The sequence below is a fragment of the Streptomyces sp. MBT53 genome, from assembly GCF_016654115.1.
Taxonomy (GTDB): Bacteria; Actinomycetota; Actinomycetes; order Streptomycetales; family Streptomycetaceae; genus Streptomyces.
Genome location: NZ_JAEQAZ010000045.1, coordinates 1 through 53384, shown reverse-complemented (window position 1 = coordinate 53384; position 53384 = coordinate 1). Strand labels below are relative to the sequence as shown.

The 53384-nt window shown below is 70.0% G+C and carries 47 protein-coding genes and 1 pseudogene; 35 read left to right on the top strand and 13 right to left on the bottom strand.

Translation table 11 applies throughout. The features are described 5' to 3' along the window. From JHN45_RS18545 to JHN45_RS18535, 3 genes are all read left to right on the top strand, one after another. Positions 1-1299 (top strand): site-2 protease family protein (locus JHN45_RS18545; protein ID WP_236583800.1); only part of this gene is annotated, 1299 nt, incomplete at its 5' end. A 50-nt stretch (positions 1300-1349) separates the two neighbouring features. Continuing rightward, complete coding sequence (locus JHN45_RS18540) at positions 1350-2252, top strand: tRNA (adenine-N1)-methyltransferase (RefSeq protein WP_201049782.1); 903 nt, start codon at positions 1350-1352, stop codon at positions 2250-2252. 244 nt (positions 2253-2496) lie between these two features. Continuing rightward, the gene (locus tag JHN45_RS18535; RefSeq protein WP_200716539.1) at positions 2497-3081 is read left to right on the top strand and encodes a hypothetical protein; all 585 of its coding nucleotides are present in this window, start codon (positions 2497-2499) and stop codon (positions 3079-3081) included. A 28-nt stretch (positions 3082-3109) separates the two neighbouring features. Here JHN45_RS18535 and JHN45_RS18530 read toward each other — a convergent pair whose 3' ends face one another. Beyond that, positions 3110-3415: a ferredoxin gene (locus JHN45_RS18530; protein WP_201049783.1), complete on the bottom strand. Its 306-nt coding sequence runs from the start codon at positions 3413-3415 to the stop codon at positions 3110-3112. A gap of 386 nt (positions 3416-3801) precedes the next feature. Here JHN45_RS18530 and arc point away from each other — a divergent pair, with 386 nt between their 5' ends. From arc to prcA, 6 genes and pseudogenes are all read left to right on the top strand, one after another. Beyond that, the gene (gene arc, locus JHN45_RS18525) at positions 3802-5568 is read left to right on the top strand and encodes a proteasome ATPase (protein ID WP_200716538.1); all 1767 of its coding nucleotides are present in this window, start codon (positions 3802-3804) and stop codon (positions 5566-5568) included. 245 nt (positions 5569-5813) lie between these two features. Further along, positions 5814-7325, top strand: a complete 1512-nt coding sequence (dop, locus tag JHN45_RS18520; RefSeq protein ID WP_359608354.1) for a depupylase/deamidase Dop — start codon at positions 5814-5816, stop codon at positions 7323-7325. A gap of 155 nt (positions 7326-7480) precedes the next feature. Next, positions 7481-7699 carry a ubiquitin-like protein Pup gene (locus tag JHN45_RS18515; protein WP_019066113.1) on the top strand — a complete coding sequence of 73 codons (219 nt, stop codon included), beginning with the start codon at positions 7481-7483 and terminating at the stop codon, positions 7697-7699. Between the two features lie 185 nt (positions 7700-7884). Beyond that, positions 7885-8076, top strand: a pseudogene (locus tag JHN45_RS18510) (endonuclease VII domain-containing protein); the annotation flags it as partial. After that, complete coding sequence (prcB, locus tag JHN45_RS18505; protein ID WP_200716537.1) at positions 8028-8873, top strand: proteasome subunit beta; 846 nt, start codon at positions 8028-8030, stop codon at positions 8871-8873. The pseudogene JHN45_RS18510 and the gene prcB, both read left to right, overlap by 49 nt. Positions 8874-8942: 69 nt before the next feature. Further along, positions 8943-9701, top strand: coding sequence for a proteasome subunit alpha (gene prcA, locus JHN45_RS18500; protein ID WP_200716536.1), 759 nt, complete (start codon positions 8943-8945; stop codon positions 9699-9701). 80 nt (positions 9702-9781) lie between these two features. Here the strand turns inward: prcA and JHN45_RS18495 are convergent, their stop codons facing one another. Next, complete coding sequence (locus JHN45_RS18495) at positions 9782-10798, bottom strand: LacI family DNA-binding transcriptional regulator (protein ID WP_201049781.1); 1017 nt, start codon at positions 10796-10798, stop codon at positions 9782-9784. Between the two features lie 99 nt (positions 10799-10897). Here JHN45_RS18495 and JHN45_RS18490 point away from each other — a divergent pair, with 99 nt between their 5' ends. The 11 genes from JHN45_RS18490 to JHN45_RS18440 all read left to right on the top strand — a co-directional run bounded on the left by JHN45_RS18490 (position 10898) and on the right by JHN45_RS18440 (position 22287). Next, positions 10898-12157 carry an MFS transporter gene (locus JHN45_RS18490; protein ID WP_200715032.1) on the top strand — a complete coding sequence of 420 codons (1260 nt, stop codon included), beginning with the start codon at positions 10898-10900 and terminating at the stop codon, positions 12155-12157. Between the two features lie 9 nt (positions 12158-12166). After that, the gene (pafA, locus tag JHN45_RS18485; protein ID WP_043681683.1) at positions 12167-13528 is read left to right on the top strand and encodes a Pup--protein ligase; all 1362 of its coding nucleotides are present in this window, start codon (positions 12167-12169) and stop codon (positions 13526-13528) included. A 141-nt stretch (positions 13529-13669) separates the two neighbouring features. Beyond that, on the top strand, positions 13670-14677 hold the full coding sequence (locus JHN45_RS18480) for an FKBP-type peptidyl-prolyl cis-trans isomerase (RefSeq protein ID WP_200715031.1): 1008 nt from the start codon (positions 13670-13672) through the stop codon (positions 14675-14677). A 92-nt stretch (positions 14678-14769) separates the two neighbouring features. Beyond that, positions 14770-15141, top strand: a complete 372-nt coding sequence (locus tag JHN45_RS18475; protein WP_200715030.1) for an FKBP-type peptidyl-prolyl cis-trans isomerase — start codon at positions 14770-14772, stop codon at positions 15139-15141. A 130-nt stretch (positions 15142-15271) separates the two neighbouring features. Continuing rightward, complete coding sequence (locus tag JHN45_RS18470; protein WP_201049780.1) at positions 15272-16225, top strand: YafY family protein; 954 nt, start codon at positions 15272-15274, stop codon at positions 16223-16225. Positions 16226-16244: 19 nt separating this feature from the next. Then, complete coding sequence (locus JHN45_RS18465) at positions 16245-17270, top strand: YafY family protein (RefSeq protein WP_200715028.1); 1026 nt, start codon at positions 16245-16247, stop codon at positions 17268-17270. Continuing rightward, positions 17267-17569 carry a hypothetical protein gene (locus tag JHN45_RS18460; protein ID WP_201049779.1) on the top strand — a complete coding sequence of 101 codons (303 nt, stop codon included), beginning with the start codon at positions 17267-17269 and terminating at the stop codon, positions 17567-17569. The genes JHN45_RS18465 and JHN45_RS18460 overlap by 4 nt, the downstream gene beginning before the upstream one ends. A 19-nt stretch (positions 17570-17588) precedes the next feature. After that, entirely contained in the window at positions 17589-17783 is a 195-nt protein-coding gene (locus tag JHN45_RS18455) for a hypothetical protein (protein WP_200715026.1), read from the top strand. A gap of 260 nt (positions 17784-18043) precedes the next feature. Next, entirely contained in the window at positions 18044-18325 is a 282-nt protein-coding gene (gene tatA / locus JHN45_RS18450; protein WP_200715025.1) for a Sec-independent protein translocase subunit TatA, read from the top strand. A gap of 48 nt (positions 18326-18373) precedes the next feature. Then, complete coding sequence (tatC, locus tag JHN45_RS18445) at positions 18374-19336, top strand: twin-arginine translocase subunit TatC (RefSeq protein ID WP_200715024.1); 963 nt, start codon at positions 18374-18376, stop codon at positions 19334-19336. Between the two features lie 86 nt (positions 19337-19422). Beyond that, on the top strand, positions 19423-22287 hold the full coding sequence (locus JHN45_RS18440; RefSeq protein ID WP_201049778.1) for an RNA helicase: 2865 nt from the start codon (positions 19423-19425) through the stop codon (positions 22285-22287). Between the two features lie 80 nt (positions 22288-22367). On the opposite strand, the gene atzF is transcribed toward JHN45_RS18440, so the two are convergent. The 4 genes from atzF to JHN45_RS18420 are packed head-to-tail and all read right to left on the bottom strand — an operon-like array spanning position 22368 to position 29003. Further along, positions 22368-24056, bottom strand: a complete 1689-nt coding sequence (gene atzF / locus JHN45_RS18435) for an allophanate hydrolase (RefSeq protein WP_268982276.1) — start codon at positions 24054-24056, stop codon at positions 22368-22370. After that, positions 24053-27562 (bottom strand): 5-oxoprolinase/urea amidolyase family protein, encoded by a 3510-nt coding sequence (locus JHN45_RS18430; protein WP_201049776.1) that lies wholly within the window; start codon positions 27560-27562, stop codon positions 24053-24055. The genes atzF and JHN45_RS18430 overlap by 4 nt, the downstream gene beginning before the upstream one ends. Next, positions 27559-28182, bottom strand: a complete 624-nt coding sequence (locus JHN45_RS18425; protein ID WP_200715020.1) for an urea amidolyase associated protein UAAP2 — start codon at positions 28180-28182, stop codon at positions 27559-27561. The genes JHN45_RS18430 and JHN45_RS18425 overlap by 4 nt, the downstream gene beginning before the upstream one ends. Continuing rightward, on the bottom strand, positions 28179-29003 hold the full coding sequence (locus tag JHN45_RS18420; protein ID WP_201049775.1) for an urea amidolyase associated protein UAAP1: 825 nt from the start codon (positions 29001-29003) through the stop codon (positions 28179-28181). Before JHN45_RS18420 ends, JHN45_RS18425 begins: the two co-directional genes overlap by 4 nt. Positions 29004-29203: 200 nt before the next feature. Here JHN45_RS18420 and JHN45_RS18415 point away from each other — a divergent pair, with 200 nt between their 5' ends. The 6 genes from JHN45_RS18415 to JHN45_RS18390 all read left to right on the top strand — a co-directional run bounded on the left by JHN45_RS18415 (position 29204) and on the right by JHN45_RS18390 (position 34681). Further along, the gene (locus JHN45_RS18415; RefSeq protein ID WP_201049774.1) at positions 29204-29839 is read left to right on the top strand and encodes a TetR/AcrR family transcriptional regulator; all 636 of its coding nucleotides are present in this window, start codon (positions 29204-29206) and stop codon (positions 29837-29839) included. 285 nt (positions 29840-30124) lie between these two features. Further along, positions 30125-31702: a sensor histidine kinase KdpD gene (locus tag JHN45_RS18410; RefSeq protein ID WP_201049773.1), complete on the top strand. Its 1578-nt coding sequence runs from the start codon at positions 30125-30127 to the stop codon at positions 31700-31702. Beyond that, positions 31699-32106: a roadblock/LC7 domain-containing protein gene (locus JHN45_RS18405; RefSeq protein ID WP_200715016.1), complete on the top strand. Its 408-nt coding sequence runs from the start codon at positions 31699-31701 to the stop codon at positions 32104-32106. The genes JHN45_RS18410 and JHN45_RS18405 overlap by 4 nt, the downstream gene beginning before the upstream one ends. Then, on the top strand, positions 32103-32504 hold the full coding sequence (locus JHN45_RS18400; protein ID WP_201049772.1) for a DUF742 domain-containing protein: 402 nt from the start codon (positions 32103-32105) through the stop codon (positions 32502-32504). Before JHN45_RS18405 ends, JHN45_RS18400 begins: the two co-directional genes overlap by 4 nt. Further along, positions 32485-33105 (top strand): ATP/GTP-binding protein, encoded by a 621-nt coding sequence (locus JHN45_RS18395; RefSeq protein ID WP_200715014.1) that lies wholly within the window; start codon positions 32485-32487, stop codon positions 33103-33105. The genes JHN45_RS18400 and JHN45_RS18395 overlap by 20 nt, the downstream gene beginning before the upstream one ends. Positions 33106-33223: 118 nt before the next feature. Then, positions 33224-34681 carry a cytochrome P450 gene (locus JHN45_RS18390; protein ID WP_200715013.1) on the top strand — a complete coding sequence of 486 codons (1458 nt, stop codon included), beginning with the start codon at positions 33224-33226 and terminating at the stop codon, positions 34679-34681. Positions 34682-34699: 18 nt separating this feature from the next. On the opposite strand, the gene JHN45_RS18385 is transcribed toward JHN45_RS18390, so the two are convergent. The 3 genes from JHN45_RS18385 to JHN45_RS18375 form a co-directional block, all read right to left on the bottom strand. Then, the gene (locus tag JHN45_RS18385; protein WP_201049771.1) at positions 34700-35644 is read right to left on the bottom strand and encodes an RluA family pseudouridine synthase; all 945 of its coding nucleotides are present in this window, start codon (positions 35642-35644) and stop codon (positions 34700-34702) included. Between the two features lie 56 nt (positions 35645-35700). Continuing rightward, positions 35701-36777: a hypothetical protein gene (locus tag JHN45_RS18380; protein ID WP_201049770.1), complete on the bottom strand. Its 1077-nt coding sequence runs from the start codon at positions 36775-36777 to the stop codon at positions 35701-35703. A gap of 89 nt (positions 36778-36866) precedes the next feature. Further along, positions 36867-38123, bottom strand: coding sequence for a prenyltransferase/squalene oxidase repeat-containing protein (locus JHN45_RS18375; RefSeq protein ID WP_201049769.1), 1257 nt, complete (start codon positions 38121-38123; stop codon positions 36867-36869). Between the two features lie 882 nt (positions 38124-39005). Here JHN45_RS18375 and JHN45_RS18370 point away from each other — a divergent pair. Next, on the top strand, positions 39006-40451 hold the full coding sequence (locus tag JHN45_RS18370) for a cytochrome P450 (RefSeq protein WP_201049768.1): 1446 nt from the start codon (positions 39006-39008) through the stop codon (positions 40449-40451). On the opposite strand, the gene JHN45_RS18365 is transcribed toward JHN45_RS18370, so the two are convergent. After that, the gene (locus JHN45_RS18365) at positions 40445-42004 is read right to left on the bottom strand and encodes an amino acid permease (protein ID WP_201049767.1); all 1560 of its coding nucleotides are present in this window, start codon (positions 42002-42004) and stop codon (positions 40445-40447) included. The two genes, JHN45_RS18370 and JHN45_RS18365, sit on opposite strands and share 7 nt — an antisense overlap. A 234-nt stretch (positions 42005-42238) precedes the next feature. Here JHN45_RS18365 and JHN45_RS18360 point away from each other — a divergent pair, with 234 nt between their 5' ends. The 3 genes from JHN45_RS18360 (at position 42239) to JHN45_RS18350 (ending at position 44851) form a co-directional block, all read left to right on the top strand. Continuing rightward, complete coding sequence (locus JHN45_RS18360; RefSeq protein ID WP_200715130.1) at positions 42239-42859, top strand: PadR family transcriptional regulator; 621 nt, start codon at positions 42239-42241, stop codon at positions 42857-42859. Positions 42860-43043: 184 nt separating this feature from the next. Then, positions 43044-44078, top strand: a complete 1035-nt coding sequence (locus JHN45_RS18355; RefSeq protein WP_201049766.1) for an ATP-binding cassette domain-containing protein — start codon at positions 43044-43046, stop codon at positions 44076-44078. Next, positions 44075-44851 (top strand): ABC transporter permease, encoded by a 777-nt coding sequence (locus JHN45_RS18350; RefSeq protein WP_200715128.1) that lies wholly within the window; start codon positions 44075-44077, stop codon positions 44849-44851. Before JHN45_RS18355 ends, JHN45_RS18350 begins: the two co-directional genes overlap by 4 nt. Positions 44852-44967: 116 nt before the next feature. Here the strand turns inward: JHN45_RS18350 and JHN45_RS18345 are convergent, their stop codons facing one another. Both JHN45_RS18345 and JHN45_RS18340 read right to left on the bottom strand, forming a co-directional pair. After that, positions 44968-45822, bottom strand: coding sequence for a siderophore-interacting protein (locus JHN45_RS18345; RefSeq protein ID WP_200715127.1), 855 nt, complete (start codon positions 45820-45822; stop codon positions 44968-44970). Positions 45823-45965: 143 nt separating this feature from the next. Then, positions 45966-46901, bottom strand: a complete 936-nt coding sequence (locus JHN45_RS18340; RefSeq protein ID WP_236583801.1) for a 5'-3' exonuclease — start codon at positions 46899-46901, stop codon at positions 45966-45968. Positions 46902-47150: 249 nt separating this feature from the next. On the opposite strand from JHN45_RS18340, the gene JHN45_RS18335 reads away from it, so the two are divergent. From JHN45_RS18335 to JHN45_RS18320, 4 genes are all read left to right on the top strand, one after another. After that, positions 47151-48224, top strand: coding sequence for a glycine betaine/L-proline ABC transporter ATP-binding protein (locus tag JHN45_RS18335; RefSeq protein ID WP_200715125.1), 1074 nt, complete (start codon positions 47151-47153; stop codon positions 48222-48224). Further along, the gene (locus JHN45_RS18330; protein ID WP_201049764.1) at positions 48202-50025 is read left to right on the top strand and encodes an ABC transporter permease/substrate binding protein; all 1824 of its coding nucleotides are present in this window, start codon (positions 48202-48204) and stop codon (positions 50023-50025) included. The genes JHN45_RS18335 and JHN45_RS18330 overlap by 23 nt, the downstream gene beginning before the upstream one ends. Positions 50026-50414: 389 nt before the next feature. After that, entirely contained in the window at positions 50415-50978 is a 564-nt protein-coding gene (locus tag JHN45_RS18325) for a helix-turn-helix domain-containing protein (protein ID WP_201049763.1), read from the top strand. Further along, a complete protein-coding gene (locus tag JHN45_RS18320; protein ID WP_201049762.1) occupies positions 50978-51697 on the top strand; it encodes a helical backbone metal receptor in 720 nt (239 codons plus the stop codon). Before JHN45_RS18325 ends, JHN45_RS18320 begins: the two co-directional genes overlap by 1 nt. On the opposite strand, the gene JHN45_RS18315 is transcribed toward JHN45_RS18320, so the two are convergent. Next, on the bottom strand, positions 51609-52733 hold the full coding sequence (locus JHN45_RS18315; RefSeq protein WP_201049761.1) for a TDT family transporter: 1125 nt from the start codon (positions 52731-52733) through the stop codon (positions 51609-51611). The genes JHN45_RS18320 and JHN45_RS18315 overlap by 89 nt on opposite strands. A 70-nt stretch (positions 52734-52803) precedes the next feature. Here JHN45_RS18315 and JHN45_RS18310 point away from each other — a divergent pair. Then, the coding region (locus JHN45_RS18310) for a LysR family transcriptional regulator (protein WP_200715120.1) at positions 52804-53384 on the top strand (581 nt) is incomplete at its 3' end.

Below are 53384 nucleotides of genomic sequence, written 5' to 3'. Positions count from 1 at the left end.
CCCCACGACACCCCGCACGCCGACCGGGCCCCCGACCGCCCTCACGCCCACACGGAGCCGCACGCTCACACCGGCGCGCCCACACCGCCCGACGCGCGCCCCGAAGCCACCGCCATGCCCAAGGGACGCCCCCCGCAGCGCCCCAAGGAGCCCGGTGGAGGCCTGTTGATGGGGCGGCCCTTCGGGGTGCCCGTGTACGTGGCGCCCAGCTGGTTCCTCGTCGCAGCGCTCATCACCTGGGTGTTCGGCGGCCAGTTGGACCGCGTGCTGCCCGAACTCGGCGCCGCCCGCTACCTCGTGGCCCTCTTCTTCGCGGTCGCCTTCTACGGCTCCGTCCTGGTGCACGAACTGGCGCACACCGTCGCCGCCCTCCGCTTCAAACTCCCGGTCCGACGCATCCAGTTGCAGTTCTTCGGCGGCGTCTCCGAGATCGAGAAGGAGGCCGAGACCCCCGGCAGGGAGTTCGTGCTGGCCTTCGTCGGCCCGCTGCTCTCGCTGATCCTCTCGGGCATCTTCTACCTCGCCATGCAGCCCGTGGAGCCCGGCACCGTCCCCGGCGTCCTGCTGGCCGGCCTGATGGTCTCCAACCTCATCGTGGCCGCCTTCAACCTGCTGCCCGGCCTGCCCCTCGACGGCGGCCGGATGCTCCGCGCCGTCGTCTGGAAGATCACCGGCAGGCCCATGAGCGGCACGATCGCCGCAGCCTGGGTCGGCCGCGCCCTCGCCGTCTCCGTCCTGATCGGCCTCCCGCTCCTCACCCAGACCGGCGCCCTCGGCACCAACACCGAGGACATCAGCGGCATGGACACCGTCACGGACGCCCTCCTGGCCGCGATCCTCGCCGCGATCATCTGGACCGGCGCCGGCAACAGCCTCCGCATGGCCCGCCTGCGCGAGCACCTCCCGGACCTCCGCGCCCGCAACCTCACCCGCCGCGCGGTACCCGTCGAGACCAACACGCCCCTCTCCGAGGCCCTGCGCCGCGCCAACGCCGCCGGCGCCCGCGCCCTGGTCGTCGTCGACGCCGACGGCCAGCCGCTCTCCCTCGTGCGCGAGGCGGCCATCGTCGGCGTCCCCGAACACCGCCGCCCCTGGGTCTCCGTCAGCGGCCTCGCCCAGGACCTCACCGAGGGCATGCGCGTCTCCGCGGAACTGGCCGGAGAGGACCTCCTCGACACCCTGCGCGCCACCCCCGCCACCGAATACCTCGTGGTCGAGGAGACCGGCGAGATCTACGGCGTCCTGTCCGCTGCCGACGTGGAGCGCGCCTTCGTGAAGGCCATGGCCCGCCCCAACTGAGGCACGCGCGCGTGGTCGGCGGCCCCCGCAATCGCCGGTAGGCTGGTCACATGTCCGAACCGACCGGTGCCGCCCGCAGGCGCGGGCCCTTCAAGGTCGGGGACCAGGTTCAGCTGACCGACCCCAAGGGCCGCCACTACACGTTCACGCTCGAAGCGGGGAAGAACTTCCACACCCACAAGGGTTCCTTCCCGCACGACGAGCTGATCGGCGCACCCGAGGGCAGCGTTGTCCGCACCACCGGAAACGTCGCCTACCTCGCGCTGCGCCCCCTGCTCCCCGACTACGTCCTGTCCATGCCCCGCGGCGCCGCCGTGGTCTACCCCAAGGACGCGGGGCAGATCCTGTCCTTCGCGGACATCTTCCCCGGCGCACGCGTCGTGGAAGCGGGCGTGGGCTCCGGCTCGCTCAGCAGCTTCCTGCTGCGCGCCGTCGGTGACCAGGGCATGCTGCACTCCTACGAGCGCCGCGAGGACTTCGCCGAGATCGCCCAGCAGAACGTGGAGCGCTACTTCGGCGGCCCGCACCCCGCCTGGCAGCTCACCGTCGGCGACCTCCAGGACAACCTGTCCGACACGGACGTCGACCGCGTCATCCTCGACATGCTCGCCCCCTGGGAGTGCCTGGAGGCCGTCTCCAAGGCGCTCGTGCCCGGCGGCATCCTGTGCTGCTACGTCGCGACCACCACCCAGCTCGCGCGGACCGTCGAGTCCATCCGCGAGATCGGCTCCTTCAACGAGCCGACCGCCTGGGAGACGATGCTCCGCAACTGGCACGTCGAGGGCCTGGCCGTCCGTCCCGACCACCGCATGATCGGCCACACCGGCTTCCTTCTCACCGCCCGCCGCCTCGCGGACGGCGTCGAGCCCCCCATGCGCCGCCGCCGCCCCTCCAAGGGCGCCTACGGCGACGACTACACCGGCCCGAACGCGGACGGCGGTGGCGGCCGCTAACGCCCGCCGCACCGCACCCTTGGCGGCCCTGTGCCGCACTCAACGCGCGAACGCCGTGGCCGAGTTCCCGGAACACCTTCGGAACCGGGCCACGGCGTCTCTCTTCTGACGTACCGCCACAGCAGAAGAACCCTCCCGTGCGATCACGCGAACGAACTGTCGACCCCGCCGTTCCCCCGCATTGTGACGTGTGGCACCATGCAGGCCACCCCCACCGGCACAGCCCTCACAGGAGACACTCCTAGTGCAGCACTCCGCCGTCCCGGAACTGGAACTGGCACACACGAACACCCGGCCCATCCACTGGGTCGCCACCGCCACGGCACTCGCCGCCGTCGTGGCGCTCTCCTCGGTCCTGCAGCCCGATTCGGCGCGCGCCGCCCAGGCCTCCGGCCCGCAGGCGAAGCCCGCTCTCTCCACCGCCCCGGCCCCCGCGACCGCAGGGGTCGACTTCCCCATCCAGTGCGGTCCCCAGAAGGCCGTCGTCCAGAAGCAGGCCTCCGGCGACCTCGACGGCGACGGCAGACCGGAGACGGTCGCCGTGGTCCACTGCGACGCCGGCATGGGCACCCCGCCCGACGGCGTCTACGTCCTGACCCAGACCGCGCACGCCGCCAAGCCGCGCGTGGTGGCCACCCTGATCGCGCCGAAATCCCGGGAGACGGTCACCGAGTTCGCCGTACGCGACGGCGCCGTACTCGCGACGATGCTCGGCTACTCGACCCAGGACGTGCCCAGTTGCTGCCCTGACGTCAAGGAGAGCGCGAAGTGGCAGTGGAAGAACGGCACGTTCGTCCGCTCCACGCCCGGCAACACCCAGAGCGTCTGACACATCGGAGCCACCGCCCCGACGGCCCTCAGGCCGCGTCGGGGCCGTACACCTCGACCCGGTCCGCGACCCGGCGCACATGAATGCAGTCCCCGGGACACTCCTTCGCGGAGTCCACCACGTCGACCAGCAGCGTCAGCGGGACGGGCGTGGTGGCGCCCTTGTCCTGCAACAGCTCGTCGTCCGGGCTCTTCACATAGGCCAGCCCGTCGATGTCCAGCTCGAAGACCTCGGGGGCGTACTGGGCGCAGATGCCGTCGCCGGTACAGAGATCCTGGTCGATCCAGACCTCCAGCGCCTCGCCGTCGGCCGCGGCCTCGTCCTGCACGGTGATCTCTCCTGCTTCCGCCGGGTGTTGAACACTTCGACCCTACCTCCGCACCCCCGGGCGACACTTCCTGGAGATCCCTGGTTTCACGCCACGACATGACGGGCACCGTCCGCGCGGACACTCTCCGTCAGGGGGCGCCCCGGCGGGATTTCGCCGGGCTCCGACCCCGCCGATACGGCAACTCACGTCCCCCATGAAGGATTTTGACCGACCCACCCTTGGAACAGTCGGCTTCTGAATCACGTTGAGTGGGTATTCAGACGGCACGAGGGAGAGCGCAGGGTGACCGACGACACACCTTGACAGTCTTTGTGATCTAGGGGTTTCAATCGACACCCACCCAGGTAGGGTCTGGAAGCGTCCAGCTCCCCTTGGAGGAGGTGAGGACCGTGGCAGCCCACGACGACGACATGAACCGCGGCATCCGCCCGGGACGAGGGTCCGACGACCCGTCCGGGCAGATTGCCTACCTTGAGCAGGAGATCGCCGTCCTGCGACGTAAGCTCGCCGACTCTCCGCGACACACGAGGATTCTCGAAGAGCGGATCGTCGAGCTGCAGACCAATCTGGCCGGGGTGTCCGCCCAGAACGAGCGACTCGCCAACACGCTCCGTGAGGCCCGCGACCAGATCGTGGCCCTCAAGGAAGAGGTCGACCGGCTCGCACAGCCACCGGCCGGCTTCGGAGTCTTCCTCGTGGCCAACGAGGACGGCACCGCGGACATCTTCACCGGCGGCCGCAAACTCCGGGTGAACGTCAGCCCAAGCGTGGATCTCGAAGAGCTCCGCCGCGGCCAGGAAGTAATGCTCAACGAAGCGCTCAACGTGGTCGAGGCCATGGAGTACGAGCGCGTCGGCGACATCGTCACCCTCAAGGAGATCCTTGAGGACGGCGAACGCGCCCTCGTGGTGGGGCACACCGACGAGGAGCGGGTGGTACGGCTCGCCGAGCCACTGCTGGACATCACCATCCGCCCCGGCGACGCCCTGCTGCTCGAACCCCGTTCCGGCTACGTCTACGAGATCGTCCCGAAGAGCGAGGTCGAGGAACTCGTCCTCGAAGAGGTCCCCGACATCGGCTACGAGCAGATCGGCGGTCTGGGCGGCCAGATCGAGATGATCCGCGACGCGGTCGAACTGCCGTACCTCTACCCCGACCTCTTCAAGGAGCACGAACTGCGGCCGCCCAAGGGCGTCCTGCTGTACGGGCCTCCCGGATGCGGAAAGACGCTCATCGCCAAGGCCGTCGCCAACTCGCTGGCCAAAAAGGTCGCCGAGGTCACCGGACAGGCCACCGGCAAGAGCTTCTTCCTCAACATCAAGGGCCCCGAGCTCCTCAACAAGTACGTCGGCGAGACCGAGCGGCAGATCCGCCTCGTCTTCCAGCGTGCACGTGAAAAGGCCAGCGAGGGCACACCCGTCATCGTCTTCTTCGACGAGATGGAATCCCTCTTCCGCACCCGCGGATCCGGTGTCAGCTCGGACGTGGAGAACACCATCGTCCCCCAGCTGCTCGCCGAGATCGACGGCGTGGAAGGCCTGCAGAACGTGGTCGTCATCGGCGCCTCGAACCGCGAGGACATGATCGACCCCGCCATCCTGCGCCCCGGCCGCCTGGACGTGAAGATCAAGATCGAACGTCCCGACGCCGAGGCCGCCAAGGACATCTTCGGCAAGTACCTCACCGAGCGCCTCCCGCTGCACCCCGACGACGTCGGCGAGCACGGCGGCGACAAGACCACCACCGTCACCAGCATGATCCAGACGGCCGTGGAACACATGTACACGGAATCCGAGGAGAACCGCTTCCTGGAGGTCACCTACGCCAACGGTGACAAGGAAGTCCTCTACTTCAAGGACTTCAACTCCGGCGCCATGATCGAGAACATCGTGGGCCGGGCCAAGAAGATGGCCATCAAGGACTTCCTCGACCACAAGCAGAAGGGCATCCGCGTCTCCCACCTCCTCCAGGCATGCGTGGACGAGTTCAAGGAGAACGAGGACCTGCCCAACACCACCAACCCGGACGACTGGGCCCGGATCTCCGGAAAGAAGGGCGAACGGATCGTCTACATCCGTACGCTCATCACCGGCAAGCAGGGCGCCGACACCGGACGCTCCATCGACACGGTGGCGAACACCGGTCAGTACCTGTAAAAAGCAGGGTGGCTGCGGGTGCCCTAGGCGGGTACCCGCAGCCAACTGTTTTTCAGGCCATGACCGCGACAAGGGGCGCGCAAGGCAATGACGCAAATGATCTCCCCACCAGCGCAAAGCCGTTCTAGGCTCTTCGGTACCGCCGAGTCGCGCAGTGCGGGGACGGGCACCGCACACGCACCGGAGCGCCAGCGGTACTTGAGCGGCGCCCCCGACCGAGGGCGCCGCCGGGCAAGGAGGGCCGCATGACCGTACGGCGAGTAATGGGCATCGAGACGGAGTACGGGATCTCCGTCCCCGGCCACCCCAACGCCAATGCCATGCTCACCTCGTCCCAGATCGTCAACGCCTACGCGGCGGCGATGCACCGGGCCCGGCGGGCCCGCTGGGACTTCGAGGAGGAGAATCCGCTGCGGGACGCGCGAGGCTTCGACCTCGCCCGGGAGGCCGCCGACTCCACCCAGCTCACCGACGAGGACATCGGCCTCGCCAATGTCATCCTCACCAACGGCGCGCGCCTCTACGTCGACCACGCACACCCGGAGTACAGCTCCCCCGAAGTCACCAACCCCATGGACGCCGTTCTGTGGGACAAGGCCGGCGAGCGCATCATGGCGGAGGCCGCCGAGCGCGCGGCCCAACTCCCGGGCGCCCAGCCGATCCACCTCTACAAGAACAACACCGACAACAAGGGCGCCTCCTACGGCACGCACGAGAACTATCTGATGAAGCGGGAGACCCCCTTCTCGGACATCGTGCGCCACCTGACGCCCTTCTTCGTCTCCCGACAGGTCGTCACCGGAGCCGGCCGCGTGGGCATCGGCCAGGACGGACACGAGCACGGCTTCCAGCTCAGCCAGCGCGCCGACTACTTCGAGGTCGAGGTCGGTCTGGAGACCACCCTCAAGCGCCCGATCATCAACACCCGCGACGAACCGCACGCGGACGCCGAGAAGTACCGCCGCCTGCACGTGATCATCGGCGACGCGAACCTCTCCGAGATCTCGACGTATCTGAAGCTCGGCACCACCGCCCTGGTCCTCTCCATGATCGAGGACGGCTTCATCGCGGTCGACCTGGCCGTGGACCAGCCGGTCCGCACCCTCCACCAGGTCTCCCACGACCCCACCCTCAAGCGCCTGGTCACCCTCCGCAGCGGCCGGACACTCACCGCGGTCCAGCTGCAGATGGAGTACTTCGAGCTGTCCCGCAAGTACGTCGAGGAACGCTACGGCTCCGACGCGGACGACCAGACCAAGGACGTCCTCGCCCGCTGGGAGGACACGCTCAACCGCCTGGAGAACGACCCGATGAGCCTGGCCGGTGAGCTGGACTGGGTCGCCAAGCGGGAACTCATGGAGGGCTACCGGCGCCGGGACGACCTCGACTGGGACGCGGCCCGGCTGCAGCTGGTCGACCTCCAGTACGCGGACGTACGGGCCGAGAAGGGCCTCTACAACCGCCTGGTGGCCCGTGGCCGCATCAAACGGCTGCTGGACGAGGACACGGTCGAGCGGGCGCGTACGACGCCCCCGGAGGACACGCGCGCGTACTTCCGCGGACGCTGCCTGGAGCAGTACGCCGACGACGTCGCGGCGGCCTCCTGGGACTCCGTGATCTTCGACCTCCCGGGCCGGGACTCGCTCCAGCGCGTCCCAACCCTGGAACCGCTTCGCGGAACGCGTAATCACGTCAAGGAGCTCCTGGACCGCTGTCGTACGGCGGAAGACCTGGTCAGGGTCCTGTCGGGCGGCTGACAGGACCCTCGGATCCGGGGCTCCGGACAGGGTGGAATGTCCGGTGGCCGGGAATCATCGAGGTGGCCGCCGTACGTTGTAGGAACTGCGGGGCCGATGTCAGTCCCTGCAAGTAGGGTCTGATCAAGAACGTCGAACCGAGCGGGGTGAGGGTTATGGCGACCAAGGACACCGGCGGCGGACAGCAGAAGGCGACGCGCTCCACGGAGGAGGTCGAGGAGCAGGCCGAGGAAGCACAGGCGACCGACGACCTCAAGGAGCGCCACGAGAAGCTGAGCGACGATGTCGACTCGGTTCTGGACGAGATCGACGACGTACTCGAAGAGAACGCCGAGGACTTCGTGCGGTCCTTCGTTCAAAAGGGCGGCCAGTAGGCCGCCCTGTCCTTCGATTCGAAGGTGAACGGGGTGGCATGGTGGCAGGCGAGTCGAAGATGAAGTGCTGCGTGCGGTGCGGTGGGACCAAACCGCACGCAGTCTTCGCATCCGGGCGCACGAATCGCGTGCGATTCGGGGAGAGCCGGCCGCGTTCGGAGCGGTATTCCGAGCGGTAAAGGAATGCCTCCGCCGTTCATGTGGATCACTGCCACCAGACGGGTAGGGTCCGTGGCGTACTGTGCTTCAACTGCAATTCGGCCATCGGCAAGTTGGGAGATGATCCCGACGCTGTTCGTCGGGCTGCCGCCTACTTGGAAGGATCCTCGTGGAAGCCAACACTCGTAGCACCGGGCGTCTACCAGCTGCCTTCCTGACGCCTGGGTCGTCGTCCTTCATGGACTTCCTCTCCGACCACCAGCCGGGGATGCTGCCGGGCAACCGGCAACTGCCGCCCACCCAGGGCGTCGTCGAGGCCCCGCACGGCACGACCATCGTCGCCGTCACGTTCCCCGGTGGCGTGGTGCTCGCCGGTGACCGACGGGCCACCATGGGCAATGTCATCGCACAGCGGGACATCGAGAAGGTCTTCCCGGCGGACGAGTACTCGGCCGTCGGAATCGCCGGCACCGCCGGCCTCGCCGTCGAGATGGTCAGGCTCTTCCAGCTGGAGCTGGAGCACTTCGAGAAGGTCGAAGGCGCCCAACTCTCCCTGGAGGGCAAGGCGAACCGACTGTCCACCATGATCCGTTCCAACCTCGGCATGGCCATGCAGGGCCTCGCCGTGGTCCCGCTCTTCGCCGGCTTCGACGTGGACCGCGGCATCGGCCGCATCTTCTCCTACGACGTGACGGGCGGCCGTTCCCAGGAGCACGGCTACGCGGCCACCGGCTCCGGCTCGGTCTTCGCCCGCAGCGCCATGAAGAAGCTCTTCCACGACGGACTGACCGAGTCCGAGGCCACGACCCTCGTGGTGCAGGCCCTCTACGACGCCGCTGACGACGACTCGGCGACCGGTGGTCCCGATGTGGCCCGCCGGATCTACCCGATCGTCACCGTGATCACCGAGGACGGCTTCCGCCGGCTCACCGACGACGAGTCCTCCGAGATCGCCGCCTCGATCCTGGAGCGGCGACTGCAGCAGCCCGACGGCCCGCGCGCCGCGCTGCTCTGACCGCGGGCCCGTTCTCATCAAGGTGATCCAGTGACTTCGACGGAACTTTAAAGAGAGGGACGGATACCGGTGTCGACGCCGTTCTATGTCTCACCCCAGCAGGCCATGGCCGACCGGGCGGAGTACGCCCGCAAGGGCATCGCCCGTGGCCGCAGCCTGGTCGTGCTGCAGTTCGCCGACGGCATTGTCTTCGTCGGCGAGAACCCGTCCCGCGCGCTGCACAAGTTCAGCGAGATCTATGACCGGATCGGGTTCGCGGCAGCCGGAAAATACAACGAGTACGAGAACCTGCGGATCGGCGGCGTGCGCTACGCCGACATGCGCGGTTACACCTACGACCGCGCAGATGTGACCGCCCGCGGTCTCGCCAACGTCTACGCCCAGACGCTCGGCACGATCTTCTCCAGCGCGGCAGAGAAGCCGTACGAGGTGGAGTTGGTCGTCGCGGAGGTCGGGGACACGTCCGACGGCGATCAGATCTACCGGCTGCCGCACGACGGTTCGATCGTGGACGAGCACGGCTCGGTCGCGGTCGGCGGCAACGCGGAGACGATCAGCAGCTATCTGGATCAGCGGCACCGCGACGGCATGACTCTCGCGGAGGCGCTCAAGCTGGCCGTGCAGTCCCTGTCCCGTGACACGAACGGCAGCGAGCGGGAGATCCCCGCCGAGCGCCTCGAGGTCGCGGTGCTGGACCGTACCCGCCCGCAGGCCCGCAAGTTCAAGCGGATCGTCGGCGGCGAGCTGTCCCGGCTGCTCGGCGAGAGCGAGAGCGCGGACGCCTCGTCGGAGCCCGACGACGACGCCGAGGACGATGCCGAGAAGTGAGCCGAAGAGTTCGCTGAGTTCCCAGCCCCTCGTGTGCCCCGGCCGGTCATCGGCCGGGGCACACGACGTTGCGAGGGGCCTCAGGAGCCGCTCGGGGCCGCTGTGGAGCCTCGTACGACCAGTTCCACCGGGATGTCCCCCTCCTCCGGTGTGCGGCCGTCCAGGACCGCCAGGAGGGCGCGCATGCCGTGCTCGCCGAAGAGTTCGGCGTCGAGGCGGACCGTGGTCAGTTCCGGGTCGATGGCGGTGGCCAGGGCGAGGTCGTCGAGGCCGGTGATCGACAGGTCCTGCGGGATGCGCAGGCCGAGGCGGCGGGCGGCCTTGTAGGCGCCGGCGGCGAGTTTGTCGTCGTCGCAGACCAGGGCGGTGGGCCGGGGGCCGGGTGTCGAGAGGGCGGTCTCGGCGGCGGTCAGGGCGCCCTCGATCGAGATGGGGGCGCGGGTCGTACGGATCGTGGTGCCCTCGAACTCGCCGACGCGTGCGGCCAGTTCACGCGCGCGTACCTCGAAGGTCCAGGACGGGATGTCCGCGGCGAGGTGGAGGAAGCGGCGGTGGCCCAGGGTCAGCAGGTGGTCGGCGACCTGGCGGACGCCGTCGGCGATGTCCAGGTTGACGGTCGCGGCGCCGAGGCTGCCCTCCGGGTCGCTGTCGAGCATCACGAGGGGCAGTTGGTCGCCGCGGATCGCGGTGAGGGCGTCGGCGGCCATGGAGGAGGCGATGACGCCGTCCAGGGCGGCCTGCGCGGAGGCGAAGGGGTCGCGGGCGGGGCCGATGCCCTCGGGGGAGGGGTAGAGGACCACGCCGAAGCCGTGTTCGGCGGCGACCCGGGCGGCGCCGGTGTAGACGCCGGCGAAGAACTCCGTGGTCAGCGCGGGGACGACCAGGAGGACGGTACGGGTGTGTCCCAGCCGGAGGTTGCGGGCCGCGAGGTTGGGGCGGTAGCCCAGGTCGCGGGCGGCCTCCCGGACGCGTTCGGCGGTGGTCTCCGAGACGCGGCCCCGCCATTTGTCGCCGAGCACCAGTGAGACGGCGGCCTGTGACACCCCGGCGACCTGGGCGACGTCGCGGCTCGTGGGGCGGGTGCTGCCTCGTGCCACCGTGGGGCTGCTCCTTCGGCCGTACTTCGTCTGGACTCGTGAACAGGGCACATGGTACGTATGACCGTGGAAGTTATACGTAAAACGTGAGGGTGGGGCATGGCCGTGGGATATCTGGAGATCCTCAGGGCGAGACACGCCACTCGCCTGCTCATAGGGACGCTGGTCGGCCGGCTGCCGAACGCCACCGCCGCGATCGCGATCGTGCTGTTCATCCGCGCCGAGGGCGGCACCTACAGCCTCGCCGGGGCGCTGGCGGCCGTCTACGGCATCGCCAACGCGGTCGGGCAGCCCCTCCTCGGCCGGCTGGTGGACGTCCACGGACAGCCGCGGGTGCAGCTGCCCGCCGCGATCGTCTCCGCCCTCGGGATGACCGTCTTCGCCTACTGGGGCACCGATCCGCTCCCGCTCGCCTACGCCGCCGTGGCCGCCGCGGGCCTCTTCGCGCCGCCCCTGGAGGGCGGTCTGCGCGCCCTGTGGCCGGCCGTGCTGCCCAAGGAGGAGCAGGTGCACACGGCGTACGCCATGGACGCCGTGGCGCAGGAAGTCATGTTCACCGTGGGGCCGTTGCTCGTGACGGTCTTCGTGTCGCTGTGGTCCGCCCCGGTGGCGCTGCTCGTGCTGAACGTCATAGGGGTGCTGGGCGCCCTCTCCGTGGTCGTGTCGCCGCCCTCGCGCGCGTGGCGGTCGGCCCCGCGTGCCGCGCACTGGCTGGGCGCCCTGCGCTCGCCGGGGCTGCTGGCACTGCTGGGCGCCTTCCTGTTCGTCGGGATGGCGCTCGGGTCCATCACGGTCGCCTCCGTGCCGTACGCGGACGGGCACGGCGGTGACGTGGTGTACGGGTGGCTGATGGCGGCCATCGGTCTGGGCGCGCTGCTGGGCGGGACGGTCTACGGGGCGCGGCAGTGGACCGGGGCGCCCGAGCGCCGACTGCGGGTCCTGGTGGGGCTGCTGGCGGTGTGTTACCTGCCGCTGATGCTCATGCCGGGCGCGGTCGCCATGGTGCTGCTGACCGTGCTCGCCGGGGTGTTCCTCGCGCCGGCTCTCGCCTGTGCGTTCATCATCGTGGACCGGCATGCCCCTAAAGGGACGGTCACCGAGGCTTTCTCCTGGCTTGTGACGACGTTCACCGTGGGCGCCTCGGTCGGAACGGGCGTCGCGGGGCCGGTCGTAGAGGCCGGTGGAGCCCTGTGGGGGTTCGCCGTGCCGGGGGCCGCCGGGGCGGTGTCGTTGCTGGTCCTGCTGGCCACCGGGCGGGTCCTCGCAGCTCCCGCCGGGGGAGCGGTCGTTGCGGCTTCATCGGAAAATGATCCAAACCGTGCGGTCGAACCCCGTTTCAGCACAGGGGATCGGGCGTAATGTTCACTCATGGACCGCCGCATTTTCGGGCTGGAGAACGAGTACGGCGTCACGTGTACGTTCAGGGGACAGCGTCGGCTGTCCCCCGACGAGGTGGCTCGGTACCTCTTCCGCCGTGTCGTGTCATGGGGCCGCAGCAGCAATGTCTTTCTGCGAAACGGCGCCCGGCTCTATCTCGACGTGGGCTCACATCCGGAATACGCGACCCCCGAATGTGACAACGTGACCGAACTGGTCACCCACGACAAAGCCGGCGAGCGCATTCTCGAAGGACTCCTGGTGGACGCCGAACGACGCCTGCACGAGGAAGGAATCGCGGGCGACGTCTACCTCTTCAAGAACAACACCGACTCGGCGGGCAACTCGTACGGCTGCCACGAGAACTATCTGGTGGCACGGCACGGCGAGTTCTCCCGGCTCGCGGACATCCTCATCCCGTTCCTGGTCACGCGTCAGCTGCTGTGCGGCGCGGGCAAGGTACTGCAGACCCCGCGCGGCGCCGTGTACTGCGTCAGCCAGCGCGCCGAACACATCTGGGAGGGCGTCTCCTCGGCCACGACGCGTTCCCGGCCCATCATCAACACCCGCGACGAACCGCACGCGGACGCCGAGCGCTACCGCCGTCTCCACGTCATCGTGGGCGACTCGAACATGTCCGAGACGACCATGCTGCTCAAGGTCGGCGCCACCGACCTGGTGCTGCGCATGATCGAGGCGGGCACGGTGATGCGCGACCTGACCCTGGAGAACCCGATCCGGGCGATCCGCGAGGTCAGCCACGACATCACGGGCCGGCGCAAGGTGCGTCTGGCCAGCGGCCGCGAGGCCTCCGCGATCGAGGTGCAGCGCGAGTACTACGAGAAGGCCGTGGACTTCGTGGACCGCCGCGGCATCCGCACCGGCACCGTCGAGCAGGTCCTCGAACTGTGGGGCCGCACCCTCGACGCGATCGAGGCCGAGGACCTCGACCGGATCGGCACCGAGATCGACTGGGTCATGAAGTACCAGCTGATCGAGCGCTACCGGGCCAAGCACAACATGACCATGTCCCACCCGCGGGTCGCCCAGATCGACCTCGCGTACCACGACATCCACCGTCGCCGAGGGCTCTACTACCTCCTCGAGAGGAAGGGCCAAGCCGCCCGGATCTGCAACGACTTGAAGATCTTCGAGGGCAAGTCCGTTCCGCCGCAGACCACTCGGGCGCGGCTGCGCGGCGACTTCATCCGCAGGGCCCAGGAACAGCGGCGGGACTTCACCGTCGACTGGGTCCATCTCAAGCTCAACGACCAGGCGCAGCGCACCGTGTTGTGCAAGGACCCGTTCCGTTCCGTGGACGACCGGGTGGAGAAACTGATCGCCGGAATGTAGGCAAAAGCGTCCGGACACCGACGTCCGGATACATATTCGGTACGCCACACGGGCCCCGTACGTTTCGCGTACGGGGCCCGTGCCACGCCGTAGAGTTGCGCGCACGCCATCAACAAGATCGACCGATACGAGGCCTTCACCGTGCGCCGACGCTCCCTTCTCATCGCTGTTCCCGCAGGACTTGTGACGATCGCGGGGTGCGGTGACAGCGACTCCTCCTCAAGCAAGGCCAGCGCGTCGCCGTCGCCGTCCGCCTCGGCCTCGACCGCTCCGCCGCCGAAGGTCGTGGACGGTCCGGTGCCGGCGATCACCGCGGGTACGAAGTTCGACGAGAAGCCGACCGTCGCCAAGGGCACAGGCGAGCCGTCGAAGAACCTCGCGGTCAAGACGGTCATCGCGGGCAGCGGCAAGGCCGTCGCGGAGGGCGACTTCGTCCAGGTCAACTACCTGGGTCAGATCTGGTCGACGGCCAAGGTGTTCGACAACTCCTACGACCGCAAGACCCCGTTGGTCATCCAGCTCGCCCAGGGCAGCATCATCGACGGCTGGCGCTACGGCCTCGCGGGCCGCAAGGTCGGCAGCCGCGTCGAGATGGCCATCCCGCCGACCTGGGGCTACGGCACGACGGGCAACAGCCAGGCGGGCATCAAGGGCACCGACACGCTCGTCTTCGTGATCGACGTGCAGGACGCCTTCAACATCAAGAGCTCCGCCAAGGGCAAGGCCGTCGCCCAGTCCGACAGTTCACTGCCCAAGGTCGGTACGAACACCGACGGCAAGGCCCCCTCGGTGACCGTCCCGAAGGCGGACCCGCCGAAGAAGCTGGTGTCGAACTACGTCCTGGAGGGCGACGGAGCCGTCGTCAAGGCGTCCCAGACGATCCTGTGCCAGTTCGAGGGCGTGGTCTGGAGCACCGGCAAGCAGTTCGAATCGACGTACTCCCAGGGCCGGTTGAGCCAGTTCGCGATCTCCCAGATGGAGTCGGTCGTCAAGGGTCTGGCGCAGGGTGTCACCGGCAAGAAGGTCGGCAGCCGCGTCCTGATCGTCGCGCCCCCGGACCTGGCCTACGGCGACACCCCGCCCAGTGGCGGCACCATCAAGAAGGGCGAGACCCTGGTGTTCTCGGTCGACATCCTGGCGGCGATGTAGCCCCGCGGGTGAATGCCTGGCCGACGCACGAGCGCGGCCGGGATGCGAGACTGTCCGAGTTGCCTTGTCGTACACAAGCAGGAGCTAGAGACGTGAGCATCGAGAAGCCCGAGATCGACTTCCCGGAGGGCGCACCCCCGGCCGACCTGGAGATCAAGGACCTTTGGGAGGGTGAGGGCGAGGTCGCGAAGTCGGGCCAGAACGTCACCGTCCACTACGTGGGCGTGGCCTTCAGCACCGGCGAGGAGTTCGACGCCAGCTGGAACCGCGGCACCCCGTTCAAGTTCCCGCTCGGTGGCGGCCGTGTCATCAAGGGCTGGGACCAGGGCGTGCAGGGCATGAAGGTCGGCGGCCGCCGCCAGCTGACCATCCCGGCGCACCTCGCCTACGGCAACCAGAGCCCGACCCCGGCCATCAAGCCGGGCGAGACCCTGATCTTCGTGGTCGACCTCGTCGCCGTCTGATCACCGGTTCCGACCGAGCCTGATCAACCGGGGCCCATGCCTGCTCGGGCATGGGCCCTCGGCTTTTGTCAGGCCACCGCGGAGCGGTACGGTCATCGTTCGTAAGTACAGAGGAAGGCGAAGGGCGTCGATGGCCATTGCCAAGGCCGAGCGGCTGATGAACCTCGCGCTGTGTCTGCTCGGGACGCGGCGGCCGCTCAGCAAGCGTGAGCTGCGGGAATCCATTGAGGCCTACCTCGAAGCCGGATCGGACGACTCCTTCAACCGGATGTTCGAGCGCGACAAGGACGATCTGCGCGAACTCGGCCTGGTCATCGAGACGGTGGAGAACCTGGACGGCGAGGTCGGCTATCTCGCCCGCCGCGACAGCAACCGCCTCCCGCCCATCACCCTCGACGCCGAGGAGGCCGCCGCCCTCGGCCTCGCCGCCAAGGTGTGGCAGCAGGCCCGGCTCGCCGGCGCGGCCAGCGGGGCGCTGCAGAAACTGCGCGCGGCCGGGATGCCCGAGGATCTCGACCCGTACGAGCCGCACGGCGCCCTGGAGCCCCGTATTCCGGTGCACGAGGCGTCGTTCGAGCCGCTGATGCTGGCCTGCCGGGACCGCCGTCCTGTCGTGTTCGAGTACCGCAAGGCCACCGCCGCCCGCCCCGAGACGCGCAGCGTCGAGCCGTGGGCCCTGGAGTGCTGGCGCGGCCACTGGTACCTCGCCGGCTGGGACCGGGACCGGGGTGCCGAACGCGTCTTCCGGCTCTCCCGGATCACCGGCAAGGTGCGTTCCCGCAACGGGCGGTTCACCGCGGACATCCCCGATGTCGTCACCGTGCGCGAGACCGTCGCGAGCTGGGCGGGGGAGACCGCCGACCGCTCCGCCCTGATCCGGCTGCGCACCGGCTCCGGATACCCCCTGCGGGCGAAAGCCGCGGCGGTTCGGGAACTCGGGGACGGCTGGGACGAGTTGGAGATTCCGTACGGCCACGGACTGGACGCCTGGCTGGTCGAGTTCGGACCGGACGTGGTCGTCCTGGAGCCCGCCGAGCTGCGGGCCGACGTGGTCGACCGGCTGCGTGCCGTGGCCAAGGGCTGAGGGGGAGCGGAAGAGAACTGTGGCAGGCAAACCGGTCAGGCCAGTCAACGCCATCGACCAGACCCGGCGGATGCTCTCCCTGGTGACCTATCTCAAGGAGCGCCCCGGAGCGCGCGTCGAGGACGTCGCGCGTGCCTTCGGGATCACCGAGGACGAGCTGGTCTCCGACCTCGACGTACTGCCCATGTGCGGGACCAGTTTCCGGGGCGGTGACCTGCTCGACATCGACACCGACGGCGAGCGCATCTGGTGGCACAACCCGGACGACGTCGCCGAACCGCTCCGGCTCGCCGCCGACGAGGCGACCGCCCTCCTGGTGGCCGCCCGCGCGGTGTCCACGCTGCCGGGCCTGCGCGAGAGCGACCGGCAGGCGCTGCTGCGGGCCAACGCCAAGCTGGAGGCGGCGGCCGGTGAGGCGGCCGGGGCCAGCGCCCGCCTCTCGGTGACCTTCGAGTCCGAGGGCGGTGTCTTCGCCGACGTCGACCGCGCGATCTCGGAGCGCCGCCGGCTGTGGATCCGCTACTACTCGCCCGCCCGCGACGAGTTGAGCGAGCGCGAGATCGACCCCATCCGGCTGGTCAGCGTCGGGCACACCTACGTGGAGGCCTGGTGCCGCCGCTCCGAGGCGCGCCGCACCTTCCGCCTCGACCGGGTCGCCGAGATCAAGATCCTCGACGAGCCGTCCGCACCGCCCGAGATCGAACTGCGGGACCTGTCGGAGGCGCTGGTGCAGCCCGCCGCCGAGGACCCCGAGGTCGTCGTGGAGGTCGGCCCGGGCGGGCGCTGGGTCGCCGAGTACTACCCGCACGACAGTGCCGATGAGCTTCCCGACGGCGGGCTGCGTATTACCTTGCGCACCCCCGACCCGACGTCCCTGCGACGCCTGGCCCTGCGGCTGGGGCGCGACGGCCGGATCGTCTCCCCGAGCGATCTCGCCGACAGCGCCCGCCGCGCGGCCCGCGAGGCGCTGGCGGCGTACGACGGACCGCAGAGCGTGGTTGACGGTGTGCATGGTGTTGACGAGAGGCAGGAGCAGGGGCTGTGAGCGAGTCGACGATGTCGGGTGTCCCGGGTGTCCAGGAGATGACGGTGGCCGCCGCGTTCGCCGGGATGAAGAACGTGATGCCGGTCGTGTTCAGAGCGGGCTGCCCGGACTGCCGGGGCAACTTCGAACTGGCGGCGAGCGCCCTGCGCCTCGCCATCGGCGCCACCAGCCGCACCACGTTCTACTCCTTCACCTGCCCCGACTGCGGCGCCTCGGTCCGCAAGCCCGCGGGCGAGCGGATCGTCGAGCTGCTCACCGGAGGCGGGGTGCGGACCCTGCGCCTGACCTCCGTCGGGTAGCAGGGTCTAGGCTCGCCCCATGTTCTGGGCGATGGTCGCGGTAGCTGTGGGTTTTGTGGGTCTCGCCGTGCTCGGCGTGCTCGCCGTCCGGGTCTTTCTGGAGGCGCGGCGGCTCGGACTGCAGGTCACGGCCGCCGCGCAGCGCATCAACAGAGCGGCCGAGGACCTGGAACGAGCGGCCGTCTCCACGGCGCGTTCCGTCGACGCACTGTGAGTCACGTATGCGTGGGGTGTGAGTTGCGCGGCTGATGCGCTTCGCGTCACTTTGCCCTGTCACGTTGTCGCTCGGGGCGGGTACGCTGCTGATCGCGGTCCGGATAACGAGGCCCGGAGCGCGGACCGGGAGTACGCACGGGGATTGCCTGACGTTTACCCCTGAGCGTTACGATCGCTGGCAGCACGAAGGTCGGACAGATGTCCGACCGATCGGACAGCACCCCCACCCCAGCCGCCTCGGTGAGAAGGTAAAGACTTATGTTCGGAAGGCTCGGAGCTCCCGAGATCATTCTCATCCTCGTCGTCATCGTGCTGCTCTTCGGCGCGAAGAAGCTTCCGGACATGGCCCGCTCCCTCGGCAAGTCCGCTCGCATCCTCAAGAGCGAGGCCAAGGCGATGAAGGAAGAGGGCAACAGTACGCCCGCCCCCGCCGGCCCGCCGAACACCGACGAGCCCGTGCAGCGCACCATCCAGGCGGCCCCCGGCGACGTGACCAGCTCGCGCCCCGTCACCGAGCCGTCGGACACGACCAAGCGCTGACGCAGGGCCGGGACGCCCCCGGCCTGCCGCACGAGATGAGGACGTGGGTTGCCTAAGCCTGCCCGCAAGAAGGAGAAGGACCCCGAGGGGCGGATGCCCCTCGCGGACCATCTGCGTGAGCTGCGCAACCGGCTCGCGAAGGCGATGCTGGCCATCATCGTGGTGACCTGTGTGGCCGCCTTCTTCTACAACGACATCGTCAACATCATCACCAAGCCGGTGCTGGACTCGGTCGGTTGCGCCTCGACCTTCGAGGAACTGCGGAAGGCCGGCGACAAGAGCCACCAGTGCGCGCAGATCACCATCAACGGTCTGCTGACGCCGTTCACACTGGCGTTGAAGGTGTCCCTGATGGCCGGCGTCGTCCTGGCGTCCCCGGTCTGGCTGTACCAGCTGTGGGGCTTCGTCGCCCCGGGCCTGCACAAGAACGAGAAGAAGTACGCGCTCGGCTTCGTCGGCACCGGCGTACCGCTCTTCCTCGCCGGCGCCTACTTCGCCTACCGGGTGCTGCCCACCACCGCGAAGGTTCTGCTCGGCTTCACGCCGAAGGACGTCAACAACCTGCTGCCGCTCGACGACCTGCTCGACCTGGTCACGCGCATGGTGCTGGTCTTCGGCCTCTCCTTCGAGCTGCCGCTGCTGCTGATCATGCTCAACCTCACGGGCGCGCTGACAGGCAAGCGGATGCTCGGCTGGTGGCGCGCCATGATCCTCGGCATCACGGTCTTCGCGGCCGTCGCCACCCCCAGCACCGACCCGCTCACGATGCTGGCCCTGGCCGGGCCCATCTGGGTGCTGTACTTCGGCGCGGTCCTCTTCTCCCTGCTCAACGACCGGCGCAAGCGCCGCCGCGACGAGTCGGGACCGGCCGACGACGAGGCCTCCGACCTGGACCTCACCCCCGAGGACATCGGCGACGTCGAAGCCGTCTCGGCGGGCCGGGCGGCCCTGCCCGAGCAGGCGAGCGGCACCGGTTCGGACCGGGTCAACGGGTATGACGACGTGACCTGATCACCTTCCCGACCTCCGCCGAGACCGGCCGTTCCCGCAGCGCGGGCGGCCGGTCTCCGGGTGTGGAGGACCTATGGGAACGGATAATGATCGTCCTGTTGTCAGTGGCGCCCGGTACGCTCGAAAGCACGATGACAGAGGACCTCTCCCCGGCCGAGCGGTACGCGGCAGCCCGCCTGCGGGCAGCCGAGCAGGCCACCGCGCTCGCGGACTTCCGCGAGATGTACGACTTCGGTCTCGACCCCTTCCAGATCGAGGCCTGTAAGGCGCTCGAAGCGGGGAAGGGCGTGCTGGTCGCGGCGCCCACCGGCTCCGGCAAGACGATCGTCGGCGAGTTCGCCGTCCACCTCGCCCTCCAGCAGGGCAAGAAGTGTTTCTACACGACCCCCATCAAGGCACTGTCGAACCAGAAGTACGCCGACCTGTGCCGCCGTTACGGCGCGGACAAGGTCGGCCTGCTCACCGGTGACAACAGCGTCAACTCCGAGGCTCCGGTGGTCGTCATGACCACCGAGGTCCTGCGGAACATGCTGTACGCCGGTTCACAGACCCTCCTCGGCCTCGGCTATGTGGTCATGGACGAGGTGCACTACCTCTCCGACCGCTTCCGCGGCGCCGTCTGGGAAGAGGTGATCATCCACCTCCCCGAGTCGGTGACCCTGGTCTCCCTCTCGGCGACGGTGTCGAACGCGGAGGAGTTCGGCGACTGGCTCGACACCGTCCGCGGCGACACCGAGGTGATCGTCTCCGAGCACCGGCCGGTGCCGCTGTTCCAGCACGTGCTCGCCGGGCGGCGGATGTACGACCTCTTCGAGGAGGGCGAGGGCAACAAGAAGGCCGTCAACCCCGACCTCACCCGCCTTGCCCGTATGGAGGCCCAGCGCCCGTCCTACCAGGACCGCAGACGCGGTCGTGCCATGCGCGAGGCCGACCGGGAGCGCGAGCGCAGATCGCGTTCGCGGGTGTGGACACCGGGACGCCCCGAGGTCATCGAGCGGCTGGACAACGAAGGCCTGCTGCCCGCCATCACGTTCATCTTCAGCCGAGCCGCCTGCGAGGCCGCCGTGCAGCAGTGTCTGTACGCCGGGCTGCGGCTCAACGACGACGAGGCGCGGGAGAAGGTGCGCGCCCTCGTCGAGGAGCGCACGGCGTCCATTCCGTCCGAGGATCTGCATGTCCTCGGGTACTACGAGTGGTTGGAAGGCCTGGAGCGCGGCATCGCGGCCCACCACGCGGGCATGCTGCCGACGTTCAAGGAGGTCGTCGAGGAGCTGTTCCTGCGCGGCCTCGTGAAGGCCGTGTTCGCCACCGAGACCCTCGCGCTCGGCATCAACATGCCCGCGCGCTCGGTGGTGTTGGAGAAGCTCGTCAAGTGGAACGGCGAGCAGCACGCCGACATCACCCCCGGCGAGTACACCCAGTTGACCGGTCGGGCCGGTCGGCGCGGCATCGATGTCGAGGGCCACGCCGTCGTGCTGTGGCAGCGCGGGATCAGTCCCGAGCACCTCGCGGGACTGGCCGGAACCCGCACCTATCCGCTGCGCTCCAGCTTCAAGCCGTCGTACAACATGGCGGTCAACCTCGTCGAGCAGTTCGGGCGGCACCGCTCGCGCGAACTCCTCGAGACCTCCTTCGCGCAGTTCCAGGCGGACAAGTCGGTCGTCGGGATCTCACGGCAGGTGCAGCGCAACGAAGAGGGCCTGGAGGGCTACAAGGACTCCATGACCTGCCACTTGGGCGACTTCGACGACTACATGCGGCTGCGCCGCGAGCTCAAGGACCGCGAGACCGAGCTCGCCCGGCAAGGCGTGGCACAGCGGCGCGCCGAGTCCGCCGTCGCCCTGGAGAAGCTCAAGCCGGGAGACGTCATCCATGTCCCGACCGGCAAGTACGCAGGTCTGGCACTGGTGTTGGACCCGGGCCTGCCCGCCGGACGGTCCAACGGCCACCGCGGCTTCGAGCAGCACGACGGCCCGCGCCCGCTCGTCCTGACCGTCGAACGGCAGGTCAAGCGGCTCGCGTCGATGGACTTCCCGGTGCCCGTCGAGGCCCTGGACCGGATGCGGATCCCGAAGTCCTTCAACCCCCGTTCCCCGCAGTCCCGTCGGGACCTGGCCTCCGCGCTGCGCACCAAGGCCGGGCACATCCCGCCGGAGCGCGCCCGCAAGCAGCGCTCGCAGGCCGCGGACGACCGGGAGATCGCCCAGTTGCGTACGGCGATCCGCGCGCACCCCTGTCACGGCTGCACCGACCGTGAGGACCACGCCCGTTGGGCCGAGCGGTACCACCGACTGCAGCGGGACACCACGCAGCTGGAGCGGCGCATCGAGGGGCGGACCAACACCATCGCCCGCACCTTCGACCGGATCGTCGCGCTCCTCACCGAGCTGGACTATCTGCGCGGCGACGAGGTCACCGAGCACGGCAAGCGGCTCGCCCGGCTCTACGGCGAACTCGACCTGCTCGCCAGCGAATGTCTGCGCGAGGGGGTCTGGGAGGGGCTCGCCCCTGCCGAACTCGCCGCGTGCGTCTCGGCGTTGGTGTTCGAGGCACGGGTCAGTGACGACGCCACGACGCCGAAGGTGCCGTCCGGTGCGGCCAAGGCCGCGCTGGGGGAGATGGTGCGGATCTGGGGGCGTCTCGACGCCCTTGAGGAAGACTTCCGGATCACTCAGACCGAGGGGGTCGGGCAGCGCGAGCCCGATCTCGGCTTCGCCTGGGCCGCGTTCATGTGGGCCAGTGGGAAGGGGCTGGACGAGGTGCTTCGGGAGGTGGAGATGCCGGCCGGGGACTTTGTTCGGTGGTGCAAGCAGGTGATCGATGTGTTGGGGCAGATTTCGGCTGCGGCGCCTGTGTCTGGTGGGGAGGCGTCTTCCACTGTGGCGAAGAATGCGCGTAAGGCTGTTGATCTGTTGCTGCGGGGGGTCGTGGCCTACTCGTCGGTGGGGTGAGGGTTTCGTCGGCGGGCGCGGGGGCGTTGTGGCTGGTCGCGCAGTTCCCCGCGCCCCTAGGGAGTTGGCCTCGCGTCCCTTTAAAAGTCCAGGTATGTGCGCCAGCCGCCGTGGGCTGTGATGTCCTCGGCGTCTTCCAGCGCCGCCGGCTCGCACAGGAAGCCCGGCACCCTTGTGCCGTCTGCCAACTCCACGCTTCCCAGCGTCATCGGGCGGGGGAGGGTCGCCAGCAAGCGGCCCAAACCCTCCGCCGGTAGGCGCCATACCTCTGTCTCTATCGCCGCGCCGCCCTCGCTGCCCACGTGTACCAGGCCCGGCTTGGGCGGAGTTGTCGCGAGGGCGTGCAGGCGGTACACCGGGGCCGTTGTCGTCGTGCGGTCCAAACGGGCGCCCAGGGACAGGAGTTGGGGGTTCAGGGGCTGGCCCGTCAAGTGTGCTCCCACGACGGCCAGTTGGACCGTCGGCTCCAGGGTGCGCGCGATCTGCGCCAGGCGGTCGTCCGTGAACGCCGGGCCGATCAGCATCACGCCGAAGGGCAACCCGCTCACCTTGCCCGCAGGGGCTGCCACCGCCGCGAGGTCGAAGAGGTTCGTGGAGTTGGTGAAGCGGCCCAGGCGGGCGTTGGCGCCCAGGGGGTCGGCGGACACCTCGGCCAGGGTGGGGTGGCCCGGTGTGGTCGGGAGCAACAGGGCGTCCGCGTCGGCCAGTTCGGCCAGGGCTCGGGTGCGGAGGGCCGCCAGACGTTCCTCGTCCGCGTACAGCTGGTGGGCCGGGATGTCCCGGGCCCGGGTGATGATGCCGGTGACGGTGGGGTCCAGGCCTTCGATGCCGTCAGCTGTTGCCTTGTCGACAAAGCGCCCCACCGCCGTGTAGCGCTCGGCCACGAACGCGCCCTGGTAGAGCATCGCCGCCGCCTCCGTGAACGGGGTGAGGTCGAGGGTGCGGATCTCGGCGCCCGCGCCCCTGAGCTGCTCCACCGCCGCCTCGTACGCCTCCGCCCAGCCCTCGTCCAGTTCGCCGAGTTGTTCGCGTGCCGCTACCGCGATGCGCCACGGGCCCGGTGTGCGCTGGGGGAGGGGCGGGAGGTCGCGGTCGGGCGGAGAGGCCATGAAGGACAGGGCCTGTTCCGCCTCCGGGAGGGTGCGGGCGAAGACCGTCACGCAGTCGATCGAGGCGCAGGCCGGGACGACTCCTGCTGTCGGGACCAGGCCGCGGGTGGGCTTGAGGCCGACGATGCCGTTGAAGGCGGCGGGGACCCGGCCCGAGCCCGCCGTGTCGGTGCCGAGGGCGAAGTCGACCATGCCCAGGGCCACGGCGACCGCCGAACCCGCGCTGGAGCCGCCGCTGATCCGTGCCGGGTCGTGCGCGTTGCGGACCGCGCCGTACGGGGAACGGGTGCCGACCAGGCCGGTGGCGAACTGGTCGAGGTTCGTGGTGCCGAGCACGATCGCGCCGGCCGCGCGGAGGCGGGCGACGACCGGGGCGTCCGACTCCGGCTCGTAGGCGTACGCCGGGCAGCCCGCCGTCGTCGGAAGGCCATGCACGTCGATGTTGCCCTTCGCCGCGAACAGGCGGCCTGCGAGGGGGAGTTGCTCGCCCGCTGCCACTCGCTCGTCGAGCGCCCGCGCCTCCTGCTCGACCTCCGCCTGTGTGCGCAGGTCGATCCAGATCTCGGGGCGGTCCACGGCCTCGATGCGGGCGTAGGCGGCGCGGACCCGGGACACGGTGGTCGAGGTGGTCGACATCTCTTGGTGCTCCTTGCTGTTCAGCTTGCGGGGGCGAGGACGAGGAGCGCCGTGCCCGCTTCGACCTGGTCGCCGGGCCTGGCCAGGATCTCGGCCACCACACCGGTCATCGGGGCGTGGACCCTGGATTCCATCTTCATCGCCTCAAGGGCCAGGAGGGGTTGGCCCACGGTCACCTCGTCGCCGGGCTCGACATTCAACTGCCAGACGGAGGCGGCGAATTCGGCCTCGATCAGGCGTCCGCCGACCGGGACCGTCACCTCGGCCTGCGGAGGTGCCGGGGCGGCCGCCGCCTCCGCCCGGGTGAACTCGCCCGCCGCCTCCCAGGCATCGCGTTCCGCGCCGAACGCGGTCTGCTGCCGGGACCTGAACTCCGCGATGGACTCGGCGTGTTCGGTGAGGAACGCCTCGTACTCGGCGAGCGAGAACGTGCCCTCCTCGATGCGCGGGACGAAACGGCCGGAGACGATGTCGGCCCGGAGTTCGAGGAGTTCGTCCGCCTCCACCGGGTACCACTTGATCCGGTCGAAGAAGCGCAGCAGCCAGGGCGACCCGGGCTCGAACGCGCCGCGCTGCTGCCAGCCCGACCACACCTGGGTCGTACGGCCCACGAACTGGTAGCCGCCGGGGCCCTCCATGCCGTAGATGCAGAGATACGCGCCGCCGATGCCGACCGAGTTCTCCGCCGTCCAGGTGCGGGCCGGGTTGTACTTGGTGGTCACCAGGCGGTGGCGGGGGTCCAGCGGCGTGGCCACCGGGGCGCCCAAGTAGACGTCTCCCAGGCCCAGTACGAGGTATTCGGCGTCGAAGACCGTGCCGTAGACGTCCTCGACCGAGTCCAGGCCGTTGACGCGGCGGATGAACTCGATGTTCCAGGGGCACCAGGGCGCGTCGTCGCGGACGCCCGCCATGTAGCGGGCGATGGCCTCGCGGGTGGCCGGGTCGTCCCAGGAGAGGGGGAGGTGGACCGTGCGGGAGGGGACGATCAGCTGGTCGGTGGGCGGGAGCGCCGCCGCTATCTCCCTTACGGCGGTGAGGAGTTCGGACTGGGGCAGGCGGGACGGGTCGGTCTGGATCTGGAGGGAGCGGATGCCCGGGGTGAGGTCCGTGACGCCCCCGAAGTCCGCCTCCGACACCGCCTCCATCAGGGCGTGGACGCGCATGCGCTGCGCCAGGTCCAGCTGCATGGGGCCGAATTCGACCAGGAGGTTGTCGTCGCCGCTGCGGCGGAAGGTGACGTCTCCGTCCCGGGCGAGGATTCCGCCGTCCACGATGGACGGGCGGGGTGAGCCGTCGACGTTCACCGGGCGGAAGCGGACCGTGTCGCCGGGCCTGAACTGGCCCAGTTTCCAGCGCTCTTGGCTGATCACCGTCGCCGGGCAGACGAAGCCGCCGAGGGACGGGCCGTCGGGGCCGAGCAGGACCGGCATGTCGCCGGTGTAGTCGACCGCGCCGACCGAGTACGGGGTGTCGTGGATGTTGGACGGGTGCAGGCCGGCCTCGCCGCCGTCGGTGCGGGCCCAGCGCGGCTTCGGGCCGACCAGGCGGACACCCGTGCGCGCCGAGTTGAAGTGGACCTTCCAGTCGGCCGCGTAGAAGTCGTGGATGTCGTCCTCGGTGAAGAACTCCGGTGCCGCGTGCGGGCCTTCGACCGCCGCCACGTCCCATGCGGTGCCGAAGGCCGGGCGGTCGGCGGACGGTACCGGCGTGCCTTCGGCGACCGTGCCGCCGTGCAGGACGTCACCGGTGCGCAGCGCCCGGCCGCCGTGGCCGCCGAAACGGCCCAGGGTGAAGGTGCTCGCGCTGCCGAGGAACGCGGGCACGTCCAGGCCGCCCGCGAACAACACGTAGGTCCGCAGGCCGTGTTGGGCCGGGGCACCGATCTCCAGTACGGCACCTGGAGGCACCGTCACCGGCTCCCACTGCGGGACCGCAACGCCGTCGACCGCCACCGGTGCCGGGGCGCCCGTCACGCACACCGTGGTGGCGTGCGTGAACCTCAACGTCGGTCCCTGGAGCGTGCATTCGAGGCCCGGGGTGCCCTCGTCGTTGCCGAGCGCGCGGTTGCCGAGGCGGAAGGAGAGGTCGTCCATCGGGCCGCACGGGGGGACACCGACCTGCCAGTAGCCGGTGCGCCCCGGCCAGTCCTGGACCGTGGTGAGAGTGCCGCCCGCGACGATCTCGATGCGGGGCGTGGGGTCGGTGACGCCGGCGAGGGTCGCCGTGGAGTGGGCGGCCGTACGGAAGTCCGGCTCGGCGAGGGCCGCCCGGACCAGGCCCAGGTTCGTCTCGATGCCGTCCACCCGGGTGCGGGCCAGCGCCTCGTCGAGCCGCCGGAGCGCGTGGGCGCGGTCGGAGCCGTAGGCGATGACCTTCGCGAGCATCGGGTCGTACGACGTCGTCACCTCGGTGCCGGTCTCCACCCAGCCGTCGACGCGCACGCCGTGCGGGAACTCGACGCGGGTCAACAGGCCCGCGCTGGGCCGGTGTTCGCGGGACGGGTCCTCGGCGTAGACGCGGGCCTCGACGGCGTGGCCGCGCGGGCTGCCCGGGTCGCGCACGACGTCCCGCTCGCCGCGCGCCAGGCGCAGCATCCAGGCGACCAGGTCGACGCCGTAGATCTCCTCGGTGACCGGATGTTCCACCTGGAGGCGGGTGTTGACCTCCAGGAAGTAGGCCTCCTCGCGCCCGGCGTCGTAGACGAACTCGACGGTTCCGGCGGAGCGGTAGCCGACCGAGGCGCACAAGTCGCGGGCGTTCGCCGCCAGTTGGTCGCGTACGTGGTCGGGGAGTCCCGGTGCGGGGGCCTCCTCCACCACCTTCTGGTTGCGGCGCTGGAGGGAGCAGTCGCGGTCGCCGAAGGTGACGACGCCGCCCTCGCTGTCGCCGAAGACCTGCACCTCGACATGGCGGGCGTGCTCGACCAGGCGTTCCAGGAAGACCCCGGCGGAGGAGAAGGAGGCGGCGGCCACGCGCTGCACCCGCTCCCAGGACTCGGTCAGTTCGTCGGCGGAGCGGCAGGCCGACATGCCGATGCCGCCGCCTCCGCCGGTCGCCTTGAGCATGACGGGGTAGCCGATGACGGCCGCTTCGGCGAGAGCCTCTGCGACAGAGCCCAGGAGCCCTGTGCCCGGGGCCAGTTGAACGCCTGCGGCCTCGGCTGCCGCCCGTGCGGTGTGCTTGGCGCCGAACAACTCCAACTGGGCCGGGGTCGGTCCCACGAACACGATTCCGGCGTCCTCGCAGCGGCGGGCGAAGGCCGCGTCCTCGGAGAGGAAGCCGTAGCCGGGGTGGATCGCGCCCGCGCCGGTGTCCTTGGCCGCCTTCAGCACCAGGTCGGCGTCGAGGTACGACTCCTTCGCGGGCGCCGGGCCGAGTCGTACCGCCTCGTCGGCGAGCCGTACGTGGGGGGCCGAGCGGTCGGCGTCGGAGTACACCGCGACCGTGCGCAGGCCGAGTTCGCGGGCGGTGCGGATGATGCGGACGGCGATCTCGCCCCGGTTGGCGATCAGCAGCGTGTCGAAGCTCATCCCGAGACTCCGATGGTCATCTGCACGGCCGTCGGCTCGAAGCCGTTGCAAGGGTTGTTGATCTGGGGGCAGTTGGAGACCAGGACGAGGACGTCGCGTTCGGCGCGCAGGGTCAGTTTCAGGCCCGGTGCGGAGAGGCCGTCGACGATGCCGAGGGTGCCGTCCTTCTCGACCGGCACGTTCATGTACCAGTTGATGTTGGACACCAAGTCCCGTTTGCCCAGGCCGTACTTGGCGCCCTCGGCGAGGAAGTTGTCCACGCACGCGTGCTGCGACCAGGTGTGATGGCCGTAGCGCAGGGTGTTGGACTCCTTGGAGCAGGCACCGCCGACCGTGTCGTGCCGGCCGACCTCGTCGGCGGTGACGGTCATCAGGGGGGTGTGCTCGTTCGACATCAGCACGCTGCCGGTGGTCAGGAAGATGCCGCCCTGGGCGTGGATGGTGTCGGGGGCGCTGTAGCGGACCGACGTGTCGTGGGCGTCGTAGACGAGGAAGTCGACGGCCTGGTTGCCGTGCAGGTCGGTGACGGTGAGGGTCTCGCCGGTGCGGACGACGGCGGACCAGGCGGCGCGGGCCGGAACTTCCGCGGTCCGTACGGGCGTTGCGTCCTCGGTCTTCATATGAGCCCCCTCGCGGCGAGGAATTCGGTGGTGTTGAGGAAGGCGCGGCGGCCCTCGGGTGTGGCGTCCCACAGCGGGTCGCCCGGTCCGGTGGCCTCGGCGCGCCAGGCGAGCACCTCCAGCGGGGTGCTGACATAGTCGGCGCGCGGGTCGGCCGGGTGGGGCACGTTCGCGATCAGTACGGTCACGTCCTGCTCGGCGCGCAGGGTCACGCTGCCGCCGGGTCCGGCCGAGCCGGTGAAGTCGAGGGAGCCGTCGTCGCGGACCTCGACGCCCTGGAAGAAGGAGAGCGAGGGCGGCAAGTCCCGTGGTTCCAGGCCGTTCTTGGCGGCGGCGAGCTTGAACAGCTCCCGTCCGGCGGGGGAGTCGGACTGCGGGGTGCCGTCGCCGTAGCGCTCGGTGTTGCGGACGAGCGTGGAGGTGCCGCACAGGGCGTCGTGGCGGCCGGAGGTGTCGGCGACCAGGGAGGCGAGGACGCGGCCCTGGTCGGAGAGGAGGAGCTGGCCCTCGCCGAGGTAGGCGTTCCACTGGACCTTGACCGTGTCGGCGACGTTCAGGCGTTCCCAGGGGCGGTCGGCCGCGTACAGGAGCAGGTGGGCGCAGGCGTCGCCGCGCAGGTCGGTGAGGCGGAGTTCGGTGCCGCGGGCCAGGACGCGGTGCGTGTAGTTGCCGCCCGCGACGGTCTCGGCCCAGACCAGGTGGCCCGCCGCGCAGGGCGGGGCCGGCCAGTCGGCGGCCGGGACGACGGGCATCGCCTCGGCGCGGTTGCCCTCCTGGGCGCGGGCGTGGGCGCGGGCTCCGTAAGTGGTCGCTGTCGCCATCGCGGGGGACCTCCGGCTGCGGGGGACGTCTGGGTCGTACGACATTTCTGGCGCTGTTTCCTTCGCTATTTCTGTCGCTCGACAGAAATTAGGAGGCGGCCGGGTCGCCGGGATTGCCCGGGTGTTGCCGGTCGGTTACCGAGCCCTCACCAAGATCACCGGACGTTTGCCGTGCGGTGCCGTGTGCGAGGATCGAACGCATGGGGACAACGGGTGCGCAGGGCGGCCGCCGGGTCGGCAGGCCGCGGGCCGATCAGCGGCCGGACAGCGGACTGTCCCCACGCGCCGAACTGCTCGCCGCCGCGGCCGAGTTGTTCACCACCCGCGGCTACGCGGCCACCACCACCCGGGCCGTCGCCGAACTCGCGGGCATGCGGCAGGCGTCCATGTACCACTACGTCTCCGGCAAGGAGGAGCTCCTCGCGGACCTCCTGGAGTCCACGGTCACACCCTCGCTGACCTGCGCCCGGGAACTCCTCGCGGACGACCTCACCCCGGCCGAGGACCGGCTGTGGGAGCTGTGCCGCACCGACGTCGAGCTGCTGTGCGGCGGCACGCACAACCTCGGCGGGCTCTATCTGCTGCCCGAGGTGCGCGCCGAACGGTTCGCCGGCTTCCATGCCGTACGCGCCGAACTCAAGGACGCCTACCGGCAGTTGCTCGCCGCGACCGCCGCGGGCGGGGCGCTCGCCAAGAGCGAGCTGGAGCTGCGTACGGATCTGCTGTTCGGGCTCATCGAGGGCGTCATCCTGGTGCACCGCTCCGATCCCGAGCGGCCGGTGTCCGCCTTCGCGGAGGCGACGGCCGACGCGGCGCTGCGCATCGCCGGAATCTGAGCCGGAAGCGGGGCTTCACTCCTTACGGTGAGTGATTTTCGCATGCCCGTCCACCGTCACATGTCGTGTTCGAATGGTGGCGCAGCGTGTAAATGGGTTGAGCGTACTCCTCTTCCGTGTCCCTTTTCAGGGGCTTGCTGAATATGACACAGCGATGATCCGGTCGGACTAAGCTCGCCCGCAGCGCACCGAGTTGGGATGTATTCGTGCGTTTGTTCCTAAACATAACGAAGATCCCTCGGGTCTCTCCCCCCTACCCCAGCCGACTTCTTCCAGAGGGCTTACATGGTGAGTGTTCAATCGCCCCCCGGCCGCCGTGAACTTCCGTACGCCCGTGTGCTGTTGCTGCCCGCCATAGTGATGGCCGCGGCGACCGGGGCCGCCGTCGCCGTGGTGACGGAGCCGGCCCGGGCCGCTGTCGGCTGGTGCGGTGGCATCGCCACGCTCCTGGTGATCGTGACGGCGGCCGAAGCGGTCCGCCGCGGCCGAACCGTGCGTGACCTGCGCGCGGACCATGCTCGTGACCGTGCGTACATGGAACGGCGGATCGCCGGCCACGACCAGGACATCGAGCGGCTCGCGACGGAGATCATGCCCGCCGCGCTCTACGGAATGCGGACCGGAGAATCCCCCGGAGAGGTGATTCGCCAAGTCGTCGACTCCCACCCCCAGTGGCGCGAACTCCCCGAACCGCAGCGCGGATTGCTGCGCACGGTGCTCGACATCGTGGACCGCGAGGCGGCCATGCGCGACTCCGCGCAGCGCAACTTCGTCAGCATCGCCCGGCGCGTCCAGGCGATCGTCCACCAACAGGCCAACGAACTCCGCGAGATGGAGGAGGACCACGGCCGCAACCCCGAGGTCTTCGACGACCTGCTGCGCATCGACCACGGCACCGCGCTGATCGGCCGCCTAGCCGACTCCATCTCGGTGCTCGGCGGCGGCCGTCCCGGCCGTCAGTGGCCCCAACCCGTCACGCTCTACAGCACGTTGCGCGGCGCCATGTCCCGGATCCTGGAGTACCGGCGCATCTCGCTGGACTCCATCGCCAAGGTCAACGTCAACGGCACCTCCGTCGAACCGCTGATCCACGCCGCCGCCGAACTCCTCGACAACGCCACCCGCTACTCGCCGCCGCAGACCAAGGTGCACGTCACCGCCGTCGAGGTGCAGACCGGTGTCGCCATCGAGATCGAGGACGCCGGCGTCAGCCTCAGCGAGGAGGCCCGCGCCCGGGTCGAGAACATGCTGGAGCAGGCCAAGGCCGGCATCGACCTCCAGGATCTCGGCGAGAGTCCGCGCCTGGGCCTGACAGTCGTCGGACGGCTCTGCCAGACGTACAACATGCAGGTCTCGCTCAGGGCCTCCGCGTACGGCGGCGTCCGCGCCGTCCTGGTCGTGCCGCGGGACATGCTCACCAGCGAGCCCGCACCCGGCCTCGCCCACGGCATCGGCGCGACCGCCGCGCCCAAGATCGAACTCGGCGCGCTCGAAGGCCCCAAGCGCGCACCCAAGAAGCGCCGGCCGACCAGCCCCCGAATCCCCGCGACGGTCTCCATGGTGGACGAGGTCCCCGAGGTCACGGAGTGGACGGTGGGCGGTCTGCCGCAGCGCCGCAGCCGGGTCAAGATGCCGCTCAGCCAGCGGCTCGCCGAGCAGGCGGCGGCCGAACGGGCCGAACAGGCCGAGCGGGAGGCCCTGTCCGCCTGGGCCGAGCCGGTGCCCGAGAAGGAAGAGCCCGAACCGGGGCTGTGGGTCGAGGCGTTCATGAACGGACTCAAGGGCGACCCGGACCCCACCGCATTCACCCAGACGACCGAGCCGGCCCAAGTCGAGGCCGACGACGAGGGGGACCTCAAGTGATCCAGCAGCGAGCCAACTTCGACTGGATGCTCAAGGAGCTCGCCGACGGCGTACCCGGCATCGAGATGATCGTGGTGCTCTCCGCCGACGGACTGCGGATCGCCCGCTACGGCGGCGACCCGGACGCCGCCGACCGCGTCGCCGCGGCCTGCGCGGGGCTGCAGAGCCTCGCGAGCGCCGTCGCCCACGAGATCCCGGACAGCGACGGCACGATGCGCATGGTCATCATCGAGATCAACGGCGGCTACTTCTACCTCATGGCGGCGGGCTCCAACGCCTATCTCGCGGTGCTCTCCGACGTCGTCGCCGAACCCGGCCTCATGAGCAACCGCATGCGTGACCTGGTCGTCCGCATCGGCGCCCACCTCACCAGCCCGCCCCGACGCAACGGGCAGACCGTATGACTCCTCCGCAACGCCGGCGGCGCCACCCCAAGGAACAGCCTCCGCCCGAGCCCCTCAAACAGGGCCCGCGCAAGGAGCCCGAGCGGCTGTACGTCCTCACCGGATCGGAAGAGGGGCGCGAGCGTGCAGCCCTCGACCTGGTCACGTTAATCGTGGCGCGTGCCGACCCGCCGCCCTCCTCCACACCGGAGCGGGCGGCGCTGATCCGGCTCTGTGCCGCCCCCCTGTCCGTGGCCGAGCTGTCGGCCTATCTGAATCTGCCGTTCAGCGTGGTGACCGTCCTGCTCACCGAGCTGCTGACGGCCGAACTGGTCCAGGCGCGCGCCCCGATCGTGCGGCAGGCGATCGCCGACCGTTCCCTCCTCGAAGCGGTGATGCATGGACTTCAAAAGCTCTGACACCCTCCCCGGACCACGGACCGAGGACCATCTGCCGCAGACGGCACAGGCCGCGGTGAAGATCGTCATCGTGGGCGGGTTCGGGGTCGGCAAGACGACCATGGTCGGTTCGGTCAGCGAGATCAGGCCGCTGACCACGGAGGAGACCATGACGCAGGCCGGCGTCGGGGTCGACGACAACTACGGCTCCGACACCAAGACCGCGACCACCGTGGCGATGGACTTCGGCCGCATCAGCATCACCGACCAGCTGGTGCTGTACCTCTTCGGCACCCCCGGCCAGGAACGCTTCTGGTTCCTGTGGAACGGACTGTTCGAGGGCGCGCTGGGCGCGGTGGTCCTGATCGACACCCGCCGCCTGGAGGTCAGCTTCGACGTCATAGGACGGCTGGAGGAGAGCGGCGTCCCGTTCGTGATCGCCGTCAACTCCTTCCCGGACGGCCCCCGTTACCCCATCGAGGACCTGCGCGAGGCACTCGACCTGGCACCGGAGATCCCCATCGTGGAGTGCGACGCGCGACGGCGGGCTTCCAGTCGGGACACGCTCCTGACGCTCATGCGTTTCCTGCACTCCCTGGAGATGAAGAGGGCGTCCGTCTGAACCGCGACCGCACCGGCGCGGCAACTCACCGCCGGCGCACCGTACTTCGTCACCTTCTACGGCTGACCCCCATCAACTCTTCTGACACCGATTCCACTTCAGTTTCGGAGCGAACACGATGACGGCTGAATCCCACTTCCCGACCGGCACTGACGACACAGCCCTCGCCCCGCCCCCCGGCTGCCCCGCCCACGGCATCGGCCCCGGGGGACTGCGCCGGCTCTACGGCCCCGAGGCCAAGGACCTGGGAGCCGTGTACGAGGAACTGCGGGCCGAGCACGGCGCGGTGGCCCCCGCGCTGCTCCACGACGACGTACCGATCTGGGTCGTCCTCGGTCACGGCGAGAACCTGCACATGGTGCGCACCCCCTCGCAGTTCTGCCGGGACACGCGGCTGTGGAGCTCCCAGCAGGAGGGCATGATCAAGCCCGACCACCCGCTCATGCCGCACATCGCCTGGCAGCCCATCTGCTGCCACGCCGAGGGCGACGAGCACCTGCGGCTGCGCGGTGCGGTCGTCGGCGCCATGTCGACCATCGACCACCGGGGCATCCGGCGCCACATCAAGCGCGCGACCCAGCATCTCGTCAACAAGTTCTGCGAGAGGGGCCGGGCCGACCTGGTCGGCCAGTTCTCCGAATATCTGCCGATGGCGATGCTGTGCGAGATCCTCGGCATGCCCGAGGAGTACAACGACCGACTGGTGCAGGCCGCCCGCGACGCCCTCAAGGGCTCCGAGACGGCGATCACCAGCAACGCCTACGTCATGGAGGTCCTCGGCCGGCTCACCGTCAGCCGCCGCGCCCAGCCCCAGGAGGACTTCACGAGCCACCTCATCACGCACCCGGCCGGACTCACCGACGACGAGGTCCGGGAACATCTTCGCGTGGTGCTCTACGCCGCCTACGAGGCCACCGCCAACCTCCTGGGCAACGTGCTGCGCATCGTGCTCACCAACCCGGGCTTCCGTGCCCGGTTGAGCGGCGGCCAGATGACCGTGCCCGAGGCGGTCGAACAGTCCCTGTGGGACGAGCCGCCGTTCAGTTCCGTCTTTGCCTACTTCGCCAAGCAGGACACCGAACTGGGCGGGCAGCGCATCCGCCAGGGCGACGGTCTCATCTTCGGTATCGCACCGGGCAACGTCGACCCGCGCGTCCGCCCCGACCGCACGGCCAACATGCGGGGCAACCGCTCACACCTCGCCTTCGGCGGCGGCCCCCACGAGTGCCCGGGCCAGGACATCGGCCGTGCCATTGCCGACGTCGGCGTCGACGCGCTGCTGGCGCGCCTTCCCGATGTCCAACTCGCCTGCGAGGAGGACGAGTTGCGCTGGCGGGAGTCCATCTCGAACCGGCACCTGGTGGAACTGCCGGTGAAGTTCGCGCCGAAGCCTCAGCAGGACGCCACCATCCCGGTGCCGCGGCAGAGCCCGAAGGACTCGGCGGTCGGCGCCCACCGGCCGCCGGCCGTGACACCGGAACCCGTCACCCCGGCCGATGCGCCCGGCCAGGAGCACGCACCGGCCCGCCGACCGGCTCTGTTCCAGCGCCTCCTGCGCTGGTGGCGCGGTGACTGAGCCGACCGGGCAGCGGGGTCAGCCGGCCCACTCCGCGTAGGACGACCAGGCCCGCAGCAGACGCGGGCTGACGAACCGGTGCTCGCGCCCCGTCAGCGGATCGGTGAACTCCAGGACCCGCGCCAGCAGTTGGAGCGGGCGCCGGAAGTCACCGGCCGCCAGGGGGCCGGTCACCACCGGATAGAGGGGATCGCCGAGAATCGGCACCCCCGACGCGCACATGTGTACCCGCAGTTGGTGCGTCTGCCCGGTGCGCGGCAGCAGCCGGTACCGGGCACGCCCGTCACGGTGCTCCAGCAACTCGATCCGGGTGACGGCGTTCACCTCGCCCTCGACCTCCCGGGCGGCCATCACCCCGCGCTCCTTGAGGATCCGGCTGCGCACGGTCCGGGGCAGGGCGAGCCGCGGATCGTACGGAGCGACCGCCTCGTACTCCTTGCGCACCATCCGGTCCCGGAACAGCCCCTGATACGCGCCGCGTTCCTCGGGGACGACCGTGAACAGGACCAGCCCGGCCGTGAGCCGGTCGAGCCGGTGCGCGGAGCCGAGCGTGGGGATGCCCAGCTCGTGGCGGAGCCGGGCCAGGGCGGACTGGGTGACATGGCTGCCGCGCGGGGTGGTGGCCAGGAAATGCGGCTTGTCGACGACGACGATGTGCTCGTCGCGGTACAACACGTCCAGCGGGAAGGGCACCGGCACCTCGTAGGGCAGCTCCCGGTGGAACCACACGAACATCCCCGGCGCGTAGGGCGCGTCGGGTGCCACGGCCCGCCCGTCCGCCCCCACGACGAGCCCGCTGTCGAGCATCCCGTCGACGACCCCGGGGCCCGCCCCCGAGAGCCGCTCCACCAGATGCTCGCGCACGGTGGCCCACGGCCCCTCGACGGGCAGCCGCACCCGCACCGGATCCACCCCGTCACGCTGCGGCAGGGGCGGGGGCGGGGGCGGGGTACGGCGTCTCATCACCTCAAGCCTACGAGGTGTCCGGGAGGATCAGGACGGCCCGGGCGCCGGACGCCCTACCCGGCGATCGTCTCCGGCAGTGTGCTCCACCAGGCGATCGCGGGGAGCCTCAGTGGATCCGGGGCGGCGGCCTCGTAGGCGTCGCGGGTGTGGGTGATCCGTACGACGGCTCCGCCTTGGGGAACGGTGTGGCGGGGGCAGGTCGCCGCCCAGTCGAGGTGTCCGCGGATCATGGACGCGAGGTTCGCGAGGTAGCCCGACAGCGCGGGGTCCGAGCTCCGGTCGACCTGGTGGGACAGCCGCAGCCAGTGCGCCAGCACCTGATCGCGCATCGACACGGCCTGGGCGAGGGCCCGGGCGGGTCCGGCGCCGGTCGTGCGGGCGAGGACGTCAGGGAGGTTGTTGACGTCCCCGCTTCCGTCGTGACGGTCCTTGGCGTAGCCGCAGATGTCGTTGTCCCAGCCGAGAATGAGACTGGTCATCTCCGTCAGGGCCCGGACCTCCGGCCGGTCCAGGTCCGCGAGTGCGGGCTCGACGCCGTCCACGGCGGCGGCGAGGCCGGCGAGCGGCAGCACCCAGGTGGTGGCGAGCCGGTTGCGCACGTACGTGTCCAGGTCGGGCGGCACACGGCGGGCGTTGTTCGCGCTCTCGCGCACCTCGGCGGCGAGGGTGACACGGAAGTCACGGACGAGCCGCGCGGCGAGTGCCGGGGACATGGCGCGCCTGACGCGTCGGCCGATGTCGTGCAGTGCTCGAACCGGTGGGTCGGCCGGTTCGGCGAGCCGGCGCGGGTCGAGCGCGTGGGACAGCGCCGCCGCGTAGCGCGCGAAGTCGCCCGGCCGACCGCGTAGTCGGCCGTCGTCGTTGAGGTCGTCGATGACGAACGTCAGGGTGAGCAGGGCGGCCAGGGTCCGGGCTCCGGTGAGGGTGGCACGCGGAACGAAGCGGGCCGCGAGGCCGCCGATGTCCGCACCGGCGAGGCGTGCGATCTCGTGGCCGCCCACGGCGAGCCGGTGACGGACGCTCCACTCCAGCTGGAAGTCGGTGATCGCGTCGCGTTGCGGGTGGACCCCACCGGGGATCGGGCACCACAGTGCGGGTATGGACAGCGGTCCGGGCACTTGCTCGTTCATGAGTACTCCCTTCCGGGCCGCCGACCGGGGATCGGACGGCCGGCGGTTGCTGAGCGAGGTCCTTGCACGGTGCGCTTGGCTTGTCCGGGTCACGGCTCCGACGGCGGGAGGGGGACCGCGGGCGGGTTGTGCAGAAGGTCGATGAGTCCACGACAGGTCAGGGCGTGGGTCTGGGACGCCACGTCGGTCAGGAACGGCCGTGGGCCGCACATGGTGGGATCCGGCTCGATCCACATTCCGTCGTCCCGTTGGCTCTCGAAGAGAAAGCGTGCCGCCCGTTCGAGCGCCTGCGGCGTGCCGGTGCGGGAGCGGATGAGAACGGTCACGGCGAGGGCGGTCGCCGCCGGGCTCGAACTGTTCGCGCCGGGGAACGCGGGCCAGCCGCCGTCCTTGTTCTGGGTGGCCGCCAGAGTCCTGGCCTCGGAACGAGCCGCCTCGCTGCGCCAGCCCAGCACGGGACTGATCTCCGCCGCGGGGTAGCCGGGGAAGACGTACCAGTCGGCGGTCCAGTGGCCGGCCCTGCGGTGCCGGCGCAGAAGCCATTGGGTGGCCCGCCGCACCTCGACCTCCTCGGGATGGTGGGCGCGTATTCCGGCGACCATGTGCGCGACGGTGTCCTGGGCCATGGTGTCGACGGCGGTGTTCCATGTGGTCCACAGCCCCTGGTCGTCCTGATGGGTCCGCGCGTATTCGGCGGCGGTCGGCCAGGCCCGGCGGCCCTGCTCGGTGTCGGCCAGGGCCAGCAGGGTGTTCCCCGTGGTGTCGACGTCGCTGGCCAGGCCCGTGCCGGCGATCGCTCCCGACACGCTCCCCCAACCACCCTGAGGTGACTGGACGCCCGCCAGGAAGTCCAATGCGCCGGGCCGTGCACGGGTGTCGAAGTCCCTGTGGCCGCGCAGGCAGCGAACCATCAGTCCCGTGTCCCAGACGTCGAATGTGGTGAACCGCCATGTCCCGTCCGGGTGTTGGTCCGCCAGGAGCCTGGCCGTGCAACGGTGCGTGGCGGCCCGCCCCGGAGCGGCCCGGGTCAACGCCAGGCAGGCCATGGCGGTGACCAGCGGCATGGTGTGGAACGAGCCGTCCGGTGACTGTTCGGCGGTCAACGCGGCGACGAGGCTGTCGCCCACCGGCAGGTCGGCCGCGTGCCTGGCGATGATCTCGGCGGACAGGAGCTGGGCCCGGTGCCAGCCCGTCAGCGAAGCGCGGTCCCGGTGACCGAGGGCCGCCGTGGTGTGGGCGAGGAGCGTGTGCGGGGAGCAGCCCGGCACGCCCGCGGCCACGCCGAGGGTCTGCAGCAGGATCAGGCGACGCCGGTGTGCGGCTCCGGCGCGGGGTAAGACAGGCATGGCGGGAGGGGCGGTGGCATCAAGGGCGAGAGCGCGAAGCCATGTGTCGGCGGCCGCTGTGAAGTCGTCGTGCCGTTGGGGTTCGGCCTGCCGCAGCCATGCGTGCACACGGCTCCGGTGCCCGGAATGGTGCCCCGCCCCGGCCAGAGCGAAGGCTGCGAGGGCGTTTTCCAGGATGCGGGGGCGCGCGGGTGTCGCCCAGGAGCCGTTGGGCCGCTGTGCTTCCAGACAGGCGACAACGGCCCGGTCGAGGCAGCGCCGCGTCTCGCGGGCCAGTACCGGTGTCTCTCCTGAAGACTGATATGCATGACGGAAGCTGCTCATAACCGCTCATCTCCGCACTGAAGTCGAAATCTATGGGGTGGAGTCCGATCGCGGTATGTCAAGGAACAGGGTCGGGGATACCCTTCCCGCCCGCCATGCGGCGCAAAGCGCCCGTCATACGCCTCTGCGTGCGCGGTAGTTCACGCAACGCTTCAGCGTGCTTCACAATGAGGTTTGTGGAGCCGGTAGTTGCAGGTCCAGGGCCGGAACTGGGGGCGCACGTTGCCGCGAGGGGAGCGGGAACGGCGGGTCCACACTTCCGTGCGATGGGTTCGCACCTCCGTGCGCCCTCGCGCGGTCGGCTTGTGTCCCGGTCCCTCGTGGCAGTCTCTGCACGAACGAAGTGCCACCTGTCGTGCAAGAACTTGGCCATTGGCCGAACGCTTCAGTGGATCCGAGTGCTGCACGACGCGCGGGTGACGACCGCTTCTGCGAGTTCCCGCACAGCGAGCCGCGGGCCGCTGCCGGGGACTTGCGTCCCGTTGAAGTCCCTTAGGTACGGCGCGACTTGATCCGTGCTGGTGGAGATGTTTCCGCCACGACCGTGGAGGACTGATCATGAAGGCCGACCACTCGTTCGTCAGCGCGCCGGGAGCAGTGCCGCTGCTCGGTCACACATGGCGGTTTCTGCGCGACCCGCTGAGCTTCCTGCGTTCCCTGCCCGCCGTCGGCGACATCGTCGCGATACGGCTCGGCCCGTTCGACGCCCTCGTGGTCTGCGCCCCCGAACTGGTCCGCCAAGTCCTCGTGGACGACCGCACCTTCGACAAGGGCGGCTTCCTCTTCGACCGCAGTCGCGAGTTCCTGGGCAACGGTCTCGGGACCTGCCCGCACAAGGACCACCGCCGACAGCGGCGAATGATCCAGCCGGCCTTCCACCAGGCGCGACTGCCGGGCTACGCGCGGGAGATGAGCGCGCAGGCACGCGCGGTGGCCGACTCCTGGCGGTCCGGCCGGACCATCGATGTCCTGGCCGAAATGACGACGATCAGCCTGGGCACCACCGCGGCCACGATCTTCTCCGCCGCGCCCTCCGAGCTGCGTGAGTCGCTCGCCGCCGACCTGCTCACTCTCGAAGGAGGAGTGTTCCGGCGCATGCTCCTGCCGCCCCGTGCCGACGCCGTCCCCACCCGCGGCAAGCGCCGCTACGACCGCGCGCAGACCCGGTCCAGGCAGAGCATCCACCGCATCATCGCCGACTACCGGGCCGACGAGACCGACCACGGTGACCTGATGTCCATGCTGCTGGCAGCACAGGACGAGCTCGCGGCCCCGGGGGCGGCGGGAGCATCCCTGTCCGACGAGGAGATCAGGGACCAGGTCATGTCCTTCCTCTTCGCCAGCACGGACACCATCGGCAAGGCCCTCTCCTGGGCCTGGTACCTGCTGGGACGTCACCCGCGCACAGCGGAGCGCCTGCACGCCGAGGTCGACGCGGTGCTGAAGGACGGGACGGCCACCTTCGAGGATCTGCCCCGGCTGGAAGTGACCCGGAACATCGTCACCGAGACCATGCGCCTGTATCCGCCGGGCTGGTTGCTGACCCGTACCACCACGGTCGACACCGAACTCGGTGGCCGGCCCGTCCCCGCCGGCACCGACATCGTGGTCAGCCCCTACCAGATGCATCATCGCGCCGACCTGTACCCCGACCCGGAGCGATTCGATCCCGACCGCTGGGCACCCGAGCGAGCGGGGACCGTGCCCCGGGGCGCGCATCTGACCTTCGGGGGAGGCGCGCGCAAATGCATCGGCGACGCCTACGGGATGACCGAGGCGACGCTCGCACTGGCGACCATTGCCGCCCGTTGGCGACTTGAGCCCGTCCCGGGCCGGAAGGTCACAGCGGCGCCGTACGCGCTCGCCCTCGGCCCCAAGGGGCTGTACATGCGAACCGTCGCGAGGGACGGCCGGGGGCGCGAAGCCTCAGACCGTGGCCCCCGCACGGACGGCCGCAGTGAAGCTCCGTCAACGGTCGCCCAGGTTCCGCAACGAGGTCATTGAGCAAGTCCTGCGGGAGTCTGGGCCGTTGTCGCGGCAGAGCGCACCCGTTGTGCGCGTGTCAGCCGGTACAGAACCCCGACCCCCACCGTCACGAGCAAGAACAACACCGTGAACCACTGGAAGTACCAGTGCCCGCCCGCCGGGTCGTACACCGCGGCGCGCGGCCACGCCAGGTTGACGGTCATGATCAGGCCGTAGAGGAGTGCCAGGGCGTTGACCGGCACCCCCCAGCGGCCGAGGGAGAACAGGCGGGCGCCGGTCTCGTCGGTGCCCTCGGTGGTGAATTCGCCGCGCAGGCGGCGGATCAGCAGCGGACCCGTGACCATCGCGTAGGCCAGGTACAGCATCACGATGCAGGTGGTGCCGATGGCCAGGAACGCGTCCGGGGAGGCGAAGTTGAGGAGGAGCAGGGCTGCTGCCAGGACGCCTACGACCAGGGCGGGGGCGCTGGGCATTCCCGTGCGCGGGTTGACCTTGGACAGGCGGGCGGAGAACGGGAGTTGGCCGTCGCGGGCCATGGAGAACAGCATGCGGCAGGCCGCCGTCTGGATGGCCAGGGTCGCCACCGCGATCGCCACCACCACGTCGGCCAGCAGCGCCTTGCCGACGCCGTCGCCGAGGCTGCTCGTCAGGACGTAGCTGAGGCCGTCGACGCCCAGGTGGCCGTCGGTCATGCTGGGCGCGGCGAGCAGGCCGCCGAGGATGATCAGGCCGCCGAGCAGGCCCGCCGCGCCGAGCGCGGTGAGGATCGTGCGGGGCGCGGTGCGGCGGGGGTTGTGGGTCTCCTCGCTCATCTCGCCCGCGCTGTCGAAGCCGATCATCACGTACGCCGCCGTGAACGAGCCCACCAGCAGCGCGCCGAGCAGGCCGCCCTCCAGGCTGCCGGTCGTGTGGAAGGTGATGCTCGGGGTGCGCTTCGAGTGGGTCAGGAGAAGGACGACGATCAGGATCGCGCCGATGATCTCGGCGGTCACTCCGACCCGGTTGATCACCGACATCACGCGGTTGTCGAGGATGTTCACCAGCGTCGTCAGGACCAGCAGGATCACACCGAGGACGGCCGCGTTGGCCGCGCCGTCGGGTGAGGTGGGCGCGGGGTCGCCGCCCACCAGCTGGAAGCCCGACCAGATCGCCGGCAGCACCATCTGGAGCGCGAGCGCCGCCGCCGCTACGACGACGATCTGGCCGATCACCATGATCCAGCCGGCGAACCAGCCGAAGGCCGCGGTGGAGAGGCGCGAGGACCACTGGTAGATCGCGCCCGAGATCGGGTAGCGCGCGGCCAGTTCCGCGAAGCAGGCCGCCACCAGCAGCTGGCCCGCCAGCACGATCGGCCAGGCCCAGAAGAAGACCGGGCCGCCGAACGCGTACCCGAAGGCGAAGAACTGGAAGACGGTCGTCAGTACGGAGATGAAGGAGAACCCGGCCGCGAACGACGCGTACCGGCCGAGGCTGCGGTGCAGCTCCTGGCGGTAGCCGAACTCGGCGAGGGAGCCGTCGTCGGGGGAGTGGGGCGGATCGGGGCGTACGTCGGAGGGGGTGGTTGTGGCCACGGCGGCACCTGCCTTCGGCGCGAATTCCTGTCGGGTGACAGAAATTAGGGACGGCCTGTTTCGGACGCGTCACGCGACCGTGTCCAGGGCGGGCCCAAGTCCTCACGCTCTTGCCCTCGCCGCAAAATCGCGATACATCGTGTATTGACGTTCCGCGGCGACTCGCGATATGTTCGCTCACGAATATCCGGATGCGAGGTGTGCCCGAGCGAGGGCTGGGAGGTGGTGGTCCCCGTGGCCGCGAAGCGTCGCAAGCTCAGCAATCCGCTGGCACTCGCCGTGCTGGTGACCCTCTGCCAGGGCCCCATGCATCCGTACGAGATCGCCCAGACCCTGCGCCGCCAGGGCAAGGACACCAGCACGAAGATCAACTACGGCTCGCTCTACACGGTCGTGCAGAACCTGGAGAAGCACGGCTTCGTCGAGGTCGCCGACATAGAGCGCCAGGGCAACCGCCCCGAGCGCACGGTCTACGGCCTGACCGGCGCCGGGCGCGAGGAGATGACCGAGTGGTTGTCGGAGCTGCTGGCCCGCCCGGTCAAGGAGTTCCCCATCTTCGAGACGGCCCTCTCACTGCTGGGCGCCCTGCACCCCGACGAAGCGGCGACGCTGCTGGAGGAGCGGGTGAAGAACCTGGAGGTGCAGGCGGCCGGCGAGCGCGGAGCGCTGGAGAAGCTCTACGAATCCGTGCCCCGGCTCTTCCTCGTCGAGGTCGAGTACCAGCTGCACATGACCGAGGCGCAGACCGAGTGGGTCCGCGGCCTGCTGGAAGAGCTCAGAAAGGGCTCGATGCTCGGCGTCGAAGGCTGGCGCCACTTCCACGAAACGGGGGAACAGCCACCGGAGTTCACCTGACGAAGACTGACCCCGACCGGACTGTTGCAGCAGTCCTGCCGGGGTCACGAACCCCGAGACCGACCCGCCGTGCGGCAAGCCAGGCGATCGAGGTGCGGCACACCCAGGATAGCCCGGCGCTCTGCACGCGGATCAGTCGTGACCTTTCACACTCACATCCGCTCATTCATGGAGAGCAGTCGACATGAGCAGTACTCGTACGAGCACCGGTGCGCCCGCGGTCGAGGCACGCCGACTGATCAAGACCTATCCCGGCGACGTCACCGCCCTCAACGGCATGGACATCACCGTGGAACCCGGCACCGTCTTCGGCCTCCTCGGGCCGAACGGCGCCGGCAAGTCCACCACCGTCAAGATCCTCACCACCCTGGCCCGCCCCGACTCCGGCACGGCCACCGTCGCGGGCCACGACGTGCTGCGCCACCCGGACCGGGTGCGCCGCGCGATCGGCGTGGTCGCCCAGAACTCCGGCGCCGACCCGACGGCGACCGGCCGCGAGAACCTCCAACTCCAGGGCAGGCTCTACGGCTTGAAGGGCGCCGCCCTCGCGCGGCGGGTGGACGAACTCCTCGACCGCTTCACCCTCGCCGACGCCGCCAAACGCCCGGTGAAGGGCTACTCCGGCGGAATGCGCCGCCGCCTGGACGTGGCACTCGGCCTGGTGCACCGGCCCGAGGTGCTCTTCCTCGACGAGCCCACCACCGGCCTCGACCCGGAGGCCCGCACCGCGATGTGGGACGAGATCGGCCGGCTCGCGGGGGAGGAGGGGCTGACCATCCTGCTCACCACCCACTACCTCGAAGAGGCCGACCGGCTCGCCGAACGCATCGCGATCGTCGACCGCGGCCGGGTCGTCGTGGAGGGCACCCCCGACTCCCTCAAGGGTGAACTCCGGGGCGACGCGGTCCACTTGGAGCTGCGCGAAGCGGTCGGCGACGCCGGTCGTACGCTGCTCAGGAGCGCCCTCGTCGGACTGGCAGGCGTGCACGAGGTGCTGGTCGACGGACGCCGGGTCAGTGCCCGCGCCGACGACGGAGCAGCCGCGATGCCCGTCCTGCTGGCGGCGTTCGAGCGCGTCGGCGTCGGGGTCGCCGCCGCGACCGTCGCCCGCCCCTCGCTCGACGACGTCTATCTCCGCTACGCCGGCCGTCGTTACTCCGAGGCCGACGCGGACAGCGCCGAGCAGCTTGCCGTCGCCGTCGCCGGAGGTGCGCGATGAGCACCGCCGTCTCCCAGACCTGGTACATGACGCAGCGTCAACTCATGGTGTTCGCACGGCAGCCCGCCTTCGCGGTCATCACCCTCATCCAGCCCGTGATCTGGCTGTTCCTCTTCGGCAACCTCTTCAAGAAGGTCGTCGAACTCGGCGGCTTCGGCACCACCTCGTACCTGGACTACCTCGTCCCCGGTGTGGTCGTGATGAGCGCGCTCAGCTCCAACATGTGGGCGGGCATGGGCACGTTGGAGGAGATCCAGCGCGGCACCCTCAACCGCTTCCTGACCACTCCGGTCAGCCGGGCCGCGCTGATGAACGGCAATGTCGTCAACAACGGCCTGGTGACCGCGTTCCAGTCGGTGGTCATCGTGCTGCTCGGACTGCTCGGCGGCGCCGACTACCCGGGCGGCGTCGGCGGCATCGCGATCCTGATAGTCGCCTCGGTCCTGCTGGGCACCATCTTCGGGGCACTGTCCAACGCGCTCGGGATGCTGGTGCAGGAGCGGGAGTCGATCATCGGCATCAACACCTTCCTGCTGCTGCCGCTGACATTCCTCTCCAGCGCCTTCATGGCACCCTCACAGATGCCCACGTGGATGCAGCACATAGCCGACTTCAACCCACTCAACTGGGCGATGGTGGCGGGCCGTTCGGCAATGTCCGAGCACCCCGACTGGGGCGACGTACTCAGCAGGGGCGGCGCGCTACTGGGCCTGGCGGTGGCGGCGGTGTGGCTGTCGATACGTACGTTCAGGTCGTACCAACGGTCGGTGTAGAACCCCGAAGGGAGCGCCCCGCAGGGGCGCTCCTGAAGGGGCGCGGGGAACTGCGCGACCAGCCACAACGGCGCCGCACAGGCCAACGGTCCGTCGTGGCACCCCGAGCGGCGCGCCTATGCGGCCGCGCTGGCCCCCGAAACACCCTCCTGCTCCGCCTCGATCTTCGCGTTCCACTCCCGCTTGGAGGCCTGCCAGCCGTCCTCGTTGTGACCGAGCCGCCAGTAGCCGGAGATCGACAGATCCTCGCGCGGGATCGCCGACTCGACCCGCAGCAGGGCCCGCAGGTCCTTCACGAAGGCCGCCTCGCCGTGCACGAACGCGTGCACGCGGCCCTCGGGGAACTCCAGGGCCCGTACGGCCTCGACGAGTGTCTCGCCGACCGGACGGTCACCGCGGTGCAGCCAGACGACCTCGATGTCGGAGTCGATCTTCTGCTCCTCCTCGGGCCCGGAGATCTCCACGAAGGCGTGTGCCGTGACGCCCTCGGGCAGCGACTCCAGCGCGCGGGCGATCGCGGGCAGCGCGCTCTCGTCCCCGGCGAGCAGATGCCAGTCGGCGTCGGTGTCAGGAGCGTAGGCGCCGCCGGGGCCCATGAAGTGGACGGTCTCACCGGGCTGGACGCGGGTGGCCCACGGGCCGGCGAGGCCCTCGTCGCCGTGGATGACGAAGTCCAGGGTGAGTTCGAGGTGTTCGGGGTCCCAGGCGCGCACGGTGTAGGTGCGGGTCACCGGCCACTGCTCGCGCGGGAACTCCGCGCGGATGCGCTCCACGTCGAAGGGCTCGGGGTAGGTGGCGCCCCCGGCCGGGAAGAGCAGTTTCACGTAATGGTCGGTGCAGGTGTCCGCCGAGAACTCGGCCAGGCCCTCGCCACCGAGCACCACGCGCTGCATGTGGGGGGTCAGCCGTTCGGTGCGGACGACCTGCGCGGAGTGGGGCTTACGCGGCTTCCGTGCCGGACGTTCTGCCATGACGGCCTCCCAGGTCTATAGCTAAGGCTTACCTAAGTTAGCATCTCTCCCCCACTTAACACCCCCTGTATGAGGGGTTCATGAACGTCTCGCACAGAACATCACTCCCCACCAGCGAGAATGCCGTTCACGGAAAACGAGAATTAAGCTTGCGCTCCGAGTGTGGTCAGCAGTCGCTGCAATGATCCGCCCAGCCCCCAGCGTTCCGCCAGTGCGCCCACCAACTCCGGATCACGCGGGGCGCGGGGCAGCGCGAGGTCGACATCCGGCAGCGGTACGTCGTCCGCGACCCGTACGACCTTGGGCGCGACCGCGACGTAGGGCCGCGCCTCGTCGAGGCGCTTGCGCTGCGAAGGGGTCAGCTTGGACTTGGGGTCGTCGATCGCCGCCATGATCCCGGGCACGTCACCGAACTCGGCGAGGAGCTTGGCCGCCGTCTTCTCGCCGATGCCGGGCACACCCGGCAGACCGTCGCTGGGGTCGCCGCGCAGCAGCGCCAGGTCCACATAACCGCGGCCGTCGACACCGTACTTCTCGCGCAGGAACGCCTCATCGGTGAGCTGGAGCGAGCCGACGCCCTTGATCGGATACAGGACGCGGACACCGCGGGCGTCGTCGACGAGCTGGTACAGGTCGCGGTCGCCGGTGACGATGTCGACCGGGCCCTTGGCCTGCGCGGTGAACGTGCCGATCACGTCGTCCGCCTCGTACGGCTCGACGCCCACGCGCGCGATGCCGACCGCGTCGAGGACGGCCTCGATGATCGGGACCTGCGGGGAGAGCGTGTCCGGCACCTCCTCCTCGTCCGGGCCGCTCTCGCGCACCTCGGCGACACGGTGCGCCTTGTAGGTGGGGATCAGGTCGACCCGCCACTGGGGCCGCCAGTCCGCGTCCATGCACGCGACCAGCTGGTCCGGACGGTGGTCCTTGACCAGCCGGTCGATGAATTCGAGCAGCCCGCGCACGGCGTTCACCGGCGTCCCGTCCGGTGCCTTCACGGACTCCGGGACGCCGAAGTAGGCGCGGAAGTAGAGCGAGGCGGTGTCGAGGAGCATCAGTCGTCCGGTCACGTCACGCATCATGCCGCACGACGGCCCGACGACCACCTCCCCCTGTCACCCGGAGAGACGAACGCTGCCGACCGGTGAGACGGACGCGGCCGACCGGTGAGACGGACGGCCGACCGGTGGGACGGGCGACCGGCCGGTGAGCTGGGCCACTCTGTGTTTGCGCGCGCAGAGCAGGGGCAGGCGCGGCCTCGGAGCGGGCTCGGTTGCACATTCAACCGCAGTGGCCCGCCATGTCCTGCCCCCGATCGAGAGGTACGCGTGTCAGCCAGGCTAGAAGCCGAACACCTGCACAAGGTGTTCGGCAGACGACCGGTCCAAGCAGTCGAACGGCTCCGGAAGGGGGCCGACCGGGAGGAACTGCGCGCCGACGGCACCACGGCCGCCGTGATCGACGCCTCCTTCTCCGTCGCACCGGGCCAGATCTTCGTCGTCATGGGCCTGTCCGGCTCCGGCAAGTCCACCCTCCTGCGGATGCTCAACGGACTCCTGGAGCCCACCGCGGGCCGCGTCCTCTTCGACGGCCAGGATCTGACCGCGCTCACCGACCGCGAACTGCGCGAGGTCCGCGCCCACAAGATCAGCATGGTCTTCCAGCACTTCGCGCTCTTCCCGCACCGCAGCGTCCGCGAGAACGCCGCCTACGGCCTGGAAGTGCAGGGCGTGCCCCGCGCCGAGCGCGAGGCCCGCGCCGGCGAGGCGCTCGCCCTGTGCGGCCTGGCCGGCTGGGAGGACTCCTGGCCCGACGAGTTGTCCGGCGGAATGCAGCAACGCGTGGGCCTGGCCCGGGCGTTGGCCACCGACGCCGACCTGCTCCTCATGGACGAGTCCTTCAGCGCCCTCGACCCGCTGATCCGCCGGGACATGCAGGACCAACTCCTGGAACTCCAGAAGTCGTTGAAGAAGACCATCGTCTTCATCACCCACGACCTCAACGAGGCCATGCGCCTCGGCGACCGCATCGCCGTCATGCGCGACGGCCGCATCGTCCAGACCGGCACCGCCGAGGACATCCTGCTGCGCCCCGCGAACGACTACGTCGCCTCCTTCATCCAGGATGTGGACCGTTCCAGGGTGCTGACCGCGTCCGCCGTCATGGACACCGGCGTCGACGGCCACGAGGCCGACTGCGACTGCGAGACCGCCACGCCGGACACCCCCTTCACCGACCTGTGCGCCCTCAGCGCCCGCCTCACCCACCCGGTCGCGGTGCTCGACGCGGCCGACGCCGTCGTAGGAGTCGTACCGCAGGAACGGCTGGTCGCGTTTCTCGGCGGGGAAGCCGCCACCGAGCCGGAGGAGGTGACCGCGCATGCCCAGGCTTCCGCTCGGTGACTGGGTCGACTCCGGTGTCGACTGGCTGGTCGCCCACATGTCCTGGCTCTTCGACGCGATCAAGACGGTCGTGGAGGGGATGTACGACGGCGTCAACGCGGTGCTCACCGCGCCCCAACCCCTGCTTCTGGCGGGCATGTTGGCGGTGCTCGCCTGGTGGCTGCGTGGTCTTGTCGCGGGGGTGCTGGCCTTCGCCGGGTTCCTGCTGATCGACTCGCTCGACCTGTGGGACCGGTCCATGTCGACGCTGGCCCTGGTGCTGGTGGCGACCGTCATCGCCCTGGTGATCTCGATCCCGCTGGGCATCTGGGCGGCCCGTTCCAAGACGGTCAGCGCGGTCGTACGGCCCGCTCTCGACCTGCTCCAGACGATGCCGTCGATGGTGCTGCTGATCCCGGCGATCCTCTTCTTCGGGCTCGGCACCTCAGCCGGCATCATCGCCACCCTGATCTTCGCGCTCGCCCCCGGCGTCCGCATGACCGAACTGGGCATACGGCAGGTCGACGCCGAACTCGTCGAGGCGGCCGAGGCGTTCGGCACCTCACCGCGCGACACGCTCCTGCGCGTCCAACTGCCCCTGGCCCTCCCGACGATCATGGCGGGCGTCAACCAGGTCATCATGCTGGGCCTGTCGATGGTCGTCATCGCCGGCATGGTCGGCACCGGCGGCCTCGGCGGCGCCGTCAACGAGGCGATCGGCCAGCTCGACATCGGCTTCGGCTTCGAGGCGGGCGTAGGCATCGTCGTCCTTGCGATCTACCTCGACCGGATGACCGGCGCGCTCGGCACCCAGATCTCCCCGCTCGGCCGCAGGGCCGCCGCCAAGGCCCGTACGGCGGAGAGCGCCAAGCCCTGGAACTACCGCCCCCGCCCCGCGTTCGCCGTGATCGGCGTGGTCGTCCTCGCCCTGGTGGCCGGCGGCCTGGGCGTCTTCGGCTCCGCCTCCGGCACGAAGGCGACCTCTGCCACGAACGTCGGCAGGGGCAAGGAGATCACCATCGGCTACATCCCCTGGGACGAAGGCATCGCCTCCACCTTCCTCTGGAAGGAACTCCTGGAGGAACGCGGCTACAAGGTGACGACCACCCAGTACGCGGCCGGTCCGCTCTACACCGGCGTCGCCACCGGCCAGGTCGACTTCCAGACCGACGCCTGGCTGCCCACCACCCACGCCGAGTACTGGAAGAAGTACGGCAAGCAGCTCGACGACCTCGGCAGCTGGTACGGCTCCACGTCCCTGGAGCTGACCGTCCCGTCGTACGTCAAGGACGTCAACACGCTCGCGGACCTCAAGACCCACGCCTCCGAGTTCGGCGGCAAGATCACCGGCATCGAACCCAGCGCCGGAATGATGGGCCTCCTCAAGTCCAAGGTCCTCAAGGAGTACGGCCTTCAGAGTTCCTACGACGTCGTCGACGGCTCCACCCCGGCGATGCTGGCCGAGCTGAAGCGCGCGTACGCCAAGAAGCAGCCCATCGTCGTCACGCTCTGGTCGCCGCACTGGGCGTACAGCGACTACAAGCTGAAGAAGCTCACCGACCCGAAGGGCGCCTGGGGCAAGGGCGACGGCGTGCACACGGTGTCCCGCAAGGGCTTCGCCGCCGACAACCCCGACGTCGGGAAGTGGCTGAAGGACTTCCGTATGACCGAGGCGCAGCTCACCGGTCTGGAGGCGCAGATCCAGAAGTCCGGCAAGGGCCAGGAGCAGGCCGCCGTCCGCACCTGGCTGAAGCAGCACCCGGGCCTCGTCGACCAGTGGGCACCGGTCGCGAAGAACCAGAAGAGCCAGGCGGCCGGATGACCTGACAGTCCCGGCCGCCGCCCCGGAGGTGGGCTTCGCCGCGCGTTCCCCCCTTCGTGCGGCGAAGCCCACCTTTCGTGCTGTCCCGGTACGAAAAGGATCCGGCCAACCACACAGCGTCACGAAGTCATGGGATCGGGCCCGAGAAGTGAGCGGGAACACAGGCGACCGCGCACGCATTGAAGAGTAGGGACGAAGTCTCGCGCTGATCGAGGGTCGGCGGGCCCTTGCGCACTGGCCAGAACCGTGAGGTCCGATCGCACGCTGTGTGACGTGGATGTGACAGGCGCATGAAACGGTTTGCCGAACATGCGTAGGGTGCAGAGAACTCATCAGAGGCAGTTTCAGAACCAGCCGCAGGCCGACGAGCGAAGGAGGGAGCCGGAGCGATGGGCGACCACAAAGAACAGCCCCTTCGGGTGGGTGCGGCCGTACGGCGGCGGCGCCGCTCGCTGGACCTGACGCTCGCCGTCGTGGCCGAGCGCAGCGGTCTGTCGGTGCCCTTTCTGAGCCAGGTCGAGAACGACCGGGCGCGCCCCAGCCGGAGTTCCCTGGAGAAGGTGGCCGACGCCCTGCGGACCACGGCCGTCGAACTCCTCGCCGCCGCCGACCCCGCGTGCAGTGTGGACGTCGTACGCGCCGAGGAACCCGAGTCGGCGGCGCCCCGGATGCGTTCGCTGGTACGGGGCCATCACCAGCTGCACGCCTCGGAGTTCACCGGCGACCATGACGCCGGACGCGAATTCCAGCACCGGAACGACGAGTTGATGTACGTCGCGGACGGCGCAGTCGAGATCGAGGCGGAGGGGCGCGCGTACCGGCTCGTGCGCGGCGACACGATGTACCTGACCGGTGGGGTACGGCACCGCTGGCGCGCGACCGTTCCGGACACCCGGGTCGTCGTGGTCGCGGTGGCCGAGCACATCGAGGCGGTCCAGGACCGCCCGCGCTGATGCGCGTCGTCTCGCTCGTACCCTCCCTGACGGAGGCAATTGCCGTGTCGCTGCCGGGAGTTCTGGTCGGCGCGACCGACTGGTGCAGCCATCCGGCCGACCTGGACGTCACCCGCGTCGGCGGCACCAAGAACCCGAAGCTCGATCCGATCCTCGCCCTCGCGCCCGACCTGGTGGTCGCCAACGAGGAGGAGAACCGCGAGCCGGACCTGACGGCCTTGCGGGAGGCGGGTGTTGAGGTCCTGGTCACCGAAGTGCGGGACGTCCCGCAGGCGTTCCGCGAACTGGACCGGGTCCTCGACGCGTGCGGAGCGCCCGTACGGCCGCGCTGGCTGGAGGAGGCCGAGCGGGCGTGGGCCGAACTCCCGTCCCCCGAAGGCCGCTTGACGGCCGTCGTCCCCGTCTGGCGCCGCCCCTGGATGGTGCTGGGCCGGGACACCTTCGCGGGCGATGTACTGTCCCGCCTCGGAGTCGACCACGCGTACGCGGCGCACGCCGAGCGCTACCCGCGCGCCACGATCGCCGAACTGCGGGCGGCCGCAAGGGACTTGGTGGTCCTCCCCGACGAGCCGTACCGCTTCACGGCCGACGACGGACCGGAGGCCTTCCCCGGCCTGCCCTGCGCACTCGTCAGCGGTCGGCACCTGACGTGGTACGGGCCGTCACTGACCGAAGCGCCACGGGTGCTGTCCGAGGCCCTGCGAGCAGCTCGCCGCTGACCAGCCCCCGGGCGGTATGCACGGCGGCGGTGGCCCACGCGGCCACGAGCACGCCGTACAGGACGAACGCGAGACCGTCGTAGACGGCGAGGCCGGTGTGCCGGGCCAGGGACTCGGCGCCGGTGACGCAGGTGCCGACCGGGAAGGTGAACGCCCACCAGGTCATCGCGAAACCCATGCCCCGGCGGCGGGCGCGCACCACGTGCGCGGTGGCGAGGGCGAACCAGAGCAGCGCGAAGCCCATGACGGGGACGCCGTAGAGAACGGCGAGGAGGCCGAAGGCCTGGGCGGACGCGGCCGGCACGACGCCGGGGGCGAAGTCCGCGAACTTGCCGACGGCGGTCGTGGATTGACCGAGCGGGCCCAGCACCAGGAACAGCGTCGGAGTGAGCGCGAGGGGCAACGGCCCCCCGGTGACCAGCCGGGCGAAGACCAGCGGGAGCATCAGGAGCGTGGCCAGCAGACTCAGCCCGAACATCGCGAAGCACGCGAGGAGGAGGGTCTCCCGGGGCTGCCCGGCCGGCAGGTGGGGCACGAGGAGCGGCCCGACGGCGGCGGACACCATCGGCGCGACGACGGGCAGCAGCCACACCGGAGTCGCTTCCGACGGGTGCACGTGATGCCGTACGGCCATCAGGTACGGGACGGCCACGGCGGCCACCAGCCCTACGACCGTACCGGCGCCGAACAGCACGGCGTCGAGGACGACCGCCGCCCGCAGCCCGATCCAGTCCTGCCCGACGACCAGGGCACCGCCGCCCACCGCCAGCAGGGCCATCGCGAGGCAGCCGTAGAAGGGGGCCATTGCCGGGTCGCGGAGGTGGGCGCGGGCCTGGTCGCGGTGGTGGGTCCAGTGCAGGGCGCGGGCGGTCAGCAGGGTCAGGAGCAGGGCGAGGGAGAGGGCCCAGACGGCGGTGCAGGCCGTGCGCAGTCCGGGGAGGTGGCCGGGGAGCCCGGCGCCGGCCGTGGCGACGATGGCGGTGCCCATGACGGACGCGTACCAGTTGGGTCCGAGGTGACGAACTGCGGTGACCATGTGTCCAGCGTCTCGCCGGCTGAGACGGGCGACCAGGGAGTATGTGTCTATGGGGACATAAACTGGATTTATGAGCAGTGACGAGACGGATGGCGGGCGGGAAGGGTCGATAGCGCACCGGGTGCCGGATCTGGGCGCGCTGGAACTGCTGCTGGCAGTGGCCCGGCTCGGCAGCCTCGGTGGCGCGGCGCGCGAGCTGGGCATCACCCAGCCGGCAGCCAGCAGCCGGATCCGCTCGATGGAACGGCAGCTGGGCGTGGCCCTGGTGGACCGCTCCCCGCGCGGCTCACGCCTCACCGACGCGGGCGCTCTCGTCACCGACTGGGCGCGGCGGGTCGTCGAGGCGGCCGCCGCGTTCGACGCGGGTGCGCAGGCGCTACGGCACCGGCGCGACTCGCGGCTCCGGGTCGCCGCGAGCATGACCATCGCGGAGTATCTGCTCCCCGGCTGGCTCCTGGCCCTGCGCTCCCAACGCCCGGACACGGCGGTGTCGTTGCTGGCCGGCAACTCCACGACGGTCGCGGAACAGCTCCTTGCGGACGAGGCGGACCTGGGCTTCGTGGAGGGCCTGTCGGTCCCACCGGGCTTGGACTCCACGGTGATAGCCCACGACCACCTGATCGTCGTGACAGCCCCCACCCACCCCTGGGC

What these genes read in the sequence shown, in the direction of transcription:
- JHN45_RS18540 (WP_201049782.1), top strand. Translation starts at nt 1,350, where the DNA reads ATGTCCGAACCGACCGGTGCCGCCCGCAGGCGCGGGCCCTTCAAGGTC.
- dop (WP_359608354.1), top strand. Translation starts at nt 5,814, where the DNA reads ATGACCGTACGGCGAGTAATGGGCATCGAGACGGAGTACGGGATCTCC.
- JHN45_RS18515 (WP_019066113.1), top strand. Translation starts at nt 7,481, where the DNA reads ATGGCGACCAAGGACACCGGCGGCGGACAGCAGAAGGCGACGCGCTCC.
- JHN45_RS18490 (WP_200715032.1), top strand. Translation starts at nt 10,898, where the DNA reads ATGGCCGTGGGATATCTGGAGATCCTCAGGGCGAGACACGCCACTCGC.
- pafA (WP_043681683.1), top strand. Translation starts at nt 12,167, where the DNA reads ATGGACCGCCGCATTTTCGGGCTGGAGAACGAGTACGGCGTCACGTGT.
- JHN45_RS18470 (WP_201049780.1), top strand. Translation starts at nt 15,272, where the DNA reads ATGGCCATTGCCAAGGCCGAGCGGCTGATGAACCTCGCGCTGTGTCTG.
- JHN45_RS18455 (WP_200715026.1), top strand. Translation starts at nt 17,589, where the DNA reads ATGTTCTGGGCGATGGTCGCGGTAGCTGTGGGTTTTGTGGGTCTCGCC.
- tatA (WP_200715025.1), top strand. Translation starts at nt 18,044, where the DNA reads ATGTTCGGAAGGCTCGGAGCTCCCGAGATCATTCTCATCCTCGTCGTC.
- JHN45_RS18440 (WP_201049778.1), top strand. Translation starts at nt 19,423, where the DNA reads ATGATCGTCCTGTTGTCAGTGGCGCCCGGTACGCTCGAAAGCACGATG.
- JHN45_RS18430 (WP_201049776.1), bottom strand. Translation starts at nt 27,562, where the DNA reads ATGAGCTTCGACACGCTGCTGATCGCCAACCGGGGCGAGATCGCCGTC.
- JHN45_RS18425 (WP_200715020.1), bottom strand. Translation starts at nt 28,182, where the DNA reads ATGAAGACCGAGGACGCAACGCCCGTACGGACCGCGGAAGTTCCGGCC.
- JHN45_RS18420 (WP_201049775.1), bottom strand. Translation starts at nt 29,003, where the DNA reads ATGGCGACAGCGACCACTTACGGAGCCCGCGCCCACGCCCGCGCCCAG.
- JHN45_RS18415 (WP_201049774.1), top strand. Translation starts at nt 29,204, where the DNA reads ATGGGGACAACGGGTGCGCAGGGCGGCCGCCGGGTCGGCAGGCCGCGG.
- JHN45_RS18410 (WP_201049773.1), top strand. Translation starts at nt 30,125, where the DNA reads ATGGTGAGTGTTCAATCGCCCCCCGGCCGCCGTGAACTTCCGTACGCC.
- JHN45_RS18400 (WP_201049772.1), top strand. Translation starts at nt 32,103, where the DNA reads ATGACTCCTCCGCAACGCCGGCGGCGCCACCCCAAGGAACAGCCTCCG.
- JHN45_RS18395 (WP_200715014.1), top strand. Translation starts at nt 32,485, where the DNA reads ATGGACTTCAAAAGCTCTGACACCCTCCCCGGACCACGGACCGAGGAC.
- JHN45_RS18390 (WP_200715013.1), top strand. Translation starts at nt 33,224, where the DNA reads ATGACGGCTGAATCCCACTTCCCGACCGGCACTGACGACACAGCCCTC.
- JHN45_RS18385 (WP_201049771.1), bottom strand. Translation starts at nt 35,644, where the DNA reads ATGAGACGCCGTACCCCGCCCCCGCCCCCGCCCCTGCCGCAGCGTGAC.
- JHN45_RS18380 (WP_201049770.1), bottom strand. Translation starts at nt 36,777, where the DNA reads ATGAACGAGCAAGTGCCCGGACCGCTGTCCATACCCGCACTGTGGTGC.
- JHN45_RS18375 (WP_201049769.1), bottom strand. Translation starts at nt 38,123, where the DNA reads ATGCCTGTCTTACCCCGCGCCGGAGCCGCACACCGGCGTCGCCTGATC.
- JHN45_RS18370 (WP_201049768.1), top strand. Translation starts at nt 39,006, where the DNA reads ATGAAGGCCGACCACTCGTTCGTCAGCGCGCCGGGAGCAGTGCCGCTG.
- JHN45_RS18355 (WP_201049766.1), top strand. Translation starts at nt 43,044, where the DNA reads ATGAGCAGTACTCGTACGAGCACCGGTGCGCCCGCGGTCGAGGCACGC.
- JHN45_RS18350 (WP_200715128.1), top strand. Translation starts at nt 44,075, where the DNA reads ATGAGCACCGCCGTCTCCCAGACCTGGTACATGACGCAGCGTCAACTC.
- JHN45_RS18345 (WP_200715127.1), bottom strand. Translation starts at nt 45,822, where the DNA reads ATGGCAGAACGTCCGGCACGGAAGCCGCGTAAGCCCCACTCCGCGCAG.
- JHN45_RS18340 (WP_236583801.1), bottom strand. Translation starts at nt 46,901, where the DNA reads ATGCGTGACGTGACCGGACGACTGATGCTCCTCGACACCGCCTCGCTC.
- JHN45_RS18330 (WP_201049764.1), top strand. Translation starts at nt 48,202, where the DNA reads ATGCCCAGGCTTCCGCTCGGTGACTGGGTCGACTCCGGTGTCGACTGG.
- JHN45_RS18325 (WP_201049763.1), top strand. Translation starts at nt 50,415, where the DNA reads ATGGGCGACCACAAAGAACAGCCCCTTCGGGTGGGTGCGGCCGTACGG.
- JHN45_RS18320 (WP_201049762.1), top strand. Translation starts at nt 50,978, where the DNA reads ATGCGCGTCGTCTCGCTCGTACCCTCCCTGACGGAGGCAATTGCCGTG.
- JHN45_RS18315 (WP_201049761.1), bottom strand. Translation starts at nt 52,733, where the DNA reads ATGGTCACCGCAGTTCGTCACCTCGGACCCAACTGGTACGCGTCCGTC.